Annotated in this window: 47 protein-coding genes and 1 other RNA gene (2 of these 48 only partly in view); 23 read left to right on the plus strand and 25 right to left on the minus strand. The window is 70.7% G+C overall.

Features of this window, described 5'->3' with window-relative positions; translation table 11 throughout:
• The 4 genes from IEY70_RS10200 to IEY70_RS10215 all read left to right on the plus strand — a co-directional run.
• On the plus strand, positions 1–651 hold the final stretch of the coding sequence (locus tag IEY70_RS10200) for a sugar ABC transporter ATP-binding protein (protein ID WP_189064907.1). It extends 813 nt beyond the left edge of the window; only the last 651 of its 1464 coding nucleotides appear in the window; its start codon lies off the left edge, out of view; it ends in the stop codon at positions 649–651.
• Positions 626–1579 carry an ABC transporter permease gene (locus IEY70_RS10205; RefSeq protein ID WP_189064908.1) on the plus strand — a complete coding sequence of 318 codons (954 nt, stop codon included), beginning with the start codon at positions 626–628 and terminating at the stop codon, positions 1577–1579. Before IEY70_RS10200 ends, IEY70_RS10205 begins: the two co-directional genes overlap by 26 nt.
• A gap of 46 nt (positions 1580–1625) precedes the next feature.
• A complete protein-coding gene (locus IEY70_RS10210) occupies positions 1626–2507 on the plus strand; it encodes a D-ribose ABC transporter substrate-binding protein (RefSeq protein ID WP_189064909.1) in 882 nt (293 codons plus the stop codon).
• A gap of 747 nt (positions 2508–3254) precedes the next feature.
• Positions 3255–6047, plus strand: coding sequence for a PhoH family protein (locus IEY70_RS10215; RefSeq protein WP_189064910.1), 2793 nt, complete (start codon positions 3255–3257; stop codon positions 6045–6047).
• Between the two features lie 46 nt (positions 6048–6093).
• Here the strand turns inward: IEY70_RS10215 and ssrA are convergent.
• Positions 6094–6450, minus strand: a transfer-messenger RNA (tmRNA) gene (ssrA, locus tag IEY70_RS10220).
• A 183-nt stretch (positions 6451–6633) separates the two neighbouring features.
• On the opposite strand from ssrA, the gene IEY70_RS10225 reads away from it, so the two are divergent.
• From IEY70_RS10225 to IEY70_RS10240, 4 genes are all read left to right on the plus strand, one after another.
• Positions 6634–7545 carry an ABC transporter ATP-binding protein gene (locus IEY70_RS10225; RefSeq protein WP_189064911.1) on the plus strand — a complete coding sequence of 304 codons (912 nt, stop codon included), beginning with the start codon at positions 6634–6636 and terminating at the stop codon, positions 7543–7545.
• Positions 7546–7615: 70 nt separating this feature from the next.
• Positions 7616–8425 (plus strand): ABC transporter permease, encoded by an 810-nt coding sequence (locus IEY70_RS10230; protein ID WP_189064912.1) that lies wholly within the window; start codon positions 7616–7618, stop codon positions 8423–8425.
• Between the two features lie 55 nt (positions 8426–8480).
• Complete coding sequence (locus IEY70_RS10235; RefSeq protein WP_189064913.1) at positions 8481–9650, plus strand: sensor histidine kinase; 1170 nt, start codon at positions 8481–8483, stop codon at positions 9648–9650.
• Positions 9647–10249, plus strand: coding sequence for a response regulator transcription factor (locus IEY70_RS10240; RefSeq protein ID WP_189064914.1), 603 nt, complete (start codon positions 9647–9649; stop codon positions 10247–10249). The genes IEY70_RS10235 and IEY70_RS10240 overlap by 4 nt, the downstream gene beginning before the upstream one ends.
• 202 nt (positions 10250–10451) lie before the next feature.
• Here the strand turns inward: IEY70_RS10240 and IEY70_RS10245 are convergent, their stop codons facing one another.
• The 4 genes from IEY70_RS10245 to IEY70_RS21380 form a co-directional block, all read right to left on the minus strand.
• Positions 10452–11327, minus strand: a complete 876-nt coding sequence (locus tag IEY70_RS10245) for a ParB/RepB/Spo0J family partition protein (RefSeq protein ID WP_189064915.1) — start codon at positions 11325–11327, stop codon at positions 10452–10454.
• Positions 11320–12219 (minus strand): ParA family protein, encoded by a 900-nt coding sequence (locus tag IEY70_RS10250; protein WP_189064916.1) that lies wholly within the window; start codon positions 12217–12219, stop codon positions 11320–11322. The genes IEY70_RS10245 and IEY70_RS10250 overlap by 8 nt, the downstream gene beginning before the upstream one ends.
• Before the next feature lie 235 nt (positions 12220–12454).
• The gene (locus IEY70_RS10255) at positions 12455–13921 is read right to left on the minus strand and encodes a replication initiator protein A (protein WP_229777817.1); all 1467 of its coding nucleotides are present in this window, start codon (positions 13919–13921) and stop codon (positions 12455–12457) included.
• A 781-nt stretch (positions 13922–14702) separates the two neighbouring features.
• On the minus strand, positions 14703–16052 hold the full coding sequence (locus IEY70_RS21380; protein WP_189064918.1) for an AIM24 family protein: 1350 nt from the start codon (positions 16050–16052) through the stop codon (positions 14703–14705).
• A 342-nt stretch (positions 16053–16394) separates the two neighbouring features.
• On the opposite strand from IEY70_RS21380, the gene IEY70_RS10265 reads away from it, so the two are divergent.
• From IEY70_RS10265 to IEY70_RS10300, 8 genes are all read left to right on the plus strand, one after another.
• Positions 16395–17756: an AfsR/SARP family transcriptional regulator gene (locus tag IEY70_RS10265; RefSeq protein ID WP_189064919.1), complete on the plus strand. Its 1362-nt coding sequence runs from the start codon at positions 16395–16397 to the stop codon at positions 17754–17756.
• A gap of 143 nt (positions 17757–17899) precedes the next feature.
• Entirely contained in the window at positions 17900–19174 is a 1275-nt protein-coding gene (locus IEY70_RS10270; RefSeq protein ID WP_189064920.1) for a hypothetical protein, read from the plus strand.
• Positions 19175–19299: 125 nt separating this feature from the next.
• Positions 19300–20430, plus strand: a complete 1131-nt coding sequence (locus IEY70_RS10275; protein ID WP_189064921.1) for an NADH-dependent flavin oxidoreductase — start codon at positions 19300–19302, stop codon at positions 20428–20430.
• A gap of 149 nt (positions 20431–20579) precedes the next feature.
• The gene (locus tag IEY70_RS10280; protein WP_229777819.1) at positions 20580–21851 is read left to right on the plus strand and encodes a glycosyltransferase; all 1272 of its coding nucleotides are present in this window, start codon (positions 20580–20582) and stop codon (positions 21849–21851) included.
• Between the two features lie 12 nt (positions 21852–21863).
• Positions 21864–22937, plus strand: a complete 1074-nt coding sequence (gene rfbB / locus IEY70_RS10285; RefSeq protein ID WP_189064922.1) for a dTDP-glucose 4,6-dehydratase — start codon at positions 21864–21866, stop codon at positions 22935–22937.
• Positions 22934–23824, plus strand: a complete 891-nt coding sequence (gene rfbA / locus IEY70_RS10290; RefSeq protein ID WP_189064923.1) for a glucose-1-phosphate thymidylyltransferase RfbA — start codon at positions 22934–22936, stop codon at positions 23822–23824. Before rfbB ends, rfbA begins: the two co-directional genes overlap by 4 nt.
• Complete coding sequence (locus IEY70_RS10295; protein WP_189064924.1) at positions 23821–24384, plus strand: dTDP-4-dehydrorhamnose 3,5-epimerase family protein; 564 nt, start codon at positions 23821–23823, stop codon at positions 24382–24384. Before rfbA ends, IEY70_RS10295 begins: the two co-directional genes overlap by 4 nt.
• Positions 24381–25196, plus strand: coding sequence for an SDR family oxidoreductase (locus tag IEY70_RS10300; protein ID WP_189064925.1), 816 nt, complete (start codon positions 24381–24383; stop codon positions 25194–25196). The genes IEY70_RS10295 and IEY70_RS10300 overlap by 4 nt, the downstream gene beginning before the upstream one ends.
• Here IEY70_RS10300 and dhbA read toward each other — a convergent pair.
• The 6 genes from dhbA to IEY70_RS10330 all read right to left on the minus strand — a co-directional run bounded on the left by dhbA (position 25128) and on the right by IEY70_RS10330 (position 31907).
• Positions 25128–25910: a 2,3-dihydro-2,3-dihydroxybenzoate dehydrogenase gene (gene dhbA, locus IEY70_RS10305; protein WP_189064926.1), complete on the minus strand. Its 783-nt coding sequence runs from the start codon at positions 25908–25910 to the stop codon at positions 25128–25130. The two genes, IEY70_RS10300 and dhbA, sit on opposite strands and share 69 nt — an antisense overlap.
• Positions 25907–27217 carry a condensation domain-containing protein gene (locus IEY70_RS10310; protein ID WP_189064927.1) on the minus strand — a complete coding sequence of 437 codons (1311 nt, stop codon included), beginning with the start codon at positions 27215–27217 and terminating at the stop codon, positions 25907–25909. Before IEY70_RS10310 ends, dhbA begins: the two co-directional genes overlap by 4 nt.
• The gene (locus IEY70_RS10315) at positions 27214–28116 is read right to left on the minus strand and encodes an isochorismatase family protein (protein ID WP_189064928.1); all 903 of its coding nucleotides are present in this window, start codon (positions 28114–28116) and stop codon (positions 27214–27216) included. The genes IEY70_RS10310 and IEY70_RS10315 overlap by 4 nt, the downstream gene beginning before the upstream one ends.
• Positions 28113–29834, minus strand: a complete 1722-nt coding sequence (locus tag IEY70_RS10320) for a (2,3-dihydroxybenzoyl)adenylate synthase (protein ID WP_229777820.1) — start codon at positions 29832–29834, stop codon at positions 28113–28115. The genes IEY70_RS10315 and IEY70_RS10320 overlap by 4 nt, the downstream gene beginning before the upstream one ends.
• On the minus strand, positions 29831–31030 hold the full coding sequence (locus tag IEY70_RS10325) for an isochorismate synthase (RefSeq protein ID WP_189064929.1): 1200 nt from the start codon (positions 31028–31030) through the stop codon (positions 29831–29833). Before IEY70_RS10325 ends, IEY70_RS10320 begins: the two co-directional genes overlap by 4 nt.
• A 166-nt stretch (positions 31031–31196) precedes the next feature.
• Positions 31197–31907, minus strand: coding sequence for a hypothetical protein (locus IEY70_RS10330; RefSeq protein WP_189064930.1), 711 nt, complete (start codon positions 31905–31907; stop codon positions 31197–31199).
• A gap of 248 nt (positions 31908–32155) precedes the next feature.
• On the opposite strand from IEY70_RS10330, the gene IEY70_RS10335 reads away from it, so the two are divergent.
• The 5 genes from IEY70_RS10335 to IEY70_RS10355 all read left to right on the plus strand — a co-directional run bounded on the left by IEY70_RS10335 (position 32156) and on the right by IEY70_RS10355 (position 36411).
• Positions 32156–32512: a hypothetical protein gene (locus IEY70_RS10335; protein ID WP_189064931.1), complete on the plus strand. Its 357-nt coding sequence runs from the start codon at positions 32156–32158 to the stop codon at positions 32510–32512.
• A 120-nt stretch (positions 32513–32632) separates the two neighbouring features.
• Positions 32633–33580 carry an SIP domain-containing protein gene (locus IEY70_RS10340; RefSeq protein WP_189064932.1) on the plus strand — a complete coding sequence of 316 codons (948 nt, stop codon included), beginning with the start codon at positions 32633–32635 and terminating at the stop codon, positions 33578–33580.
• Positions 33581–33644: 64 nt separating this feature from the next.
• Complete coding sequence (locus IEY70_RS10345; protein WP_189064933.1) at positions 33645–34562, plus strand: heme/hemin ABC transporter substrate-binding protein; 918 nt, start codon at positions 33645–33647, stop codon at positions 34560–34562.
• Positions 34559–35623, plus strand: a complete 1065-nt coding sequence (locus tag IEY70_RS10350; RefSeq protein WP_189064934.1) for a FecCD family ABC transporter permease — start codon at positions 34559–34561, stop codon at positions 35621–35623. Before IEY70_RS10345 ends, IEY70_RS10350 begins: the two co-directional genes overlap by 4 nt.
• Complete coding sequence (locus IEY70_RS10355; protein ID WP_189064935.1) at positions 35620–36411, plus strand: heme ABC transporter ATP-binding protein; 792 nt, start codon at positions 35620–35622, stop codon at positions 36409–36411. Before IEY70_RS10350 ends, IEY70_RS10355 begins: the two co-directional genes overlap by 4 nt.
• Before the next feature lie 165 nt (positions 36412–36576).
• On the opposite strand, the gene IEY70_RS10360 is transcribed toward IEY70_RS10355, so the two are convergent.
• The 9 genes from IEY70_RS10360 to IEY70_RS10400 form a co-directional block, all read right to left on the minus strand.
• The gene (locus tag IEY70_RS10360; protein ID WP_189064936.1) at positions 36577–37782 is read right to left on the minus strand and encodes a glycoside hydrolase family 88 protein; all 1206 of its coding nucleotides are present in this window, start codon (positions 37780–37782) and stop codon (positions 36577–36579) included.
• Positions 37779–38735 (minus strand): sugar kinase, encoded by a 957-nt coding sequence (locus tag IEY70_RS10365; RefSeq protein WP_229777821.1) that lies wholly within the window; start codon positions 38733–38735, stop codon positions 37779–37781. The genes IEY70_RS10360 and IEY70_RS10365 overlap by 4 nt, the downstream gene beginning before the upstream one ends.
• Before the next feature lie 8 nt (positions 38736–38743).
• The gene (locus tag IEY70_RS10370; RefSeq protein ID WP_229777822.1) at positions 38744–39400 is read right to left on the minus strand and encodes a bifunctional 4-hydroxy-2-oxoglutarate aldolase/2-dehydro-3-deoxy-phosphogluconate aldolase; all 657 of its coding nucleotides are present in this window, start codon (positions 39398–39400) and stop codon (positions 38744–38746) included.
• A complete protein-coding gene (gene kduD, locus IEY70_RS10375) occupies positions 39390–40172 on the minus strand; it encodes a 2-dehydro-3-deoxy-D-gluconate 5-dehydrogenase KduD (RefSeq protein WP_268243908.1) in 783 nt (260 codons plus the stop codon). The genes IEY70_RS10370 and kduD overlap by 11 nt, the downstream gene beginning before the upstream one ends.
• Complete coding sequence (iolB, locus tag IEY70_RS10380) at positions 40169–40969, minus strand: 5-deoxy-glucuronate isomerase (RefSeq protein ID WP_189064937.1); 801 nt, start codon at positions 40967–40969, stop codon at positions 40169–40171. The genes kduD and iolB overlap by 4 nt, the downstream gene beginning before the upstream one ends.
• Positions 40970–41223: 254 nt before the next feature.
• Entirely contained in the window at positions 41224–42081 is an 858-nt protein-coding gene (locus IEY70_RS10385) for a carbohydrate ABC transporter permease (protein WP_189064938.1), read from the minus strand.
• Positions 42078–43043 carry a carbohydrate ABC transporter permease gene (locus IEY70_RS10390; RefSeq protein WP_189064939.1) on the minus strand — a complete coding sequence of 322 codons (966 nt, stop codon included), beginning with the start codon at positions 43041–43043 and terminating at the stop codon, positions 42078–42080. The genes IEY70_RS10385 and IEY70_RS10390 overlap by 4 nt, the downstream gene beginning before the upstream one ends.
• 94 nt (positions 43044–43137) lie before the next feature.
• A complete protein-coding gene (locus IEY70_RS10395; RefSeq protein ID WP_189064940.1) occupies positions 43138–44580 on the minus strand; it encodes an ABC transporter substrate-binding protein in 1443 nt (480 codons plus the stop codon).
• A gap of 281 nt (positions 44581–44861) precedes the next feature.
• On the minus strand, positions 44862–45869 hold the full coding sequence (locus tag IEY70_RS10400) for a LacI family DNA-binding transcriptional regulator (RefSeq protein ID WP_189064941.1): 1008 nt from the start codon (positions 45867–45869) through the stop codon (positions 44862–44864).
• Positions 45870–46143: 274 nt separating this feature from the next.
• Between IEY70_RS10400 and IEY70_RS10405 the strand changes: the two genes are divergently transcribed.
• Together IEY70_RS10405 and IEY70_RS10410 are read left to right on the plus strand one after the other, a co-directional pair.
• A complete protein-coding gene (locus IEY70_RS10405) occupies positions 46144–47085 on the plus strand; it encodes an ROK family protein (RefSeq protein WP_189064942.1) in 942 nt (313 codons plus the stop codon).
• Between the two features lie 234 nt (positions 47086–47319).
• The gene (locus tag IEY70_RS10410) at positions 47320–48441 is read left to right on the plus strand and encodes a serine hydrolase domain-containing protein (RefSeq protein ID WP_189064943.1); all 1122 of its coding nucleotides are present in this window, start codon (positions 47320–47322) and stop codon (positions 48439–48441) included.
• A gap of 439 nt (positions 48442–48880) precedes the next feature.
• Here the strand turns inward: IEY70_RS10410 and yicI are convergent, their stop codons facing one another.
• The 5 genes from yicI to IEY70_RS10435 form a co-directional block, all read right to left on the minus strand.
• Entirely contained in the window at positions 48881–51145 is a 2265-nt protein-coding gene (yicI, locus tag IEY70_RS10415; protein ID WP_189064944.1) for an alpha-xylosidase, read from the minus strand.
• Positions 51142–53172 carry a beta-galactosidase gene (locus IEY70_RS10420; RefSeq protein WP_189064945.1) on the minus strand — a complete coding sequence of 677 codons (2031 nt, stop codon included), beginning with the start codon at positions 53170–53172 and terminating at the stop codon, positions 51142–51144. The genes yicI and IEY70_RS10420 overlap by 4 nt, the downstream gene beginning before the upstream one ends.
• Entirely contained in the window at positions 53169–55508 is a 2340-nt protein-coding gene (locus IEY70_RS10425) for a glycoside hydrolase family 95 protein (RefSeq protein ID WP_189064946.1), read from the minus strand. Before IEY70_RS10425 ends, IEY70_RS10420 begins: the two co-directional genes overlap by 4 nt.
• 78 nt (positions 55509–55586) lie before the next feature.
• Complete coding sequence (locus tag IEY70_RS10430) at positions 55587–57254, minus strand: ABC transporter substrate-binding protein (RefSeq protein WP_189064947.1); 1668 nt, start codon at positions 57252–57254, stop codon at positions 55587–55589.
• Between the two features lie 107 nt (positions 57255–57361).
• On the minus strand, positions 57362–57671 hold the 3' end of the coding sequence (locus IEY70_RS10435) for a carbohydrate ABC transporter permease (protein WP_189064948.1). Its footprint extends 584 nt past the window's final position; only the last 310 of its 894 coding nucleotides appear in the window; the start codon falls outside the window, past its right edge; its stop codon occupies positions 57362–57364.

Genomic DNA, 57671 nt, shown 5'->3' on the forward strand with positions numbered 1-57671 from the left:
ACGCTGCGGCGCGGTGAGATCGTCGGACTGGTCGGCATCATCGGCAGTGGCCGCACCGCCGCCACCCGCGCCCTGATCGGAGCGGACGGCCACAGCCGCTGGAACGGCCGCCCCGTCCGCTCGCTACGCGACGCACGCCGCGCCGGAATCGGCGTGGTCCCCGAGGACCGCAAGACCGAGGGAGCCGTGCTGGAAGGCAGCATCCGCGAGAACCTCGCGCTGTCCAGCCTGGACCAGATCACCCGCCTCGGCGTGATCGACCCGGCAGCCGAGGACCGACTGGCCCGGCAGTGGATGACCGACCTGCACGTCCGCCCGCAGGACCCCGCATACCGCGTGGGCTCCCTGTCCGGCGGGAACCAGCAGAAGGTCGTGCTGGGCCGCGTCCTCGCCACGCGCCCGCAGGCCCTGGTCCTGGAAGAACCCACCCGCGGCGTCGACATCGGCGCGCGCGAGGAGATCTACGAGGTCATCGCCCGCCTCGCCCGTGAGGGACTGCCGGTCGTGCTGTCCAGCAGCGACTCGCCCGAAGTGCTGGGTCTCGCGCAGCGCATCCTCGTCTTCCGTGACGGCGCGCTGGCCGCCGAACTGCACGCCCCCGTTTCACTCGAGGAGGTCACCGCCCATGTCACTGGCGCAAACGCCGTCTAATCCTGTCCGCCTGACCATCAGCCGCTACGGCCTGTGGATCATCTTCGCGGCGCTGGTCCTGCTGGCCAGCCTGCTCTCCGACCGGTTCCTGACCGGCAGCAACCTCCTGAACATCGCCCGCCAGACCAGCGTGAACGCCCTGCTGGCCTTCGGCATGACAGCCGTGATCCTGACCGCCGGGATCGACCTGTCCGTGGGCGCCATGCTCGCCGTGATCGGCGTGAGCGCCGCGCTGCTGGACCAGGCAGGCCTGCCGTTCCCGCTGACGGCACTCCTGGTCCTGATCGGCGGCAGCCTGATCGGCGCGCTGAACGGCGTGATCGTCGCGTACGGCCGCATCGCGCCCTTCGTGGTCACGCTGGCCGCGCTCACCATCTGGCGCGGCGTGACCCTGGTCATGACCGACGGCACGCCCGTCAGCGGCCTGAGCGCCTCCTTCCAGAACATCGGGAACGCAGACTGGTTCGGCCTGCCCAGCATCGCGGGCGTGGCGCTGCTGGCGCTGGGCCTGTCGTGGTTCCTGCTGCGCCGCACCGCCTGGGGCCGCGGCCTCTACGCGCTGGGCAGCAGCGAGGACGCCGCCCGCTTCGCCGGACTGAACGTCGAACGCCTGAAAGTCACCGTGTACGCCTTCAGCGGCCTGTTGAGCGCCGTCGCCGCGCTACTCCTTACCTCCCGCCTGTACTCCGCGCAACCCACCGCCGGCAGCGGCTTCGAACTCGACGCCATCGCCGCCGTCGTCGTGGGCGGCACCAGCCTCTCCGGCGGGCGTGGCAGCGTCATCGGCACGCTGCTGGGCGCCCTGATCATCGGGGTACTCAACAACGCCATGAACCTGCTCGACGTGAACGCCTTCTACCAGCAGATCGTCAAGGGCGGCGTCATCCTCGGCGCGCTGCTGCTCGAACGCCTGCTCAACCGCTCCTGAACCGCCCCTGCCCCTGAGTTCCCCACACAGACCCCGGAGGTCCATCATGAAAAAGCACCTGTCCCTGATCCTGCTCGCCCTCGCCAGCACCGCCGCCGCCCAGTCCCGCCCCGTGATCGGCCTGAGCCTCAGCACCCTGAACAACCCCTTCTTCGTCGAGCTGCGCGACGGCGCCAAAAAGGCCGCTACCGCCGGCGGGGCCGACCTGGTCGTACTGGACGCCCAGGACCGCGCCGACAAGCAGGCCAGCGACATCGAGGACCTGATCACCCGCAAGGTGAAGGTCATCATCGTGAACGCCACAGACAGTGACGCCATCATTCCCAGCATCATGGCCGCGAACGCCGCGAAGATCCCCGTCATCACCGTCGACCGCAGCGCCAACGGCGGTCAGGTCGCCTACCACGTCGCCTCAGACAATGTCGCCGGTGGCAAGATGGCCGGCGAGTACATCAAGAAACTGCTGGGCGGCAAGGGCAACGTCGTCGAGTTGCAGGGCATTCCCGGCTCCAGCGCCGCCCGTGACCGCGGCGCGGGCTTCAACGCGGCCCTGAAAGCGGCGCCTGCCCTGAAACGCGTGGCCAGCCAGCCCGCCGACTTCAACCGCGCCAAGGGCCTGAGCGTCATGGAGAACATCCTGCAGTCCCAGCCGACCATCGCCGCCGTGTTCGCCCACAACGACGAGATGGCGCTCGGTGCGGCGCAGGCCATCGCGTCCAGCAAACGCAAGATCGTCGTCGTCGGTTTCGACGCCACGCCGGACGCCGTCGCGGCCGTCAGGGCCGGCAAGCTGGCCGCCACCGTCGCGCAGCGCCCCGCCGACATCGGCAAACTGGGTGTGCAGCGCGCCCTGACCATCATCAAGACCGGCAAGGTTCCCGCCAAGACTGTGAACGTCCCCGTGCCGCTCACCCTGATTACGAAGTGAGCTGCGGCGCCTGACCCGCGCCTCCTGCGAGCAACTTCACGCCTTCGCCCGTGGCGGCCTCCCATTTCTGGATGAGAGGCCGCCGCTCTGTCACACAGGCAGGCGCAGGCAGCGAGTTGCACCCATCGCCTGTCATCCGTCCGCTTCGCCATCCAACCGAAGCGGGGGCCGGGCTGCCGACTCCACGCCCGGAATTCGCTTCGGCTCCCAATCACGTCCGCTCGGACCCGGCGACGTTGCAGGCCATCCAATCGAAGTCCGCATGACCCGGCGGATGAATCCGCGCAAAGGGACGCCGTCACCTGCTCATAACGTTATGAGCAAGTGTTGATCCACGGAGACTCGTTCCGCTTCCCGACCCGCTTGATGGCGAATCCAGCATGCCCAATCGCGCCGAGATCGACCACGCCCTGAGCGACCACCCGGCCAGCCCCCAGCAGTAGAGGCCCGCGTGACGTCCAGCCTGAGAGAGGCGGCCATTTCAGCCAGCGAGTCGAGTCTGCTCATAACGTTATGAGCGGATGCTGGTGTGGGCAGGGGCGTTCCGCTGCCCGGCCCGCGTGGTGCCGGAACATGGCTCCCATGTGCAGGTCTGAAGGTGGTGTCCGGGTTCTGCCTCTGGAGTCCGCTTTGCTCGTGGGGTCCCTGAGCGCGTCGTGTGTGTCTCCGGGCGATGTGTGCACGGCCACCGTGCTCATAACGTTATGAGCGGACCGCGCCGGGTACTGGAACGGTATTCTGATCGGCATGCGTTTTCTGTCGTACAGGGATCTGGAGACCGGCCGGGTCAAGCGGCAACTGAAGAAGGTTCAGGAGGCGATCGAACGGGACGATTTCAGGTCGCCGGACGTGAAGAAGCTGGCGCAGGGGCCGTACTACCGCGCCAAGCTCGACGACACCAACCGCCTGCTGCTCACCTTCGTGCGCAGTGGTCCAGAGACGGTCTGTCTGGCGCTGGAGGTCATTCATCAGCACGCCTACGAGAAATCGCGGTTCCTGCGCGGCGCGGCCATCGACGACTCGAAACTGCCGGATTTCAGTGCGGCGCAGGCGAGCGAGGAGGCGCAGGCAGTGCGGTACCTGCACCCGACCCGCCGTGAGTTTCACCTGCTGGACAAGGTGATCTCCTTCGACGACACGCAGGACGCGGTGTACCGGACGCCCGCGCCGGTGATCCTGGTGGGGTCGGCAGGGAGTGGGAAGACGGCGCTGACCCTGCAGAAACTGCGGGACGTGCCGGGGCAGGTGCTGTACGTGACGCTCTCGCCGTACCTCGCGCAGAGTGCCGCGCAGCTGTACGGCGCGCACGGGTTCGAGAACGAGTCGCAGGAGGTGGCGTTCCTGTCGTTCACGGATTTCCTGCGGACCATCCGCGTTCCGGCGGGCCGTGAGGTGACGTTCGGGGACTTCCGGGACTGGGCGGCGCGGCAGCCGGGCCTGAAATTCACGGACGCGCACCAGCTGTTCGAGGAGTTCCGGGGCGTCCTGAGCAGCGATCCGGGCGGCCCGCTGTCCCGCGAGGCGTACCTGGGTCTCGGCGTGCGGCAGAGCATCTACAGCGCCGAGCAGCGGCCGGGCGTGTACGACCTGTTCGGGAAGTACCTGAAATGGCTGGACGGCAGCGGCCTGTACGACGCGTCCCTGATCGCCTCGGCGTACCTGCGCGGCGTGAGTCCCACGTACGATTTCGTGGTGGTGGACGAGGTGCAGGACCTCACGGCGGCGCAACTGGCGCTGATCCTGGGAACGCTGCGAACGCCGGGGCAGTTCCTGCTGTGCGGGGATTCCAACCAGATCGTCCACCCGAACTTCTTCTCGTGGGCGGCCGTCAAGACACTGCTGTACCGCGATCCGGAACTGGCCGAGCGGCAGAAGATCAGTGTGCTGCAGGCCAACTTCCGGAATTCGGGGGAGGTGACGCGGGTCGCGAACGACCTGCTGAAAATCAAGCATGCCCGCTTTGGCAGCGTGGACCGCGAGAGTAACTTCCTGGTGCGGGCCGTGGCAGGCGATCCGGGCGGCGTGACCTTCCTGCCCGACGACCCACGCGTGAAAAAACACCTGGACGACCAGATCCGCGGCAGTACCGAGTACGCCGTGCTGGTCCTGCGAGACGAGGACAAGGACGCGGCGCGCAGGGCGTTCGGAACGCCGCTGATCTTCAGCGTGCACGAGGCCAAGGGCCTGGAGTACCCGAACATCATCCTGCATAACTTCATCAGCGGCGCGCGGCAGACGTACCAGGAGATCACGCAGGGCGTGACCCCGGCCGACCTGCAGAAGGACGAACTGGGGTACGCGCGCGCCAGGGACAAGAGCGACAAGTCGCTGGAGATCTACAAGTTCTACGTGAACGCCCTGTACGTCGCCGTGACCCGCGCGGTGAACCGGGTGACGATGATCGAGTCCGACACCCGCCACCCGCTGCTGTCGCTGCTGGGCGTGCAGGTGGGCGACGAGGCCGAGCAACTCCGGGTGAAACGCGCCAGCCGGGACGACTGGGAACGCGAGGCCCGCAAGCTGGAACTGCAGGGCAAGAAGGAGCAGGCCAGTGACATCCGCCGCCGGATCCTGCAGCAGAAACCGGTGCCGTGGGAAGTCTGGACGCCAGAGGTACTGACCCGCCTGCGCCAGGACGCCCGGCAGCATCCGGGTGACGTGAAACGGGCGCGTGAACTCACGGATTACGCGCTGCTGAACCTGGACGCGCCGCTGCTGGAAGAGTTGCGGGACCTGAAGATCAAACCCGCCCAGTCGTTCCTGCGGAACACCGACAAGGACCGCCGCCTGCAGCGGCAGGGCGTGCTGGACAAGTACCGCAGGCCCTACGAGACCGACAACCTGAAAGCCGTGCTGGCCGACACGGAACGCTACGGGGTGGATCACCGCACGCAGGAGAACCTCACGCCGCTGATGCTGGCCACCCTGCACGGCAGGGTCCGGCTGGTCGACGCGCTGCTGGAACGCGGAGCGGACGTGAACCAGACGGACCTGTTCGGCCGCACGCCGCACATGCTGGCGCTGGACCGGGCCATGCAGGACCCGGAGTACGCGGCGACCCGCCTGGGGCCACTGTGGGAGCGGCTGCGCCCGGCGCATCTGGACGTGCTGGTCGGGGACCGCCTGACGCGACTGGCGCCGGACGGCGCGGAATTCTACTTCCTGAGCGTGATGCTCGCGCAGTGGCCGCACTACACCTCCGGGCTGGTGCACCCGGAACTCGGGCCGCGTGAATTGCGCGTCCGTGAGGTCGGGTTCTTCGTCGACGCGCTGCAGACCAACCTGGAGCACTTCCCACTCACGGTGCTGCGCGAGGCCCGCCGCAAACGGACGTACTTCAATCACGTTCTGGCCCGCGCCGAGGAGGGCAGCAGTTACGTACCGGCCCGGAAGCTCTGGACGCGCGCCGCGCACGGCTTCTACGTGTTCAACCCGGCCCTGAAGGTGCGGGTGCTGCTCGCCCCGGACTCGGACGGCGAGTGGGTCGGCGCGGCGCTGCTGGGCGACCCGCTGGCACGCGCCCGTGGCGTGACCGGCTGAGCCTGCAAAGAGAAGCGCTTCAGGCTGGTGGGCCTGAAGCGCCGACTGGTGGAGATGGGCGGAGTCGAACCGCCGTCCGAAGACCCATTGCGCTAGTCTCTACGAGCGTAGTCCATGATTTGAATCTCAGGTTTCAGTCGCGCAGGGACACGCTGCTTTCAACCCCAGCTCCTTAAATTTCGCCCGTGCTCAGGAGCGTCGGCTCAGGCTAGCCATCTTTTGGAAGTTCGCAGGACGCCAATGGCCGGGCTTCCTGGTCACTGCTTCACTTATGCAGCGAAGGCGAAGGTGTTGCTGTTGTTGTTGCCAGTTAAAGGCTTTAGTCGATGATTAACGAGGCCAACGACCATCCTCGGCTCGCAACGTCCCGCTCAGTGATCCCCGTCGAAACCGGGTCATCCCCAAAAGGGTCAGGTATGTTACCACGCCCCCTGCCCGGCCGTCCAGCCCCCGGGCGTGCACATGACGGCAGACATGCCCGGAGACGCTGCGCCACCGTTCAACCGGAGTCCGTATGACACCTGTCATCCGGTGTGCCTGACAGGCGGCACTGGAGTGCGCGGGCCGCGAGGCGCAGGCTGAAGGCATGACGACCGCGCGCCGCACCGATTTCAGTTCAGCCATCGTGCTCAGTGACGTCCGCAAGACCTTCGGGCCGGTCACGGCCCTGCGTGACCTGACCCTGGAGGTGCGTTCCGGGGAGTTGACGGCGCTGCTCGGCCCGAACGGGGCGGGGAAGACCACCGCCATCAGCCTGATGCTGGGCCTGGGGGCGCCCACGGCCGGGCAGGTGCAGGTGCTGGGCGGCGACCCGCGTGGCGGCGCGGTGCGCTCCCGGATCGGGTCGATGCCGCAGGAGAGCGCCATTCCGCTGGCCCTGACGGTGCGTGAGGCGGTGACGCTGTTCGCGCGGTTCTACCCGGCGCCGCTGGCGGTGGATCAGGCCCTCGGGCTCGCGGATCTGGGCGGCGTGGCCGGAAGGCGGGCGGGCGCGCTGTCCGGCGGGCAGAAGCGGCGCCTGGCGTTCGCGCTGGCGGTCGTGGGCAACCCGGAGGTGCTGCTGATCGACGAACCGACGACCGGCATGGACGCCCAGAGTCGCCTGGCGTTCTGGGACGCCGTGACCGAGTTACGCACGGCGGGCCGGACGATCCTGCTGACCACCCATTACCTCGAGGAGGCCGAGCGGGCCGCGGACCGCGTGATCGTCATGAACGCAGGCGCGGTGCTGGCCGACGGCACGCCGGAGGCGCTGCGCTCGCAGGCGGGCGGGGCGCGCGTGCGTTTCACGAGCGACCTGGTCCTGGCGCAGCTGCAGTCCCTGCCGGGCGTGGAGGCGGCCGAGGTGGATGACCGGGGGCACGCGACCCTGCGCACGTCGGCGCCCGAGGCGCTGCTGGGCGCCCTGTTCGCGCAGGGCACGCCGCTGAGCGAACTGGAAGTCAGCCGCGCCAGCCTGGAGGACGCCTTCCTGAACCTGACCCGCGCGCCCGCCTGACCGACCCTTCGCCCGCCTGTCCCGCCTCATCCGGCTCCCGTGAGGGCCGCGCCTGACTGGAGTGTTCACCATGACCCGTTCCCTGACCGACCTGCCCGCCGCTGCCCGCACCGCTGCCCGCGCGCCCCTGACGCCCGCCCTGCTGGGCCTCGCCGGAGCGGAATTACGGCGCATGCTCAGAAATCCGATGTTCGCGGTGGGCACCATCGGCTTTCCCGTGATGTTCTTCGCGCTGTTCGGCCTGAGCGCCGTGAACGAGACGACCGCTGCGGGCGTGAAGGTCGGGCCGCTGATCCTGGTGAATTTCGGGGCGTACTCGCTGCTGTCGCTGGCGATGTTCTCGTTCGGTTCGGCGGTCGCGCTGGAACGCACGGGCGGGTGGTTGCGGCTGCTGCGGGCGTCCCCCATGCCGGCCGGGGTGTACTTCGGCGGGAAGGTCGCGGCGGCCCTGTGCTTCAGCGCCCTGAGCCTGGGCGTGCTGTACGCCTTCGCGCACCTGGCGGGCGGCGTGACCATCCCGGCGGGCACGGCGCTGCTGCTGCTGCTCAAGATGCTGCTGGGCATGATTCCGCTCATCGCGATGGGGTTGTGCGTGGGGTTCCTGGTGAGCCCGGCGGCGGCGCAGATCACGGCGAACATCGTGAGCGTCCTGATGTCCTTCGCGTCGGGGCTGTTCACGCCGCTGGGCAGCATGCCGGACTTCATCCAGCGGGCCGCGCCGTACCTGCCGGCCTCGCACCTGGGCGCCGTGGCGCGCGGCACGGTCGCCGGGCAGACCGGCGCGGAGGCCGGGCACTGGCTGGCCCTCGCGGCATTCACGCTGCTGTTCGGCACGCTGGCCGCGTGGGGCCTGCGCCGCGACGAGGCCCGCGAACAGTGACGCGCGCGGCGCACCCTGCGCCCGCACGGCCGCCCGGAAGGGTAGGCTGGGCAGCATGAAAGCCGGGCGAAGGACCGTGTGGGCGTGGTTTCCACTGCTGTGGCTGGCGTTCCTGGTGTACCCGGTCATGGGGTTCTTCGCGCAGCCGCGCACGGCCGGGGAGTGGGCGCTGTTCTGGCCGGTCACGCTGGGGTTCGTGGCCGTGTACGCGCGGGTGTTCTTCTTCCGCTCGCCCGGGCGCGCGACCCGCTGGGCGCTGGCCGGGTGGGCGTACGCGCTGGTGGCGTACGCGCTGCTGTTCCCGGTGTCCAGCGGCGGCGCGACCGCGTTCCTGATCTACGGGGGCAGCGTCATCGGCTACCAGGGGCGCGTGAGCGCGGCGTTGTGGCTGGCGTTCCTGAACGTGGCGGTCATGGCCCTGCCGTTCTGGAACGGGCAGTACACCACGTCGGACCTGGGGTGGCTCGCGCCGAACATGCTGTTCACGCTGGTCGCCGCGTACGCCAATCACGCGTCGTTCCGGCGGAACGTGGCCGACGCCCGCCTGAGCGAGGTGCAGGCCGAACAGGAGCGGCTGGCGGCCGACGCCGAACGCGAACGCATCGCCCGTGACCTGCACGACCTGCTGGGCCACACCCTGAGCGTGATCGTCCTGAAAAGCGAACTGGCCGGAAAACTCGCCGAACGCGACCCGGCCCGCGCGGCAGGCGAGATCCGCGAGGTCGAACGCATCGGCCGTGAGGCGCTCGCGGAGGTGCGCGCCGCCGTCAGCGGGTACCGGGGCAGCGGCGTCAACGCCGAACTGGCCCGCGCGAAGGTCGCGCTCGATACGGCCGGGGTGCGCCTGCACGTGACCGGGCCGCTGCCTGCCCTGCCGCCCCGCACCGAGCAGGCGGCCGCCATGCTGCTGCGCGAGGCGGTCACGAACGTCGTCCGGCACGCCCGCGCCCGCGAGGTGCAGGTCAGCCTGACCCCGCACGAGCGCGGCTGGCAACTGGTCGTCCGGGATGACGGGGTGGGCGGCACCCACCCGGAAGGCAGCGGCCTGACCGGCATGCGCGAGCGGCTGCGCGCCATCGGCGGCACCCTGCGCCGCGACGGGCGCGGCGGCACCACCCTGAGCGCCACGCTGCCCGGCGAGGAAGGCCAGGGCGCCCGCGGCGCGGCCACTACTGTCCCGCCCACCGCCCCCGCTGCCCGCGAGGCGCGCCTGGAGCGGCTGTGATCCGCGTGCTGCTGGCCGAGGATCAGGCGCTGGTGCTGGGCGCCCTGTCCGCGCTGCTGTCCCTGGAAGACGACCTGACCGTGGTGGGCGGCGCGCCGGACGGCGAGACCGCCTGGGCGCAGGCGCAGGCCCTGAAGCCCGACGTACTGGTCACGGACATCGAGATGCCGCGCCTGAGCGGCCTGGACCTCGCGGCGCGCGTGACGCGGGACCTGCCGGGCACGCGGGTGGTGATCGTGACGACCTTCGCGCGCGGCGGGTACCTGCGCCGCGCACTGGATGTCGGCGCGCGCGGGTACCTGCTCAAGGACGCGCCGGCCAGCGAACTCGCAGGCGCCATCCGCCGGGTGCATGCGGGCGGGCGGGCCATTGACCCGGCCCTGGCCGCCGAGGCGTGGGGCGAGGGCGACCCGCTGACCGAACGGGAACGGCAGGTGCTGCGCGCCGCCGAGAGCGGCGCGAGTACCGCCGCGATGGCCGCCGAACTGAAGCTCTCGGAAGGCACGGTCCGCAATTACCTGTCCGCCGCGATCGGGAAACTCGGCGCGGAAAACCGCGTGGAGGCCGCCCGGACCGCACGTCACAAGGGCTGGCTCTGACACGGACTCCGATTGAATGGGTTGCAAAACCCGCTGGGTCCAAGCGGACTCGTAGAGCTGCGCAGCAGAGCGAATAGGAGCAGGGCGGGTTCTGGGCGTGGAGCTGGCAACCTGGCGATGTTCCGGGTTGTCGGCGAAACAGACAGGATCCGTATGACCCGGCCCCCGGCCGCCTGCTCATAACGTTATGAGCAGGCCAGTTTCAGTCCGAGTCCTGCGGGGTTGCCAGCAGGGATTCGAGTTCATCGAGGAGCTTCTGCACGCGGCCTTGCTCCCGGCGGCCCAGCGCCGCGATGCGCCGGTCGTCGATCAGGCGGCGTACCCGCTGCGTGCGTGAGTCCGGTGACGGCGCGGCGCGGCGGGCGGCCGCGATCTCACGGACACCCAGGCCCTCGTTCAGGGCGCGTTCCGTCCACTCGCGGCGCAGGGCGTCGTCCTTGATGCGTGCCAGCGCGGCGGCGCGGGTGTACTCCAGTTGCCCCGAACGCATCAGGGTCAGCAGGTCCGGCGGGAAGCGCAGCACGCCCGCCCTGTTCGCCGCGAACGACGCCCAGCTGCCGCGTCCCAGGCGGGCGAACACGGCGTCCAGCCGGGCCACGGTGTCCGGGTCGGGTGCGCGCCGCTGGGCGTGCAGGAGCGGCACGACCTCCGGCACGGGCACCTGCAGTTCCTGCGCGGTGAGGGCCAGGATCGCCTCGACCTCGTCGAGCGGGTTCAGGTCCTGGCGTTGCAGGTTTTCCAGCGCCGCCAGCAGCGGCACATCCTCGTCGCTGACCTCGCGCACAGTCGCCGGAATCTCGCTCAGGCCCGCCTGCCGCGCGGCCCGCAGGCGCCGCTCCCCGGCAATCAGTTCGTACCCGCCCGTCACGGGCCGCAGCAGCACCGGTTGCAGGATGCCCTGCTGGCGGACGCTCTCGGTCAGGGAGTCCAGCGCGCCGTCATCGAAGTACCGCCTGGGTTGATCGGGCCGCACGCGAATCTGATCGAGCGCAATACCCTGCGCGGCGTCGGGCGTCACGGGCAGGCCGCCCAGCAGGGAGCTGAACGCGTCGGCGCGGGCGCGACCTTTCTTAGTCATGCTTCGCCGCCTTCGGCGCGGCCCTGACCGTCCCGCTGCCCTTGCGCGGCCCGGCCTTTGAAGCCGGGGTTTTCTGCGGAGCGGGGGCCTCCAGCGGCAGGCCCAGCGCCGTCAGCAGCTGCTGCGTGACGGTCAGGATCTCGGCGGTCACGGGGTTACGCCGCGCGAACTCCGGCAGGGGAGAGCCGTGCAGTTGCGAGTCCGGGTACAGCGCCGGGCGGTACGTGAGCGGCGTGCTGACCGGCCCCAGCCGCCCGAACTGCGCGTGCAGCTGCGCGAGGCTCTCGCGGGAGTGGTTGGTGGTGTCGTTGTACTGCGTGACCAGAATCATGGCGAGTTTCAGGGACGGGTTGGCCTTCCGGAACCGCGAGAGCATCACGTTCACGGTCTGCAGGCCCTTGAGGCCCTTGCCGCTGGCCGGGACCGGCACGACCACGTGATCCGCCGCGATGACGGCCAGGGCGCTCAGCTGGCCCAGGCTGGGCGGCGGGTCGATCAGCACGAAATCGTAGCGGTCCGCCAGGGGTTTCAGGGCGTCCTTGAGGCGCAGCACGCCCATCAGTTGCCCCGGCAGCAGCGGCTCGATGGTCGCCACATCCAGGTGACCGGGAATCAGGTCCATGCCGTGCACCCGCACGGGCTGCGGCAGGGCCAGTTCACTGTCGTCGTCGCCCAGCACCGCCGGGTACAGCGTGTCTTCCAGCTCGATGTCACGCACCTGTCCGTCCCGCTCGACAGTCCGGACACCCAGCCAGTCGGTCAGGTTCGCCTGCGGGTCCGCGTCGATCAGCAGCACCCGGAAGCCGAGGGTGCTGAGGGTGAAGCCGACGTCCCGCACGGAACTGGACTTCCCGACTCCGCCCGCGTGGTTGAAGAAAGTAATCACGTTCATCAGTGGCTGCATGCTACCGCCAGTCGCGGCTGCACGCAGCCCGGAGGTCTTCCCTTCCGGCCGCCCGGATCAGGCAGGCCCACAGGAAGGCCAGGAAGGGGCCTCCAGAGCAGTGACCCTACCAGGGTACGGCCCAGCGGCTTCAAGCGCCTTCAAGGGACCATTCAGCGCCCGCAAGACCCATCCGACTCGCCGTCCCTCGCTGTACATCACCGGGCTGCATCCGGAACGGTCTTCAGCTTCCGCCGGATTCATGCGTTTCGCGGAGCTGCTGCGCGAACTCCGGCAGGCGCAACTCACTGGCCGCGCGGATCACCTCACGCTGCACCTCCACCGGATCGGCGTCGCCGGACAGCATGGCGGCCATCAGGCCGCGCAGGTGATGCTCACGCAACTCGCGCCCCACGAACATCCGCACCTGCGTCAGCGCTCGCGCCGCCTGCTCCTCACGCGGCAGCGCACTGAACTCCGAATTCATCCGCTCGGTCAGCTCATCGAGTTCCGCCGCGGGCGTGACAGCCGCCTTCTTCGCCCGTACGGGACGCTCCGGCACAGGTGTGGCCACCTCCGGCACGGTCGCCTCCGGCGCCACACCCTCCAGTTCCTGCAGGACCGCCGTGTACTTGCCGCCCTCGTCCTTGATCACGTCGACCAGCAGCGCCGAACGTTTCTTCGGCGCGTACCCGCTCCTCAGCAGCGCCTGGAAGGCCTCCAGGCGGGTGGTGACGTGCAGGTCGCCGTACTGGTGCACCAGCTTGCGCGCCACGGGTAACACCACGCCCTCACGGCACAGCGCCTCCACCAGCGGGGAGTCCGCGATGACCTGCAGGCTCGGTTCGGGCGCCGGGGGGTTCACCTGCACGTCCCCGAACTCATACACGATCACGGTGTTCAGGCGCGCGCCGTCGTACGTGACACTGCGCAGGTACCCCCGCTCGATCAGCTCCTGATGCGCGCCGTCCAGGTTGCGTTTGATGCGCGCCGGCATGGTTTCGAGCAACTTGCACTCCCGCGCCCACTGCTGCAGCGGGATGCGCAGGACGGTCACCGGGTCACTCAGGTGCACCGGGTCGTACCGGCGGGCGTCCAGAATCCGGTACAGGCTGCGTGTCAGCGAGCGGTTGAGGCTCTGCACGAAGGTCATGTCCAGCGGTTTGACGTACTGCGCCCGCAGGCTCTGCACCACCGGCCGCGCCAGCCGGATGCGCAGCAGCGTGCCCGAACCGAACGCCAGGCCACCCGCGGTGTCCGCGTCGATCTGCTCGATGATGTTGAACTTGACGGTCGTCCAGCGGTCGTAGCGCTTGTCGCGCCAGGATTCACTCGCAGCGTACGTGGCGCCCTTGAGGCGGTCCAGCGAATCCTGCAGGGCCTGGTAGTACTGGCCGCTGTCCGGGAAACCCGATTTGCTGAGCAACTGGTACGCGGTGGTGTTCACTTCCCCGGAATCCGGGGAGCCCTGCTCCAGGTACATCAGGTTCAGGGTGGTGGCGAAATCGCCGTCCAGGCCGTGCGGTACGCCACCGTACTCGCTGGGGGAGATGCAGGTCAGGCGGGCGGTGCGGTCCTCGACCGTCCACTCGTGATCCCAGCGGGTGTAATCGCTGGGGATGCGCTCCTGCACGCAGATCAGGCCCAGACGCGCGGAGTTCGCCTCGTCGAAGCGCGTGATCTCACCGGGACGCTGGGGGGGGACCGTCACTTTCTTGCGGGAGCGTGGCATATCGGGAAGTCCTCTGTCCTGACTCTATCAGGCCGGGCCGGGTGAGCAGGGTCGCCACGGAACGCGGGGTCAGCCCCCCTTGATTGTTGTTTGTTTTTTTGTTTTTTAAAAGATAAAAGAAATGTTGTTAACAACAACAACAAGGAGCCGGGGCCGAGCTGCGTGCCAGACGGTGTTTTTCGGACCAACCTGCCGAGTAAATCGGGCTTTTTCTGTGGATAACTCCACCGAACCTGCCGAGTAAATCGGTATTCCTGCCGAGTAAATCGGGCCTCTGCCGGACGAACCTGCCGAGTAAATCGGGCTTTGCCTGTGGACAACCCACACGGAACCTGCCGAGTAAATCGGGCTTTGCCTGTGGATAACCCATCCAGAATGCCGAGTAAATCGGGGGTCCAACGCGCCTTTCAAACGCAAACCTGCCGAGTAAATCGGGCTTTGCCTGTGGATAACCCCTCCAGAATGCCGAGTAAATCGGGAGTCCAGACAGCACGAGACCCGATTTACTCGGCAGGTTCAAAAAACGCTGAAAAACCGCCCGTAGACGGAACCAATGCCAAAACCGACCTGCAGACCCGGAAAGAACCTGCCGAGTAAATCGGGAGTGGGATTCCGGGCCAGATCTGCCCGGAATCCCACTAACCTGCCGAGTAAATCGGGCCACCACGCCCGTCCCGGACTGCCCAACTACACAGGGCCGCCTCACTCCGGGCGGCCCTGTCGGGTGCTCACTGCTCCAGCGGATGGCGGCCCCCACCGGTCAATGGCGCGGCACGTTCTCCATGGCGGGCGACTCCTCGTACGGCTGCACGACCACGAACCCGTCCCCCTGGAAGGCCATCTGCAGGGTCTCGCCGCCGCCCCGCCCCAGCATGGAACGCAGGTCCTGACTGACCCGCAGGTCCGGGCGCAGGTGCTCACTCCAGGCGATGGTGGCGTTCGGATCGGTGAAGACCGGCTCGTTCGGCGTGACCCGCAAGGTCAGAGGCTTGCCGTGACTGAGAATCGCGACCATCCCGTGCCCGCGCACCTGCACGCTGAACAGCCCCCCGGACACCATGCCCGCCACCGAACGCTGCATGGTGATCTCGTGCGTGACGGTGTCCTCGAACGCCAGCAGGTCGTTGCCGTTCACGTTCAGGGTGTCGCCCTGCAGGCGGATGATCGCGATCTCCTTCCCCTGATCCGCGAGGTAACACACGCCCTGCCCCTGAATACTCACCAGCGGACCCATCTCCCCGCTGCCGATGCGCATGGCAGCGCCCAGCAGCGCCCCCATCCCACCGCCCGAACGCAGACCGCCCACCAGGTCACCCAGCGTGCTGGACCGCTTGAATTCCAGCTGCCCCCGGTACGCGACCATCGCGCCGAGTTTGCTCCACACGCGCCCCCGGACCTTCACCTCCAGCATCTTGCTGCTCTCCAGCTCGAACACGTCACCCGGCCGGTCCTGCTCGGCGCTGCGGCGCAGGAACTCCGCGACGCTGCTGCCCTGCCCGGTCTGCGCCGCAGACGCAGCGGGAGAGGGCGCAGCCGGGGAGGTGGTCGGCGGCGGCGCACCCGCCGGGGCTGGCGTGGACGCCGGGGTCGCCTCGCTGGCCACCTGACCCCCGAAGTACCCCAGCAGCGAATCCAGCCCACCTTGGAATCCCTGCGCGACACTGCCCAGCCGCCACCCACCGCCGTGCCGGTACAGTTCCGCGATCATCACCGCCCGCTCCGCCGTGAACTGCGACCCGCCCAGCAGCACGGTCGCCCGCTCCGAACCCTGCGGGTCCTGCACACTCAGACGCAACTGCCCCAGCCGACTCATGGGCGAGTCGTCATGCGAGATCACGAACATCAACCGCTCGACCCCCGCCGGCAGCGCCTGAAGATCCAGCTCGAACGTGGCCCGGGCACCGTCCAGCTGCAACGACACCTCGCCCGACGGACTGCGCAACTGGTTGTAGAACACGAAATACCGGTCGTCACGGAGCTGACGGTCACCGTTCAGGCCGAACACGCTCACATCGGCCTGAGAGAGGTCATGCGTGACCTGCACCCGCAGACGCGGGCCTGAAATGAAATCGGACAGGGAACGTTTCTCACCGGGCTGAAGAAGAGTCACAGAGCAACCTCGCAGGAGGGAACAGAGGGCAGGAGGGGGGACGCCGAACAGTCGCCCCCCAGTTTAACGGCCACCCGCCCCCTGATACGGACTCGGATTGAACGGGCTTTGCAGCCCATTCAATCCGAGCGAAACAAACGGAATCCGCCCGGCTCCCACCCGCTAGCGCATCCAGCGGATGAGCGTGAAGAATTCACGCCCGGAACCCTGCGCGTGTTACCGCGTGTTACCGGTTGACGGTTTCGTGAGTGGCGGAAGCGTGCGGCTGGCCTCTACGCTGGGTGCCTGAGCAGAGTTCACGTGCGTGTGAACCCTGCGTGAAAGCTGGGGGGGAGGTTGACCTTGAACCGAGAGGCGGACAGGACCGGGTGGGCGGCGCAGGCTGAACTGGAGGTGCTCGGGCGCGTGCAGTTACGGGTGGGTGGTGTGGCCGTCCGGAACTGCGGGGAGTTGCCGCTGCGGTTACTGGCGCTGCTGGCCCTTCAGGGGCCGCTCTCGCGTGAAGAGGCGGCGGACCTGCTGTGGAACGGTTCGACCCGGCTGGCGTTGCAGAGTCTGCGCACGGCGCTCTCTACCCTGCGGGCCGCGTTGCAGGGAGCGCCGGACGTGCTGGTGATCGGCGGCGCGACCCTGTCCGTGAACCTGCAGGCCCTGTGGGTGGACGCGCTGGACAGTCCCGCCGAACCGGCGTTGCTGCACTGGTGGCGCGGACCGCTGCTGGCCGGGCGGACGTGCCGCGGCACGGACCGCTGGCTGGAGTGGCGGCACGCGGCCGAGTCCCGCCTGCTCGAGGAGCACCTCTCGGCCCTGTACCGGGCGGCGGCGCAGCAGGCGGACATCCGGCTGGCGAAGGCGTTTGTGTGCCGGGCGCGTGAACTGTCCGCAGGTTACGGCGCGGCGCCCGGCCTGCCTGACCGGAAGGGGGAGTACGAGGCGGGCCTGCTGGGCCGCGCGCAGGAACTGGCGGCGCTGCGTTGCGTGCGCCGGAGCGTTCACGTGAAAGGCCCGCGCGGTTCCGGGCGGACCAGTCTGGTGCGGGCCGCGTTCCCGGACGCCGTGTGGTTCAGTCTGCCTGACCCCAGCGGCGCGCCTGACCCTGGCTGGGTGTCACGGGCGGTCGAGGCGGGGCGGGCGGTGTTCGACGATGTGGAGCAGTTGCCTGACCGGGTGTGGCCGCTGGCGCGGTACCTGGACAGCCGCGGGTGTCACGTGATCCTGGTGTCGACGGGGCCGGTGCCGCCGCAGTGGCATGACCTGCCGGTGATCGAGGTGGGCGCGGTGGGCGCGGAAACACTGATCCGGCTGGCGGCCACGCTGGCCCCGGCGTGGTCCGCTGCGGAGTTGCCGGTCCTCACGCAACTGACGGCGGGACTGCCGGGGCGGGCGGCGCGGCTGCTGCGGCCGGGCGCGGCGACCCTCAGAGCGCTGCTGCGGGCGCGGCTGGAGCAGTTCAGTGAGGACGCCCTGCGGGTCCTGTGGGTGTCCGAAGGCCCGGCGGCCGGGGAGGTGAACCGGTTGTGCGTGCAGTGCGGGCTGGAGCGCGAACCGCTGCGCAGGGCCGTGGCGACCCTGACGGACGCCGGTCTGTGGGCCGACGGGCGGGCCGCGCATCCGCTGGTGTCCGACGTCGCGGGTGAACTGCTGCCGTGGTGGACGCGGCAGGTGCTGCATCCGGATGTCGCGCGCGCCGGGCACGCGCCGTGAAGGTATGCTGCCATTCTCTTTCCTGCGCGTCTTTGCCCGGACCCCTGTGATTCCCGCCGCCCGGTGATCTTCCCGCGGCCTGAACCCACCACGCCTGACGGGCCGTCCCGTCCCGGCGACCCGTTTCAGCCTGGACGCTCCCCATGACCACAGACACCAACTCCCCATCGCCCGGTCACGGACACGCAGAGCCGCCCGTGGACCTGCACCTGACGGCCTCGCTGCGCAAGGACGGGTGCGAGATCCACTGGAACGGCCTGCCGCTGCCGCTGTCGGAGAAGTGGGTGGTGTTCTACGCGCTGCTGGCCATTCACGAGGACCGGCATGTCACCACGGACGAGGTGTGCGGGTACCACCCGTGGAACCGCCTGTCACCGGACGTGGCCGGGCGGGACCTGTGGCGGTTCACGCGCACGCAGGAGGTCAGGCACTTCGGGCAGCGGATCACCAGCAGTCCCGCCCGGCAGGGGTCCAGGGCGTTTACCGTGTCGGGGGCGCGCGTGTCGTTTCAGCCGGACCGGCGGTCGGTGGCCGATTACCTGGGCGGCCTGACGGCGCGGGACAGCGACCTGCTGCCTGACCTGGCCGAGTGCACGCTGCTGCTGCAGGGGGGACTGGTCGGGCTGGCGCTGGCGCGGCTGGACGCGTTGCGTGACCGGGCGCGGAACGTCAACGACGCCGCGCACCTGGAAACGGTGCGGGCCATGTGCCTGGACGAGCAGGGCGGGTTCCGTGCCACGGCCGCGCACATGCCGGTCCTGACGGGCCTGCTGGGGCAGCCGGGCCTGACGCGCCTGAACCGCGCGCGTATCCTGACGCGGGCGGGCCGTCATCACATGCTGGCGGGTGAGACGGCCGCCGCGCAGGAGATCTTCACGTTCCTGCGCGGGCTGCTGTCGCCGGAGGATGGTCCGGAATACTGCCTGTACCACCTCAATTACGGGCTGTTCCTGCGGCGGTGCGGTGAACTGGACCGCGCGCTCCACCATCAGAAACTGGCGCATGAGGTGGCGCTGCGCATGCAGTGGTGGCATGGCGTGTACTCCGCCCGTTCGAACATGGTCATCATTCACCTGTCGCTCGCGGAGGTCGGTCCGGCCCGCGTGCGTACCCGGAACCTGGAACGCGCGCTGGACTGGGCGCTGCGGACGCATTCCACCGTCACCATGACCCGGCAGCCGCTGGCGATGGCGGAAACGGCGTTACTGGTCGCGCGGGCGTACCGTCTGCTGGGGCAGCCGTTCTGGGCCCGTCACTGGTTGAGCCGCGCGATGGACACGGCGAACCATCCCGATCCGGACGGGCACCTGGCGTGCTGCTGGGACGAGCAGGCGCTGCTGGAAGACGCGGATGGGCACGTCGTGCACGCTGAACTGGCGCGGCGTAAGGCCCGCAGGTGGCGGGGAGAGACAGACTGATCGCCGCCGAGCCGGGTGGTGCGCAGGCGGGCCGGGTGGATGGCCGGGGCGCCGTGACTGCCACCTGCCACCAGATTGTGATAAACCGCTTTATTCTTTAAAGTAATCGTTCTATGGTGTCGGGCATGTCCGACGTTTCCGCACTGTTCGAGCCGTACACCTTCCGCAGCGGTATCCAGGTTCGCAACCGCCTGGTCCTGGCCCCCATGACCACCACCTCCGCCGACCCGGACGACTCGGTCTCGGCCGCCGAACTGGAGTACGCAGCGCGCCGCTCGGGCGGCGTGGGCCTGGCCATCACGGCCGTCGGGTACGTCACGCCCGGCGGCAAGGGCTTCCATGGGCAGTTCGGCGCCGAACACGACGGCCGCCTGGACAGCCTGCGCGCCCTGGCGCACGCCATGAAACAGGCGGGCGCGCGGGCCGTGCTGCAGATCTTCCACGCCGGTCACCAGGCCCCGCCGGAACTCGTCGCGCACGACGTCACCTCGGCCAGCGACGTACCGTCCTCCCAGCCGGGGCGGGCCGCCAGCGGCGTGCCTGTGCGTCCCCTGACCGCCGCAGAAATACAGGACATCATCCTTGACTTCGGGCAGGCCACCCGCCGCGCTGTCGAGGCCGGCTTCGACGGCGTCGAGATTCACGGCGCCAACGGCTACCTGATCCAGCAGTTCGTCTCCGCGCACAGCAACCGCCGCACCGACGAATGGGGCGGCACCCTGGAAAACCGCCTGCGCTTCCCGCTGGCCGTCACCGACGAGGTCCAGCGGATCGCGGCGCAGGCCGGGCGTCCCTTCCTGGTCGGGTACCGCTTCTCGCCCGAGGAACCGCACGAGCAGGGCCTGACCATGCACGACACCTTCGCGCTGCTAGGCGCCCTGCGCGAGAAGAACCTCGATTACGTGCACGTGTCCCTTCAGGACTTCGCGGGCCGCCCCCGCCGCGGCGGGCACCCGGAACGCAGCCGCCTCGAACAGATCGCAGAAGCCCTCGGCGACACGCCCCTGATCGGCGTCGGCAACATCTGGACCCCGCAGGACGCCGCGCAGGCCCTGAACCTCGGCGCGTCGTTCGCCGCGCTGGGCCGCGCACTGCTGCTGGAACCCGAGTGGGTGCAGAAAGTGCAGTCCGGCCGCGCCGCAGAGATCCGCACCACCTTCACCACCGCCGACCGCGAGTCCCTCACGCTGCCGGAACCCATGTGGAACATGCTCACGGGCTTCATGATCAAAGACCGCCTCGTGGACGCCCGCTGAGAATCGGGTCACGCGCACCCGTACAGGACCCGGCCACCGTGCCGGGCCTCTTCCTTTGTGCGGCGTCAGGGTGGGCGTGACCCTGCGCAGCGAATCTGAAGGGACGCTCCCGCTCCCTGCGCGGCGGATGCTCTAGGGTAGGCGGGTCCATGGCCCGCATCCTGATCGCCTCGCAACCCATCGCCGGGCACCTGATGCCGCTGCTGCCCATTGCGGCCGAACTGGTCCGGCGGGGCCACGAGGTCCGCTGGTACACCGGCCGCCGCTACGCCACGCGCGTCGAGACGACCGGCGCGACCTTCGAACCGTTCACGCTGGCCCGCGATTACGACGACCGGGACTTCGAATCGGCCTTCCCCGGCCGGGACGCGCTGAGCGGCCTGAAGCAGGTGCAGTTCGACGTGCAGCGCATCTTCGTGGGGCAGATCCGCCCGCAACTGCTGGACCTGCAGGCCCTGCACCGCGAGTGGCCGTGGGACGCGACCCTGGCCGAACAGACCCTGAGTGCCGCGCTGCTGCTCGAGGAACTCGGCGGGCCGCCCTGCGCGCTGCTGGGCGTCCTGCCGCTCGGCATCCGCAGCCGCGACGCCGCGCCGTTCGGACTGGGCCTGCCACCCACGCGCGGACCGCTCGGCACGCTGCGCAACGCTGCCCTGCACGCCCTGACCGGCCCGCTGGTATTCGGCGCGGCCAACCGCGACCTGCGTGACCTGTGCCGCGACCTGGGCCTGCCCGCGCGCCCGTTCGGGCCGCCCACCGCGCCCACCCTGATGCTTCAGGCCAGCGCCGCCCGCTTCGAGTACCCGGTCAGCGACCGGCCAGCGCAGCTGCACTTCATCGGGCCGCTCGTGCCGCCCCCGCCGCCCGGCCTGCCCCTCCCGGACTGGTGGGCGGACGTGACCGGCGCGACCCGCCCGGTCGTGGTCGTCACGCAGGGCACCCTCGCCACCGACCCGCGCGACCTGATCCTCCCCACCCTGCGCGCCCTGGCCGACCTGAACGTCCTGGTCGTCGCCGCCGGCGTCCGCGACCCGGCCACGCTGGGCACCCTGCCCCGCAACGCCCGCACGGCCCCCTTCATTCCCTTCGACCGGCTCCTCCCGCACGCCAGCGTGTTCATCACCAACGGCGGGTACGGCGGCGTGCAACTCGCCCTGCGCAGCGCCCTGCCGGTCCTGAGCGCCGGCACCACCGAGGACAAACCCGAAGTCGGCCGCCGCGTGCAGGTCAGCGGCGCGGGCCTGCGCCTGAACACCCGCACGCCCGCCCCCCACCAGATCCGGGCCGCCACTCTGCGCCTGCTGACCGACCCCCGCTACCGCGCCGCTGCCGCCACGCTGGCCGCCGACCTGCGCGCCCACGACGCCCCCCGCGAGGCCGCCGACCTGCTCGAAACGCTGCTGCCAGTGGCCGCGGGATAGGGTAGGGGTACCATGTCCTTTCCTCCCACCACCACGCCCCACGCCCCTGCCCGGCAGCCGGACACCTGGCCTGCGCTGCTCGTCACGGGCGGGTGCGGATTCATCGGCAGCCGGTTCGTGGAACGCTGGCGGGCCGCGCACCCGGCGCAACCGGTCGTGGTGCTCGATTCCCTGACGTACGCGGGCCGCCCAGAGAACCTCGCGGGCCTGTGGGGACCTGCCCTGCACCTCGAGGTGGCCAGCATCACCGACGCGGACGCCGTGCGCCGCGTGTGCGACCAGTACGGCGTTGGGGGTATCGTGAACTTCGCGGCGCAGACGCACGTGGACCAGTCGATCCTGGGATCGCTGGAATTCACGCACACGAACGTCCTGGGCACCCACACGCTGCTGGAAGTCGCGCGTGAACGGGGCATTCACCTGCATCAGGTGTCCACGGACGAGGTGTACGGTGACGTGCCGGCCCCGCACCACAGCCTAGAGACCGACCCGCTGACGCCCCGCAGTCCCTACGCGGCCAGCAAGGCCGCCGCCGATCACCTGGTGCTGGCGTACCACCAGACGCACGGGTCGTCCGTGACGGTCACCCGCGCGGCGAACAACGTCGGGCCGCGCCAGCATCTGGAGAAGGCCCTGGCCCTGTTCGCCACGAACGCCCTGCTGGGCCTGCCGTTGCCGCTGTACGGTGACGGCCTGCAGCAACGTGACTACATGCACGTGGACGATCACTGCGCCGCCATCGAGCTGGTCCTGCGCGGCGGGGCGTCCGGGGGTGTCTTCAATGTCGGCACGGGCCTTGAACTCTCGAACCGGCGCATGGCGCAGCTGGTCACGCAGGCGCTGGGACTTCCGGACGCCCCGGTCCGGCACGTCAGCGACCGCCCCGGCCACGACCGCCGCTACAGCCTGAACACGGACCGGGTGCAGGCACTCGGCTGGGCGCCCGACTTCACGCCCGAGCAGGCGGTGCTGAGCGCCGCACGCTGGTACGCCGCGAACCGCGCGTGGTGGGAACCCATCCGCCGGAGCGAGGCCTTCGCGGCGTACTACGAGCGGCAGTACGCCGCCAGACTGGGCGCTTCATGACCGCCCACGCCCGGTCCGGGATCATCCTGGCCGGCGGGTCCGGCAGCCGCCTCGCCCCGGCCACGCTGGCCGTCTCCAAGCAACTGCTGCCCGTGTACGACAAACCCATGATCTACCACCCGCTGACCACCCTGATGCTGGCCGGCGTGCGCCGCATCCTGGTGATCGCCACGCCCCGCGACCTGCCGCGCTTCCAGCACCTGCTGGGCAGCGGCGAGCAGTGGGGCCTGGACCTGCACTACGCCGAGCAGCCCGCCCCGGAAGGACTCGCGCAGGCGCTGCTGATCGCCCGGACGTTCCTGGCCGGGCAGCCCAGCATCCTGATTCTGGGGGACAACCTGTTCTACGGCCCGGACCTGGGCGCGCAACTCCATCGCGCGCAGACCCAGACTGTGGGCGCCACCCTGTTCGCGTACCGCGTGCGTGACCCCAGCCGGTACGGCGTGGTGGAACTCGACCCGGCCGGGCGGCCCGTGTCGATCGAGGAGAAACCCGCGCGTCCCCGCTCGCCGCTGGCCGTGACCGGCCTGTACCTGTTCGACGCGCAGGCCCCCGCCTGGGCGCAGACCCTGAAGCCTTCAGCGCGCGGCGAACTGGAAATCACGGACCTCAACCGCCTGTACCTGCACGCCGGGCAGCTGCGCGTGCAGACGCTCGGCACCGGGAACGCCTGGCTGGACATGGGAACCCACGACGACCTGCTGGACGCCAGCCTGTTCGTCCGGACACTCGAACAACGCCAGGGCGTGAAACTCGCCTCACCCGAGGAAACCGCGTGGCGGGCCGGGTGGATCACGGACGCGCACCTGCGCGACCTGGCCCGCGCGCAGGCCGGCGGGGCCTACGGGCAGTACCTGCAGACCCTGACCGAACAGGAGAACCCATGAACGACGACGCCCGCCCGCCCCTGCACGTCCCGCTGACCGGGCCTGCCCACGCCGCCCTCACGCACGAAACCTACCCGCCCGCGCCCGACCTGAGCGGCGTGTGGCTGCGTCCGCTGAGCAAGCACCGCGCCGGGAACGGCGCGTTCATGGAAGTGCTGCGCCTCGGGGACGGCGTCACCCAGCACCTGCCGGACGAACTGCACCTGCGGCAACTGAGCGTCTCGTGGGCCGCGCCGGGCCGCCTGAACGCCTTCCACCTGCATGTGAAAGCCGAGCAGAACGAACTCTGGTGCGTCCTGTCCGGGCAGTTGACCGTCTGGCTGGCCGACGTCCGCGCCGGGAGTCCCACCAGCGGCGGCCTGCGCCGCGTGATCCTCAGCGGCGAGCAGCCCGCGCTGCTGCACATACCCAGCGGTGTCGCGCACGGTTACCGCGCCTCGGTGCAGGGCGCGACCCTGCTGTACGGCATGGATGCCCAGTTCGACCCGCAGGACCCGAACGAGGGCCGCCTCCCCTGGGATCATTTCGGCGCGCACCTGTGGGACGAGGACCGCGGGTGACCATTTTGTTGACCGGCGGCAGTGGCCGCCTGGGCAGCGCCCTGCAGGGCCTGATCCCCGGCCTTCACGCCCCGCCCCGCGCCGCCCTGGACATCACCCACCCTGAACAGGTGCTGCGTGCCCTGCGCGCCGCGCGCCCTCACCTCGTCGTTCACGCCGCCGCGCTGGCCGACGTGACCCGCTGCGAACGCGACCGCGCCCTGGCGTGGCAGGTCAACGTGGACGGCGCGGCGGCTGTCGCCCGCGCCTGCCACGCCACCGGCGCGGCCCTGATCCACATCAGCACCGATTACGTGTTCAGCGGCGACACCGGCCACTACCGTGAGAACGACCCGCCGGGGCCGCCCGTCAACTGGTACGGCGTGACCAAACTCGCCGCCGAGTCCGCCGCCCGCCTCGCCGGGCGCAGCCTGATCATCCGCACCAGTTTCCGCACGCGGCCCTTCCCGCACGCCGCGGCGTTCACGGACGCGTTCACCAGCCAGGACTACCTGGACGTGATCGCGCCGCACGTCGCGCAGGTCATCCTGCAGGCCAGCCGCATTCCGGACGCGACCCTGCACGTGGCCACGGCCCGTAAGAGCGTGTTCGACCTGGCCCGCCAGTCCAGACCCGACGTGCGTCCCGCCACGCGCGATCACGCGCCGCTGCCCCTCCCGGCCGACGTCAGCCTGAACACCGACCGCTGGCAGGCCCTGCGGGCGCCATGGGAGACGGGCTCTCCTGCTCAATCGGAGTCCGCTTCAGGCGCCCAGGGTCGCGCCGCCGTCCACGGTGAGGTGCTGCATGGTGATGTGCCGCGCGTCGTCTGAGAGGAGGAACAGCGCGGCGCGGGCGATGTCGTCGGGGTCGGCGATGCGGCCCAGCGGAATGCCGAGCCGGGATGTACCCAGGTCGCCCTGGATGACGCGCTGCGGGGCGGTGGGGTCGGTCCACAGCTGGCGCTGCATGGCGGTGTCGGTCGAGCCGGGCGACACGACGTTGCAGCGCACGCCGTGCGGCGCGAGTTCCAGCGCGAGGCAGCGCATCAGGTGGATGGTGGCGGCCTTGCTGGCGGCGTAGGCGCCCATGCCGTGGCGGGGAACGTGCGCGGCGTTCGAGCCGACCGTGACGATCGCGCCGCGTCCGCGCGCCTGCATGGAGCGCGCCGCGGCGCGGGACACCACGAAGGGGCCGGTGGTGTTCACGGCGAAGGTGCGGTGCCAGTCGTCGAGACTCAGGTCGCTCAGCAGACCCGGGCGCAGGATGCCCGCCACGTTCACCAGGAAATCGGCGGGACCGAGGTCGCGTTCCAGGCGGGCCACGACGTGTTCGACGTCGGCGGGGTCGGTGACGTCCAGCGGCGCAGCGTGCACGCCGGGCAGGGCGCGCAGTTCGGGCGGGATGGTCTGGATGTCGGCGGCCATGACCTGCACGCCCCGCGCGGCGAGCAGGCGCGTGACGGCCGCGCCGATGCCCTGCGCGGCTCCGGTGACGAGCGCGACCCGGCCGGTCCAGCCGTCCGGCGGGGTGGGGTCGGCAATCATGCGTGCTCCTGCAGCAGGGGCGGCAGCGGGGCGTCCGGGTCGCGCATGGCGAGGTCCAGACCCCGGATCAGGCGGTCGCACAGGCCACTCACCTGCGCGGGGGTGTACAGGTCCGGGTGGCCGTCCACGCTCAGGTGCAGGGCGCCCGCCCAGCCGCTGAAGGTCAGGGCGAGATCCTCGACCGGCCCGGACGCCAGCGTGCGCGCCGTGACGCTCAGGCCGGGGCCGAGGTCCGGCGGGGAGGCGAAGGGCAGGACGTTCACCTCCGGGCCGAACAGGCGGCGGCCGCGCAGGTCGGTCCACAGGTGCTCGTAGCGGTAGCGGGCGTGCGGCTGCATGCGGGTGCGGGTCTCGCGGACCTGGGCGGCCAGGGTGCGCAGCGAGTCGTGCGGGGCGACGTTCACGCGCAGCGGCAGCAGGTTCATGATCATGCAGGGCACGCGGGCGGCGGCGCTGCCCAGGCGCAGCATGACGGGCGCGGCGATCAGCGTGACGCGCTCGCCGGTGTGGGCGTGCCAGAACGCGGCGCTCAGCGCGAACAGCAGGTCCGGCCAGCCTGCATTCAGCGGCCCGGCCCCGGCGCGCAGGTCGCGGACCAGGGTGGGAGGCAGGTCGCGTCCGGCACGCCAGCCGCGTTTCAGGCCGCGCGTGAGCAGCGGCGCGGGTTCGAAGGGCAGGTCGGCGTACACGGCGCCCAGGGCGGCGCGGTCGCGGGCGCGGTCCGGGGACGCCTGATACGCGCCGTCCTCCAGCACGGCGGCGTCCAGCGGGTCGAAGGGCGCGCAGGCCTCCTGCCGGTACGTGGCGGCAAGGCGGGCCAGCAGCAGGTGCATCCCGTAGCCGTCCAGGGCGATGTGGTGCGTGACGAACACCCAGCGCAGGTGGTCCGGCCCGAGGCGCAGCAGCGCGTGGCGGTACAGTTCGCCGCCCGGCAGGTCCAGCGGCGCGTCCAGCAGCGCGCCCGTGATGGCCTGTGCCCGGGCGTCCGGGTCGGGGTGGCCGCTCAGGTCGTGTTCCTGCGGCGCGCGGGGCGTGACCGGCCCGAGCAGTTGCCGGACCCGCTGCCCGTCATCCCGGAAGCGGACGTGCAGCGCCGGCACCTCGCGCAGCGTGTCACTCAACGCCGCGCGCAGCCGCGCCGGGTCGAGGGGGCCGCGCAGGTCGAGCGTCTCGGCCACGTGGTTCAGGGTGCCGCCGGGCTGCTCGCGTTCCTCGGCCCACAGGCCCAGTTGCGCCTGCGTGAGCGGCAGCGTGCGCGGAACGGGCGGGGCGGGGGCGGGCCGGGTGGGGGAGGCGGTCAGGGTCACACGGGCTCCGGGGCGGGCTTGGGCTTGGGCTCGGGCATGGGCGCAGCGGCGTTCAGGGCGTCCATGATCGCGTTCAGGGTGGGCCGGGCCGCCACGTCGGCGTACGACACGCGCTGGCCCTCGCGTTGCCAGTCCTCGGTCAGCAGCATCAGGCGCACCGAGTCCAGGCCCAGCATCAGCAGGTCGTCGTCCCCGTGCAGGGCCTGCGGGTCCACGCCCAGCAGGGCCGCGACCTGCCCGCGCACCCGCTCCTCCGTCCAGGCGGGGCTGCCCAGGGCGCGCAGGGCGTCGTCCGTGCCGGTCACCTGCGCGCAGCGGTTCGCCGCGTAGGTCAGGGCCTGACGGTGTTCGGCCTCGCTGAAGTCGGCCAGGGCGTCCCCGATCAGGAAGGGCTGCACGTCCAGCATGAACGCCTCGGCCGCCGTGAGCAGGCACCCGATGTGCGCGTACACGCCGCACACCAGCAGCTGATCGCGGCCCCAGGCGCGCAACTGCTCCTCCAGCGGCGTGCGCTTGAAGGCGCTGTACCGCCACTTGGTGAGCACCGTGTCGCCGGGTTGCGGCGCGACCTGCGGGTGCACGCGGGTCTGCGCGGGATCGTCCCGCAGACCCGTGCCCCAGAAGTCGGTCAGGAGGGCGCGGTCCTGGGGGCGCTGACCCCCGGGCTGCGCGGTGTACACGACCGGGATGCCCAGTTCGCGGCAGCGGGCGATCAGGCGCGACACGTTACGCAGCAACTCCGGCACGGGGGGTAGGGCCGGGTCGTAGAAGTCCAGGAAGTACACCTGGAGGTCGTGGACCAGCAGCGCGGAGCGCGCGGCGTCCGGCGTCCAGGCGACGCGGGTGGCGGGGAAGGAGGCGGGGTCGGGCATGGGGTAACTGGGCAGTCTGGGAATCATGGGCGGCTCCTGGAGGTGCGTGTGGAGGGCGTGGACTGGGCGACAGGCTGGGCGGCGAGGGCGCGCAGGGCGGGCTTGTCGGTTTTGCCGAGCGGCGTGCGCGGCAGCGCGGGCAGCGGCTCGATGCGGTCCGGGATCTTGAAGGTGGCCAGCCCCAGGTCCCGCAGGTGGCGTTTCAGGGTCAGGGCGAGGTCGGGCGCGCCGGGGGTGGCCTCCACGAACGCGACCTGCACGAAGGCGACGCTGCGTTCCCCCAGCCACGGGTCGGGCGTGCCGACCACGGCGGCGGCCTGCACGAGCGGGTGGCGCAGCAGGGCATGTTCGATCTCCTCGGCGGCGATCTTCTCGCCCGCGCGGTTGATCTGGTCCTTGTGGCGGCCCGTGACGACCAGCGCCCCGCCGGGCGTGCGGGTCACGAGGTCGCCCGTGCGGTAGAAGCCGTCCGGGGTGAAGGCGCGGGCGTTGTGGTCCGGCGCGCGGAAGTACCCGCGGATGGTGTACGGGCCGCGCGTGAGCAGGTGGCCGGGCGTGCCGTCCGGGACGGGCCGGTCGTGGTCGTCCACGATGCGGACCTCGTCGTGCGGGCTGATCGGGCGGCCCTGCGTGCCCAGGGCCTCGTCGTCGGGCGCGCCGGGCCGCACGTAGTTCACGAGGCCCTCGGCCATGCCGAACACCTGTTGCAGCGCCGCGCCCAGCCGGGGCCGCACCTGCCGGGCCACGTCGGGGCTCAGGGGCGCGCCGCCCACCTGCACGCAACGCAGAGACGGGAACGGGGTGTGCGGGCCGCCCTCCAGGGCGCGCAGCCACACCTGCAGCAGCGCCGGCACGAGCGCGGTGTGCGTCACGCCGTGCGCGGCGATCAGCGGGAACGCGGTGCCGGGCGCGGCGTCCGGCGCGACCACGACCCGCCCGCCGGCGTGCAGCGCGCCCAGCGTGCCGGGCGACGTGAGCGGGAAGTTGTGCGCCAGCGGCAGCGCCGCGAGGTACACGGTGTCCGCGCCGAGTTCGCACAGGTCGGCGCTGGCGCGGATGGAGTACAGGTAGTCGTCGTGGGTGCGTCCGATCAGTTTCGGCGTGCCGGTGCTGCCGCCGGACAGCTGGTACAGCGCGACCCCGCCAGGGTCCACGCGGGGAGGCGTGAAGTCCGGCGTGGGCGCGGTGGCGGCGGGCGGCAGGAACGACACCGCCTCGCCCTCCCAGGTGCCGGGGTTCTCGCCCAGGGCGATGACCGGCAGCGGGCGCTCCAGGCTGGCCTGAACGCGGGCCGCCAGCGCCAGCCGCTCCGGGTCGGCGGCCGTGACGAGCGCGGCGGCCCCGGCGTGCGCGCAGAAGTACCCGAGTTCATGCTCGCGGTGCGCGGGCAGCGCCAGGATGGGCCGCACGCCCAGGCGCAGCAGGCCCAGCAGCACCTCGAAGAACGCCGGGGTGTTCGGCAGGTGCAGCGTCACGCGGTCACCGCCGCGCAGGCCCCGCGCGGCCAGGGCGGCGGCCTGCACGGTCGCGCGGCGGTCCAGTTCGCGGTACGTGACGGGGCCGTCCGGGGTCAGGAGGGCCGGGCGGTCCGCGTACCGCCGCGCGAGGCCGCTCAGCCACGCGCCGAACGGTTCGCCCTGCCAGTACCCGGCCTCGCGGTACGTGCGCGCCAGGGCCTCGGGCCAGGGGGTGAACTCGTCCGGTCCGTCGTGCGGGCCGTGCTGTGGAGGCAGGGAAGCCTTCACAGGGCCTCCAGCAGCGCGTCGGGCAGGTCGGCCGGCGCGAAGCCCAGCGCGGCGAGGACCGTGCCGAACTTCGCGGCTGTCTCCTGCCGCTCGCCGGCCGGGTCGGAGTCCGCGACCAGTCCCGCCCCGGCGAACAGGCGCGCGTGCGTTCCGCGCAGTTCGGCGCAGCGGATCGTGACGGCCCACTCGCCGTCCCCGTACCCGTCGGCCCAGCCGACCGCCCCGCCGAACCAGCCCCGGTCGAAGGGTTCGGCGGCCTCCAGGTGGGCCTGGGCCGCGCCAGTCGGGACGCCGCACACGGCCGGGGTCGGATGGATGAGCGGCACGAGGTCCAGCACGCCGGGCGAGTCGTCACGCAGCTGCGCGTGGATGGGCGTGGCGAGGTGCCAGAGCGTGGCGGTGGACGCCAGTTCCGGCGTGCGCGGCACGCTCAGGGTGCGGCACAGCGGCGCGAGCCGGTCGGCGATGGCCTGCACCATCAGCGCGTGCTCGGCGCGGTCCTTGGCGGAATGCAGCAGCGCGTGGGCGCGCGCGGCGTCGTCGGCCGGGTCGGCGGCGGGATCGGCGGGGCGGGGGCGGGTCCCGGCCATGGGGCGCAGGTGCACGTCCCGTCCGGCGCGGCGCAGCAGCAGTTCCGGGCTGGCCCCGATCAGGGTGGCGTCGTCCGGCAGCGGCAGCGAGAACGCGTACGCGGCGGGGTGCGCGGCGCGCAGGCGGGCCAGCACGGCGTCCGGGTCGGGCGCGGCGTACAGGTGCAGGTCGAGCAGGCGGCCCAGCACGACCTTGTCGAGCGTTCCGGCGCGCAGGGTCTGCACGGCGGCCGCCACCAGCGCCTCGAAGCCCGCCGCGTCCGGCACGCTCACGGCGCGCTTCAGTGTGGGAAGCGTCCGCGTGGCGACGGGCAGCGTGGGAACGGGCCGCACTGGAACAGGCCGCGTGACCACCGGAGCAGCGAGGTCCACCGGCCGCAGGTGCGGTGCGGCGCCGGGGCGGAAGGGAACGGCGCCGACCACGCCGGGCCGCGCCGCGCCGGCCTGCTCCGCGTGGCGCAGCAGCGTGCGGCCCAGGGCGGGCAGGTCGGCGGAATCCAGGCCCGGCGGGGTGTGCGGCAGCGGCTGGGCGGTGAACGACCCGGTCGGGGCGTGCCACGCGAAGGGCCGCGTGTGCGGGGTGGGGGGTGCGGTCAGGGGTGTCATGGGACCTCCGGGGGGAAAGGGGCTGGCAGGTCATACGGACTCCGATTGAATGGGCTGCAAAGCCCGTTCAATCCGAGCGGAGCGAGTAGGAGCAAAACGGGTTCCGGGCGTGGAGCTGGCAGCCCGGCGATGTTCCGGGTTGTCAGCGAAACAAACGGAATCCGTATCAGAGAGGCTGGCAGGTCAGGGCGCTGACGTGCGCGCCGTGGCGGGTCCAGTGGACCGGGAGGGGTGCGGAGCCGGTCAGGTGAACGTGGGCCAGCTGGCCGGGGCGGGAGTCAGGTGCAGGCTGAAAGTCGGGTGGGTGGTAGGGCTGGCCGCGTGCGGGGAAGGTGGCCTTGAAGGCGCACTCGCGCAGGACATGGGTCAGGAGGTCGCGCGCCGTCAGGCCGCTGGCGTGCAGGTCGGGCGTGAGGGCCTCGGTGTCGATGCCCAGTTGATAGCCCTGTGGTCCGGCGACGGCCAGGACCAGTCCGGCGGCGTGCGTGACGCTGCCGTTGAATCCGGCGGGCCAGACGGGCGCGCGGTGTGGGCCGGGCAGGAGGGGGACGGGGCCGGTGTGTCCGGCGAGGGCCAGGGCCTGGGCGGCGCAGGTGCGGCCGGCGCGGTACTCGGCGTGGCGGCGCGGCGGGGCGTGGGCGGGAATGAGGTGCAGTGGCGTGCGGGGCAGCGGGGGCAGCCGGGTGCCGACGCTGTCCCAGACAGGAGGGTGGGGGTCGTGCGGATCGTGGGGTCGCAGGGTGCCGGTGAGGGTCACGCCGGGGGGCAGGGACCGGCCCAGGTCGCGCAGGGTGGCGAGGAGGACGGCATGCAGGGGATCGGGGAAGGTGTGGGGCAGGACGCCCCGCCGCGTCTGGGTGGGCGTGGGTGGGGTCATGGGCGGGGTGGACCGAGCGGTGAATGGGCCGGTCCGGCACAATCTTACAAATCCGACCGGAATAGTCAAGTTTGATCTGGACTCTTCCGGGAGGCTGGAGGCCGGGTGGTCACGAATACTTGACTAAGCCAGTCGGATTAATGCACTATCTCTCCGTCGGCTTCCCGCCGCTCCCAGACCTCCGCCCACCTTCTGGCCGTCCAGCACGCGCCAGACGCCCACTCCTCATCCCTTCCGCCGGAGATCCCATGTGTCACTCCTTCAGCCTCCTGAGCAGCGACGGCCAGCAACGCCGGGTCCTGCGCTGCACCTGCGGCAGCCTGCACGTCCTGTGGCACGCCCTGAGCCTGTCCCTGAACCACCAGGAATTCGCGCAGCTCTCGGCCCTGCTCGCCAGCAGCGACCCGCACGGCGACGCCCCCACCGGCCGCTGGCAGCGCGGCGACTGGGAACTGCGCCGCACCGATCACGCCGCCCAGCTGTGGTGCGGCCCGGCCGGCCTGACCTTCACGCCCGGCGACTTCCAGGCCTTCCGCGCCCTGATCCACGCCGTCACACTGCCCCTCACGCCCGCCGCGCCCGGCACGGCCATGCACCTCAACTGAAACGGACTGCCGTCTGTTTCGCCAACAATCCGGAACCCGTTTCTCTCTCACTCGCATCCGCTCGGATCCAGCGGGCTGTAAAGCCCATTCAATCGGAGTCCGTATGAGCCCGGAGACCCCATGACCACCCTGCCCCACCTGAGCGCCGAAGAGGCCGCCGCGATCATCGACCACGTCAACGAGGACCACCCGGCCGAACTGCTTCTCCTGGCCCGCGCCTTCACGCCCGCCCCGACCCCCGACGCCGCCGCCGTGACCGCCCTGTACGAAGGCGGGCTGGACCTGCAGGTCACGCACGCCGCCGGGCAGGACACCTACCGCGTGCCCTTCACGACCACCGACGTGCCGCCCAAGGGGCGACTGCGGGCCACCGTCGCCGCCGCCCGCGAAGCACTGAACGAGCAGCCCCGCACCCGCGAGGTCCGCTGGACCGTGCAGGCCGTCACGTCACCCGGCGCGGACCTGCGCCGCCTGACCCTGCACGCCGACCCCGACACGCTGACCGGCTGGCGACCCGGGTACGCCGCCCGTTTCCGCACGCCCGCCGGGGAACGCACGTACACCCTGCGCCGCGTTCACCCGCAGGCCGCGCTCGTCGAGGTGGACGTGTACCTGCACGGCGACACGCCCGGCTCGGTGTGGGCGGCGGGACTGCAACCCGGCGACCCGGTGGAGGCCATCCTGGGCCGCCACGAGACCCTGCCGGACCTGCACGGCGGCGCGGCCCTGCTGCTGGGCGACGAGACCGCCCTGCCCACCCTGGCCGCGCTACTTGAACACTGGCCCGACGCTCCCGGCCCGCGCGTCCTGATCGAGATCGCCGACCCCGGCGGCGCACGCTACCTGGACGACGTGCGCCTGCCGCCCGGCACGCACCTGAGCTGGGTGCCGCGCGCCGGACCGTCCGGACAGGCACTCACACGCGCCGCCGCCTCACTCGACACCCCGGTCCGCGCCGCCTGGGGCGCGCTGGGCAGCCGCGCGGCCCGCGAGATCCGCACGCTGCTGCGCGCCGCGCACGGCCTCGACCCGGCCAGTTGCCGCGTCGTCGGGTACTGGCAGTCCTGACCCGCCCCATCCCGTTCCCCGACTTCCCCTGTCTCCCGACATCCCCCTTCCCCCGAGGTTTCCCATGAACGCACGCATCCGCACCTTCCACCTGCGCACCGCCGCCACCCTCCTGCTCCTGAGCGCCGCCCCCGCCCTGTCATCTGCGAGTGCCGCCACCGTGCGCGGCGTGGACGACGTGAGCGTCACCGTCACCGCCCCGAAACGCGTCGTGGCGCTGAACGCCACCACCGTCGAACTGATCTACCGCCTCGGCAAGCAGGGCACCATCGTCGGCACCGACGTGACCGGCACGTACCCCCCCAACAAGATTCCCAGCGTCGGCCACTGGGCGCAGCTGCCCGCCGAGGGCATCATCGCCCTGAAACCCGACCTGGTGATCGGCACCGCCGACAACTTCGCGACCGGCACGAACCCCGGCGTGGTCGCCAAACTGCGCGGCGCGGGCGTGAAGGTACTTGTGCTGCCTGCCACCGACACCGGCGGCCTGAACGGCGTGCGCACCCGCCTGGACCTGCTGGGACAGGTGTACGGCGTGCCCGGCGCGGCCGCCGCCCTGAACCGCTCGTTCGACACCACCCTGGCCGCCGTGAAGGCCAACCAGCCCGCCCGGAAGCCCCGCGTGATCTTCCTGTACGCCCACGGCCCCAACGACGCGAGCATCTACGGCACCAGCGGCGGCGCCAACGACCTGATCGAACTGGCCGGCGGCGTGAACGCCGCGCCGTTCGCGGACACCCGCACCCTGACCGCCGAGGCCCTCGTGACCATCAACCCCGACGCGATCATCCTGCTCGACCGCGGCCTGGAAGCCGTGGGCGGCGTGGACGGCACCCTGAAACTGCCGGGCGTGGCGCAGACGAACGCCGGCCGCAACCGCCGCATCTACTCGGTGGACAACTCGGTCCGCTGGATCGGGCCGCGCCTGCCGGAATTCGCCCTGAAACTCGCCCGCCAGTGGAAAGCCGACTTCAAGAAGTGACGGTTCTGAGCACCCAGGCGGCCGCGCCCAGCCGGCAACGCCGCCGCGCGGCCCTCACGCTCGGCGTCCTGCCGCTCGCGCTGCTGGGCGCGGTCGTACTGGCCGTCGGGAGCGGCGCGGTCGCCATCTCGCCCGCGCAGGTGCTGAGCATCCTGTACTCCCCGCTGGGCCTGCCGCCCCTGGAAGCCTTCGACACGCAGCAGGCGGCCGTCCTGAGCGGCATCCGCCTGCCGCGCGTGGTGCTGGGCGCGCTGGTCGGCGCGGGCCTCGCGGTGGCGGGCGCGGCCATGCAGGGCCTGTTCCGGAACCCGCTGGCCGATCCGGGCCTGCTGGGCCTGTCGAGCGGCGCGAGCCTCGCGGCGGCCGCGAGTGTGGTGCTGGGCTTCACGGCCCTCGGCCCGTACTCGCTGCCGGTCGCGGCGTTCACGGGCAGCCTGCTGTGCACCGTGCTGATCAGCGTCCTGGCGCAGAGCCGGGGCCGGGTGGAGGTCAGCACCATGCTGCTGGCCGGGATCGCCGTGAACGCCCTGTGCGGCGCCGGGACCGGCCTGATGACCTTCCTCGCCACCGACGAGCAACTGCGGACCATCACCTTCTGGAGCCTGGGCACGCTGGGCGGCGCCACCTGGCCCGGCGTGCTGAGCGCCGCGCCGCTGATCCTGCTGGGCGCGCTGCTGCTGCCGCTGCTGGGCCGCGCCCTGAACGCCCTGACCATCGGCGAGCACGGCGCCGCCAGCCTGGGCGTGCCGGTCGGGGCCGTCAAGTGGGTCACCATCACCCTGATCGCCCTGAGTGTCGGGGCGGGCGTCGCGGTGTCCGGCACCATCGGGTTCGTCGGGCTGGTCGTGCCGCACCTGCTGCGCCTCCTGACCGGCCCGGACCACCGGACACTGCTGCCCGCCTCGGCCCTGGCGGGCGCCACGCTGCTGGTCCTGGCGGACCTGCTGGCCCGCACGGTCGTCACGCCCGCCGAACTGCCCATCGGAATCATCACGGCCCTGATCGGCGCGCCGTTCTTCCTGCACCTGCTGCGCGCCCGCCGCGGCCAGGAGCGCCCGTGACCGCCCCCACACCAGTCCTCTCCCTGGACGCCCTGACGGTCAGCGTGGCCGGACGCACCCTGCTCGGCAGCGTCACCACCAGTCTGGTGCGCGGCGAGGTGCTGGCCGTGCTGGGCCGCAACGGCGCCGGCAAGAGCACCCTGCTGCGCGCCGTGACCGGCGAACTGCGCGCCGCCGGGGTCACGCTGTTCGGGCAGCCGCTCGCCACGCACCGCCCCGGCCCGCTGGCCCGCCGCCGGGCCGCCGTCGCCCAGCACACGCCCCTGAACTTCGCCCACGAGGTACTGGACATCGTGCTGCTGGGCCGCATCCCGCACGGCCGCCACGAGACCGAACGGGACCGCGAGATCGCGCGGGACGCGCTGCGCCGCGTGGGCCTGAGCGGCTTCGAGACCCGCGACATCCTCACCCTGTCCGGCGGCGAGCAGCAACGCGTGCACCTCGCCCGCGCCCTGGCGCAACTGCACACGGACGACCCCACCCCCGACCGCGCCCTGCTGCTCGACGAACCCACCGCCAGCCTCGACCTCGCGCAGCAGCACGCCGTCCTGCGTCTCGCCCGCGACCTCGCCGCGCAGGGTGTGGGCGTGCTGGCCGTACTGCACGACCTGAACCTCGCCGCGCAGTACGCCGACCGCGTCCTGATCCTCGCCGGCGGACAGGTGCTGGCCGACGGCCCGCCCGATCAGGCACTCACGCCCGCCACCATCCGCGCCGCGTACGGCCACGACGTCCTCGTGACCCGCCACCCGTGCCTCGCCTGCCCACTGATCGTCAGCGCCAGCTGAGCTGCGCCGCCCCGCAGGTCCGGACCACTGTCAACCTCTGATCAATGAGTGAAGTCGTGTCGCGTCATATGAGATGGAGCAGCTCGACGAAAGATTCTGACTGGCATGCGGTTGTCTCAACCGGCGCCAGATGTGGCGCAGCACAATACCTGGCACCCGAGGTCGTCACCAGTAAGGTGTCCAGTCCCGGGTCAGGCGCGTGAGCGCTTCGAGGTAGAAGTAGTCGCCCCAGAGGTTCGCCTCGTCCACACCGATGCCGTGTGGTCGGTGGTAGACGCCATGCAGGAGCAGGGCGTTGGACGCGTCGTGGTCGGTGGTTGCGTAGTGCCGGATGAGTGACGCGACGATGCTGTGGGCAGTGCTGACTGCCTGGTTCCGGTCGGAGCCGTCGGGCAGCCACCTGGCGAGTTCGAGGAGTCCGCACGCTGCGATGGCAGCGGCGGAGCTGTCGCGCGGCTCCCCTGAGGACGCGTCGAAGGACAGGTCCCAGTACGCGACGTGATCGGCCGGGAGGTGGGACAGGAAGTACCCGGCGAGCTCGCAGGCCGTTTTCAGGAAGCGGGGGTCGCGGGTGGCGGCGTAGGAGAGGGCAAATCCGTAGATGCTCCACGCCTGTCCGCGCGCCCAGCAGGAGTGGTCGTGTGCGCCCTGATGGGTGCTGCCGGTGAGGGGGACGCCGGTCTGCACGTCGAAGTGGAACGTGTGGAAGGTGGTGTGGTCGGGGCGCACGAGGACGTCGCGGGAACGCAGGGCGTGCTGGTACGCGGCGGCGCGGTAGCGGTCGTCGCCGGTCTGTTCGGTGGCCCAGTACAGCAGGGGGAGATTCATCAGGCAGTCGACGATGATGCGCCCACGTTGCGCGGGGTCGTGCAGGTCGCCCCACGCCTGGATGATTCCAGCGGCCGGGAAGTACCGCCTGAGCAGCAGGTCCGCGGCGTCCAGGGCTGTCTGTCGGGCGACGGTACTGCCGGTCAGGCGGTGCGCGGCCACGCAGGAGAGGCTGTACAGGAACCCGAGGTCGTGGTGGTCGATGTCGACGGCCCGGTCGAGCCGGTCACGGAAACTCAGGACGTGCGTGTCGGCAACCGTGCGGTAGCGGTCGTCGGCGAGGTGTTCGTAGGTCAGCCAGAGCATGCCGGTGCAGAAACCGGTGGTCCAGCCGACGTTGGCACCTTCGGGTTCACCCTGCTGGGGTGGGCGCGGCCGGTACTGACCCTGTACGGTCGCGTCGTCCGGGAACGTGTGGCCGAGCCACGGGAGGTTCCGTTCGAGTTTGTGCGTGGCGGCGCGCAGGGCCTCACCGAGTTCATGTGGTTGCAGTGGTGGGGTGGTCGGGTGAGGCGTGGTGGTCAGTGTGGTTGGGGTGGTCATGCGGTCTCCGGGTGTGGGGAGGAGTGAGCGGGGGGTGGGGGCAGGGCGCCCCGGTGGCGGATGACGTGCGCGGCACTGGCGTGCGCCGTGCGGGCGGCCTGTTCTGGCGGCTGGGCGCGGGTCAGGGCGTGCAGGAACGCGCCGTTCCAGGCGTCCCCGGCACCCGTGGTATCCAGGACGTCCGGGACGGGCGGGGCGGGAACGTGCAGGGGCTCGCCGCCGGGCTCGCACAGCCACGCACCGTGCGGGCCGTCCTTGAGAGCCACGGTCACGTCCAGCGCCGCAAAAGCCCTCGCGGCGCCGGGCGCATCCGATGGGGTGTGGTCCAGCAGCGCGGCGTCTACCGGGAAGCTCGGCAGCAGCAGATCCACGCAGGGCAGCAGCTCGTGCAGGGCGGCGCGGGCGGCGTCCAGGCCCCCACGCACGGCCCACAGGCGCGGTCGGTGGTTCGGGTCGAACGCGACGCGCGTGCCGCACTGGCGGGCGAGCTGCGCGGCGTGCCGGGTGGCAGCCTGCGCCGAACCGCTGATCGCCTGAGTGATCCCAGACAGCAGCAGCGTCCGGCTGGCGGCGACGTACGCGGCGTCCACGTCGGCCGGACTCAGGTGAGTAGCGGCGCTGCCCGCGCGGCGGTACGTGAACTCGCGTTCGCCGCCCGCGTGCAGCGAGATGAAGTACACGCCGTTCTCGCCGTCCACCAGCGGCGCGTGGGTGACGTCGATCCCCTCGGCCTGCCACGCGCGGCGCAGTCCGTGGCCGAACGGGTCGCTGCCGACGCGGCTGATGAACCCGCAGCGGCTCCCGAGGCGCGCGGCACTCACCAGCGCGTTGAGGGTGTCCCCGCCGCAGGCCCGCGTGAGCTGCGCGGCGTCCCCGAGCGGACCGTCCGCGTGCAGTTCCACCATGCACTCCCCCAGCGCGATCAGGTCCAGGGACCGTTGCGGGTGGGTCACAGCGCCCCTCACAGTGGCAGCCCTGCCTCGCGCAGCGCGGCGCGGGTGGCGGCCTCCACGGCGTCCCAGTCACCGTCCTGCACGGCCCGTGCGGGGAACAGGTGCCCGCCCAGGCCCACGGCGAGCGCCCCGGCCGCGCGGTAGGCGGGCACCTCGTGCGGGCGGACCCCGCCGGTCGCCATGAGGTGCAGGTGCGGCAGCGGGCCGCGCAGGTCGCGGATGAAGCCGGGACCGCCCGCGCTGGCCGCCGGGAAGACCTTCAGTACCCGTGCGCCCAGTTGCCCGGCACGCACGGCCTCGCTGGGCGTCAGGATACCGGGCAGGTACGGCACGCCCAGGGTCTGCGCCTCGCGCAGCAGGTCGTCATCAAGGTGTGGACTCACCAGGAACGCCGCCCCGGCGTCAACAGCCTCGCGGGCCTGCGCGGCGTTCAGGACCGTGCCGACCCCGACGGTCACGCCGCTCAGCTCGGCCCGCAGGGTGCGCAGGGCGTCCGTCACGCCGGGTGTCGTGAAGGTCAGTTCCAGCACGCGCAGTCCGCCCCGCGCGGCGGCGCGGGCCGCGTGCACGGCGGCGTCCACGTCCGGGGCGCGCAGCACGCCCACCACGCCGGCGGCGCGCAGCGTCTCTGTCAGGGACACTGCGCGCATGACGTCAGCGGGCAAGCCAGCCTCCGTCCACCACCAGCACGTGCCCGTTCACGTAGTCGCTGGCGGGCGACGCGAGGAACACGGCGGGCTGCGCGAGGTCCGCGGGGCGGCCCCAGCGTCCGGCGGGAATGCGGTCCAGGATGGCGCGGCTGCGGTCCGGGTCGGCGCGCAGCGCGGCCGTATTGTCGGTCTCGACGTAACCGGGCGCCAGGGCGTTCACGTTCACGCCGCCCGAGGCCCACTCGTTCGCGAGGGCCTTCGTGAGGCCCGCCACGGCGTGCTTGCTCGCGGTGTACGCGGGGACGCGGATGCCGCCCTGGAAGGCCAGCAGCGAGGCGACGTTGATGATCTTCCCGTGCCCGCGTTCCAGCATGCGCGCCCCGGCGGCGCGGCACAGGCGCCACACGGCGGTCTGGTTCAGGACGATCACGTCGTCCCAGTCGGTGTCGCTGAAGGTGCGGGCGTCGTCGCGGCGGATGATCCCAGCGTTGTTCACCAGGATGTCCACCGGCCCCAGCTGCGTTTCCACGCGGTCCAGCAGGGCGTTCAGGTCGCTGCTGCTCTGGGTGCTGAGGTCGGCCTGAAACGCGGCGAAGCGTCGCCCGGCGGCCTGGACCTGCGTGCCGGTCGTGCCGTCGTGGTGGGTGTGGGTGGTGATGGCGACGTCCGCTCCGGCCTGCGCGAGGGCGACGGCGATGGCCTGCCCGATGCCGACCCCGCCGCCCGTGACGAGCGCCACGCGGCCACTCAGGTCGAAGGGGTTGGTGCTCATAGGCACCGTGCTCACAGCATCCCCACGGTCTTCTGCACCCAGCCGACGTCCGGGTCGAGTTTCACGCCCTGCGCGCGGCCGTCCCCGGCCAGGAACCACAGGTAGTACCCGGCGTAGCCGGGGGCGCTGACGTACGTGTGGTACCCGTGCGGAATGGCCAGCAGCGTGTCGTCGCGGACGGTGTACGTCTGGTCGTACCCGCGTTCCGGGGAGTAGTGGCGGGTCAGGCCCCAGCCTTCGGGGCTGGACACGCGGAAGTAGTACATCTCCTCGTGGAATTTCTCGCTGCCGGCGTTCTCCTCGTGGCGGTGGGGGGGGTAGGTGCTCCAGTGGCCGCTGGGCGTGAGGGTTTCCCCGACGATCAGGCGACTGGCAGGCAGGCCGTTCGGCGCGACGAGGATCTCGCGGAACTGCCGGGCGTAATTCAGGGTGCCCCACTGGCCGGTGTTCACCTGTTCGGGCCGGATCTCGTAGGGGGCGGTGTCGAGGTCGCTGGGCGCGGACGGCAGGGCGCCCTGGAAGTCGGTGTGGGCGGTGACGGTCCAGGTATGCCTGCGTGGGATGTACACGCTGTGGGGCAGGCCGGTGAAGACGCTGGCGCGCCCCCCGACCGAGTCGAAGGTGTGGTCGCCGACCTGCACGCGGGCGCGGCCGCTCAGGGCGACGAGGAGGTGCTCGCGGTCGCCGGATTCGCCGCTGACGCTCTGCCCGGCGGTCAGGTTCAGTTTCGCGAAGTCCAGCAGCTGGCACGAGTCGTCCTGAAGGGGCTGCAGGCCAGGGGCCGACGGGATGGTGTGGAAGGTCTGGGTCATGCGGACTCCTGGTGTGCCGTGGATTGGTGTGATGTGGATAGGCGCGCGGTTGAAGGGGCGGAGCAGCTCCCGGCCTGACTGGAGGCAGTGCTGGCGACGGGGGCTCACCTGAACTGGACAGCGGCGAGTGCCGTGCGGCCGGGCGCGGCTGTCCCGTCCCGCAGCGGCGGTGAATTCCGCTGCGGGTGCCTGTGGTGGGTGGATTTCCGGGGAGTGCTGGCGGGCGTGGGTTCAGGTCACGTGGGCAGGGCGGGTCACTGCTTGACCGCTCCGGCCAGACCGTTGACGAAGTAGCGCTGCATGACGAGGAACAGGACGATCACCGGCAGGATGGCCAGGACGATGGCGGCGGCCAGGCCCACCCAGTCCGAGGCGTTCTCTCCCTGGAAGGCGACCAGTCCGGACTGCAGGCTCCGCAGCGCGGGATTCCCGATGGTGTACACGACCGGGGTCAGGACGTCCTCCCAGGAGTGCACGAACTGGAAGATCACCACGGTCGCCGTGACCGGCCATACGAGCGGGATGGACATCCGGAATTTCTGCCAGAAGTTCGCGCCGTCGAGTTCGGCCGCCTCGTAGAGTTCATGTGGGACGGTCCGGAACGCGCCGATGAACAGCAGCACCCACAGCGACCCGGTGCCGCCCTGCACGAGCGGAACGACGAACGGTGTGTTCAGCAGCGTGAAGAGGTTCTTGTCGATCCAGTTGATGAGCTGGAAGTTCGGGATCATGGCCGCCTCGACCGGTACGAACACCGACAGGGTCACCAGGGCGATCAGCAGGGTCCGGCCCGGGAAGCGGAAACGGGCGAGGACGTACCCGGCGAGCATGGATCTGGCGACGGCGATCGCCACGGACAGTGCGCCGTACAGGACGGAATTCCCGAAGTACTGTCCGAAATTCGCGACCCGCCAGGCGCGGACGTAGTTTTCGAGGCCCATGAAGCGTTCCGGCATGAGTTGCGCGCCGGACGTGAAGACGTCCTGACTGTCCTTGAAGGACGCCGCGACGATCCACACGAGCGGGTACAACCACAGCAGCGAGAGGGTGCCCAGGAACAGCCAGACGGGCAGGTTGCGCTGCGCGCGGCGCAGGGGAGAGGAGTGGGTCATGCGCGGGCCTCCGGGGTGCCTTGGCGGCGGGTGACGACGGTCTGGATGACGAGCAGCGTGACGATCAGCAGGCCGAAGATCAGGCTGCCGGCCGAGATGTAGCCGTAGCGGGCGGGCGTCTGCGTGAAGGCCTGCGAGTACACCCACAGCTGCATGACGGAGCTCTGCGTGCCGGGTCCGCCGCCGGTGAGGGTCAGGACGATGCCGAACACGCCGAACGCGTTGACCAGTCCGAGCAGGGTGATGATGAACGCGAACGGTTTGATGGCCGGGAGGGTCACGAACCACAGTTCCTGCCAGAAGGAGGCGCCGTCGATCTGGGCCGCTTCGGACAGGGAGTCGGGGATGCCTTCAAGCGCGGCGATCCAGTAGATCAGGTACTGCCCGAGGATCTGCCAGACGCTCACGCCGATCAGGGTCATCATGGTCGCCGCGTGGGAGCCGAAGAACAGGTTGTCGCGCAGGTCGATCCAGCCGAGGTCGCGCAGGACGGCGGGAATGGAACCGTTGAGGGGGTTGAGCAGGAACGAGAAGATCAGGCCGGCCACGGCCGTGGGCACCAGGACCGGCAGGAAGTAGACCGTGCGGAAGGCCCGTTTGCCCCAGATCCAGCGCCGCGTGAGCAGCACCGCGAGCACCAGTGACAGCGGCAGTTTCAGGGCGGCGTTCCCCAGCGCGAAGATGAGCGTGTTGGCGAAACTGCGCCAGTACAGCGGGTCCCGGGCGAGTTCCTGGAAGTTGGCCAGCCCGGTGAAGTTCAGGCCACGGCTCGGCAGGCGGAAGTCGGTGAAGGCCCAGGTCAGGGTGGCCAGTGCGGGCCACGCGGTGAAGGCCAGGAAGGTCAGCAGGAACGGTGTCAGGAACAGGTAGCACCACAGCCATTCCTGGCGGCGGCCGCGGCGGCCGGGCGCTCGGGTGGTGCGGGCCGCTGCCGTGCGGACGGGCCGGGTCTGTATGCTCATGCTGCTCTCCGTGTGGTGGTCTGCGTGGCGTGTGGTGCGCTGAGCGGCGTCGGCCCGGCCCGCGCGGGGCTACGGGCCGGGATCTGTGTGCTGCTCAGGGCTTGCACAGGGGGTACTGGGCGAAGTTGAAGTTGGTGGTGGGTTTCCAGCTGGCGTACTTGAAGTAGTCCAGGCTGACGTTGAGGCCCTTCTTGCGTTCCGCGGCGAGGTTGGCGGTCAGGAGTTTCTGACGGCCCTCGGCGAGGGTCTGCGCGACCGGTTTCCAGTCCTGTCCCTTGATGAGGGCCTCGACGACGCTGGACATCTCGTTGGGCAGCGAGGTGTCGGCGAGGGCGTCGCGGTACGCGGTGGATTTGCCCATGTCGCTGCACGCGAGTTGCGGGGCGGGCGTGGCGACGCGGTAGTTGTTCTTGGCGATCGACACGATCCGGCTGATGATCTTGTCGTTGGGGTCGATGAGTTTGGAGTTGTTCGCGAAGCTCACGAAGCCGTAGCCGCCGCCGACGTAGCCCTTGGCGAAGGCGCCGTTGGGGTCCGTGAGCCACTGGACGAACGCCCAGGCGGCGTCCTTGTTGCGGACCTGTGAGGTGACCTGCAGGTCGACCGGGAGGGTGGCCTTGGTGAGTTTGCCGCGCGGTTCGCCGTCCGGGGTGGGGATTGGCGCGACGGAGTAGTCGAGTTTGGCGAAGCCCATGCTGCGCAGCACGCTGGGAATCCAGGACCCGTCGGGGTAGAACGCGGCCTGCCCGAGTGCGAAGGCCTGCCGGGAGGCTTCCTTGGTGGTGGTCTCGACGCCGGGAATGAAGTACTTCTGGTCGTACATCGTTTTCAGCAGGTCCCAGGCGCGCAGGCGGGCCGGGTCGGCGTAGGCGAAGCGGCCGGTGGTGTAGTTGAAGTCGCCCTGCGTGCCGGCTGTGGCGGTGAAGGGAATCCAGAAGCGCTGGAACTGGGTGGGGTTGGTGAACGAGGCGCTGAAGCAGGATTTGCCGCGTTGTTTGACCTTCTCGCAGACGCTGAGCAGCTGTTTCCAGGTGCGGGGCATCTGCGTGGCGGGGTTGATGCCGGCGTCGCGCAGGACGGCGTTGTTCGCGAAGAGGTAGCCGGGTCCGAAGATGGTGTTGTCGAAGACCGGGACGCCGTAGATCTGGTTGCCGAGCATGGTGGTGCCGTTGACGAAGGTGTTCTTGGGCCAGCGGGACTTGAAGGAGGCGGGGATGGGTTTGCCGCCGCTGATCGGGGCCAGCCAGCCGTTCTCTTTCATCTGTTCGAGGCTGGTGTCGAAGGTGTAGAGGATCAGGTCGGGGGCGTCGCCGCTCTGGAAGGCGAGGGGCAGGGTCTTGCGCAGGGCGTCCTCGGACTGGACTTCGAATTTGATGGTCCACTGCGGGTATTTCTTGTTGAAGGCCGTTTCGAGGGTCTTGTAGAGCTCGGCCTGTTCCAGCGAGATGCTGGCGATGCGCAGGGTGGGTTTCTGCGCGTTGGCCGTGGAGAGCGTGAGGCTGACGGTCAGGGCGGCCAGGGTGAGGACTCTGCGCATGGGGGGACTCCTGTGGGTGTGAGGGGCGACGGGTGGACGGCGCGAAACGGCGAGGTCAGCGGTGGGTGTGGACGTTCAGGCACCTCGGGTGGTGTCTGGGGGATGACGTCAGCAGAATTGGATTTATCGTTAAACCCACTGTAACGGAGCGGTCAGGTGATGTCAATGCCATCCCCCCAACCCAGCGCCCCCCCAGCAGGAACGCCACGCCGTCACCGCCTTCCCACACGGCCGGTCCATGCGTGCAGGAGCGCGGCCGGTTCCGGAGTGCACCCGGACGATCAGGTCCGCGCGGCTGTCGACCCCCGCACGACCAGCTCACTGGCCAGATTCACAGGTCCCGCCGGCACCGCTTTCCCATCCAGAATGCTCAGCAGCAGCTGCGCCGCGCCCTCACCCAGCGCCCGGAACGGATGCCGGACAGTGGTCAGCGGCGGGAACACCTGACTCGCCAGGGGAATGTCGTCGAAGCCCACGACCGAGACGTCCTCCGGGATCCGCAGACCCAGGTGCCTCGCGGCTTCCATCGCACCGACCGCCGAGAAATCATTGGCCGCGAAGATCGCCGTCGGCCGCTCCGGCAGGGCCAGCAACTCGGCCGCCGCCGCGAACCCCCGCACCTGCGTGAAATCACCCGTCCGCACGAGGTGCTCGTCCACTGCCAGCCCGGCGTGCTCCAGCGCCGCGCGGTACCCACGCAGCCGCTCATGGCTCTGCCCTGACCCGGCGTCACCGGTAATGAATCCAATGCGGCGGTGCCCGAGCCCCAGCAGGTACTCGGTCGCCTGCCGCGCCGGCACGAAATTATCCGCCAGCACGGTCGGCAACCGCGTATCCGGCCCGTTGTAGTTGATCAGCACCACCGGCACCCGGCTGCGCTCGAAAATCTGAACGTCCGCCGCCGCCGCGCGTGGCATGGCGATCAGCAACCCGTCCGACAGCCCCTGACTGAGCGCCGTGACCCGCTCCCGTTCCCTCCCGGCATCGGCAGACGTGGTGTACAGCAGCATGTCGTACCTCGCCTCACTGAGCGCCGCCTGCACACCCTGAGCGATCTCCACCGACACCGGATCCAGCGCCGGGAGGACCAGACCCAGCACCTGCGTCCGCCCACTCTTGAGGCCGCGCGCCAGGACATTCGGCACGTATCCCATCTGCCGCGCGACCGTCAGGACCTGCTCACGGGTCGCCTGGGACACCTTGCCACGGTTGTTCAGGACATTCGAGACGGTCATGGCGGACACGCCACACCGCGCCGCAATCTCGGAGAGCGTTACCGGGGCGGGCATGAACGGCACCCCGAACAGAAACCCGACAGACAGGAGACGGACATGCAGGTGGTGATATCACAGCAACCCGTGGGCGCCAGTCATACAGCCCGGCCGGGGACGTGAACAGAAGGACTACTGTCAGTCCCGGTCAAACGAAGCCCAGACCGGCCGGACTGTGCACCACAGGGCAGGTGACAGGCAACGATGTGTGCGGCTGCCACGCGGTCGTCCTGACCCCCGCCGCTGCCGCCGGTCCCGTCCCTCGCCCGTTCCCGCCCAGCAGAGGTCCAGCATGACGCACCCGTCCGAACCCCAGTCCCACCCATCCGCATCCCGGCCTGTTCTCCGCCGCGCGGTCGCCGTCGCCCTCGACATCGGCGGGAGTCACGTGACAGCCGCGCCCGTCGACCTGCGCGGCCGCGCCGTGATCGCTGCCCCCATCCGGCTGGACCTGTCCCATGACGCCCCGCACGACACCCTGATCGGCGGCTGGGCCGAAGCGGCCCTCGCTGCCCTCGCCGGGGCCGGTGAGGCCGTCACCGTCACGCACCTCGGACTGGCCGTCCCCGGCCCCTTCGACGCGGCGCGCGGCGTGTCCGGCATGACCCACAAGTTCCGGGCGCTGTACGGCCGGGACGCCCGCGCCGCCCTCTCGGCCCGGCTGTGCGGCACGCCGCTTCAGGACACCCCCATCCTGTTCGGGAACGACGCGGACCTGTTCGCCCTCGGGGAATGGTGGGCCGGCGCGGGCGAGCAGCTCGACACCATCGGCGTCACGCTCGGCACCGGCATCGGCTCGGGCTTCATCCGCGCCGGACAGGTTCAGACCGGTGGCCCCGGCGTGCCGCCCGGCGGGGAACTGTGGAACACCCCGTTCCGCGGCGCCACCGTCGAGGACGCCGTGAGCGGCGCCGCCCTGACCCGCCTCGCCCACGACCACCTGGGCATCACGCTGGACGCCCGGCAGCTGGCCGCGCTGCCCGCCGATCAGTCCAGTCCGGTCTGGACAGCGTTCGGGCAGACGCTCGGGGACGCGCTATCGCCCTGGGTGCAGGCGTTCGGGCCACAGCGGGTGGTGCTGGGCGGCAACATCAGCCGGGCGTTCGGGCAGTTCGGGACGGCCCTGCAGTCACGGCTGCCGCCCGGCACGCAGGCGCGGCAGAGCCGGCATTTCGAGCACGCCGCCCTGCTGGGAGCCGCGCAACTGCCCGGCCCCGACAACACGCCGCACTGAATGTGCAGGCAACCTGCCTGAAAGAAGCGGTGTGCCGCCGGGATGTCTGTTACGCTGCGCTGGCACACAACCTTCCACAGTCAACGGCCAGCGGAGTAGCCTCTGCTCCGGTTCTGGCCCTGACTGAACCCCGTGAATACGGGTCGCCCAGTCATGGATCGCCCAGTCAGTCACGGGTCACCCAGTCCTGAGACAGGGCCGGTCCTCAAATCTCACGCAATGGAGTGAACAGCTATGGTCAACGTTTCAGGCACCACCGCCCCTGGGTTCGAACAGGTCCGTGAAGTTTTCATCGAGAATTTTGCTGAGCGAGGTGACATCGGCGCCGCCTTTGCCGTCGTTCTCAACGGCGAACTGGTCGTCGACCTGCACGGCGGCGTGGCCGATCCATCCAGCAGCCGACCCTGGGCGGACGACACGCTGGTCAACGTCTGGTCAACGACAAAGGGCGTGACCGCCGCCTGCTTTGCCATGCTCGCCGACCGCGGGCGCATAGATTATTCGGCGCCCGTGGCACGGTACTGGCCTGAATTTGCGGCGGCAGGCAAGCAGGACGTCACCGTCGCCATGCTGCTGTCACACCAGGCGGGACTCAGCGGGTTCCGCGATCCCGCCCAGATCGAGGACTTCTACGACTCCGAGCAGGCGGCGGCGCGACTGGCGGCGGCCGAACCGTTCTGGGAGCCGGGCACGCAGGCGGGGTACCACGCCGTGACAGTCGGGTTCATGGCCTCGGAACTGTTCCGCCGGATTGACGGGCGCCGCCTTCGCGAATTCGTACGCGACGAACTGGGCAGCCTCGACATTCATATCGGACTGCCGCGTTCCCGCGCGGCGGGCGCCGCCACCATGCTCGCGCCGCTGACACTCAACTCGTCCAGTCTCATAGGCGATCTCACCCCAGCTCAGATCGCCGCGCTGGCCAATCCACTGATCGACCCGCTCGCCCCGAACGATCCAGCCTGGCAGGCAGCGGAAATCCCGTCGGCCAACGGGTTCGCGACGGCCCGCGGTCTCGCCCGACTGTACGGCGCCCTTGCCAGCGACGGCCAGATCGACGGAACGCACCTCGTATCGCCTGCCACCGTCAGAGCGGCGACGACAGAACAGTTCCGTGGCGTTGACGCGGTACTTGGCGCAGAGGCCAGCTGGGCCAGCGGATTCCTGCTCAACAGCAGCGGTGTGTACGGACCGAACCAGAGTGCGTTCGGTCACTCGGGCTGGGGCGGTTCGTTCGCATCCGGTGATCCTGAAGCGGGCATCGGCATGGCGTACACGATGAACCAGATGGGCACCGACCTGATCGGTGATCCGCGCGCCATGGCCCTGATCAGAGCGGTCTACTCATCCAGATGACCCGCAGCCGGGAGTGCCCTCCTCCCGGCTCCACGCTCTTCATCACGGAATCAAAGGCACTGACAGCCGGGGCTGAACCCGCTGAGCGTGCCGCGTCCGGTTCATTCGTCTCCGTCCGGTTCCCTGCCTGGGGCCACACATTTCATACGGACTCCGATTGAATGGCTTATAAAGCCGCTGGGTCCGAGCGGACTCGTAGAGCTGCGCAGCAGAGCGGGTAGGAGTCGAAGCGGGTTCCGGACGTGGAGTTAACAGGTCGGTGGTGTTCCGATCTGTTAACGAAACAAACGGAATCCGTATCACTGCGAAGCATGCTGGCCGCCGACCTGCTCGAAACGCTGCTGCCAGTGGCGGGGTCGTCATGACCCGCCTGGCCTCATCAGGCGAGGTCGGGTACGCTGCGCCGACGCTGCTCATAACGTTATGAGCAGCGCTCTGCTCATCCGGCTGGGAGGGCCGCCGCGTCCGTCTGTACGTTGTGCACGGTGTCCTGTCCGGCCAGCCGGAAGCGGTAGGGCCGATCCGTGCCGGTGCGGGTCAGGTGCAGCGTTCCGCCGTCCCGCCGCACCGTGACCGTGAAGTCCTCGCTGCCGTCCGGCCGGTAGAGGGTGGCCGTGGCCGCGCTGCCGTCGGGGAGTGCGTACAGCGTCAGCAGGGGCCGGTCGCCGTGGTCGAAGTCAGGCCGTTCCTGTTCCTCGCCCGTGGCGAGCAGCGTGCCGGGCCGCACGTACAGCGGCGCCGACATCACGCCGTGCGTCTCGGTGCGCCACGCGGGGCCGTGCGCGACCTCGCCGGTCAGCAGGTGCGTCCAGGTCCCGGCGGGGAGGTACACCTGCACGCGGCCGTCCTCGCGGAATATCGGCGCGACGAGCAGGGACTCGCCCAGCAGGTACTGGCGGTCGAGCGCCACGCAGGCGGGGTCGTCGGGGAATTCCAGCAGCATGGCGCGCATCACCGGCAGGCCCCGGCGGTGCGCCGTGATGGCCTGCGCCCACAGGTAAGGCATCAGCGACAGTTTCAGGCGCGTGAAGAAGCGCAGGACGTCCACGCTCTCCCCGTCGATCAGCCACGGCACGCGGTACGTGGTGCTGGCGTGCAGGCGGCTGTGCGACGACAGCAGTCCGAATGCCACCCAGCGTTTGTACAGGGCGGGCGGTGGGGCGCCCTCGAAGCCGCCGATGTCGTGACTCCAGAAGCCGAACCCGCTGAGGCCCAGGGACAGGCCGCCGCGCAGGCTCTCGGCCATGCTCTCGAAGGTCGAGTCGCAGTCGCCGCCCCAGTGCACCGGGAACGCCTGCCCCCCGGCGGTGGCGCTGCGGGCGAACAGCGTGGCCTCGCCGGGTCGTTCGGCCTCCAGTGCGCGGAACACGCAGGCGTTGTACTGCTGCGCGTAGTGGTTGTGCATCCGCTCGGGGTCGCTGCCGTCATGCCACGTGACGCCCTCGTGCGGGATGCGTTCGCCGAAGTCGGTCTTGATGGCGTCCACGCCCTGCCGCGCCAGGCGCCGGATGTGCCCCGCGAACCAGTCGGCGGCCGCGGGGTTCGTGAAATCCACGATGCCCATGCCGGGTTGCCACAGGTCGCCCTGCCACACGCCGCCGTCCCCTCGGCGCAGCAGGTAGCCCTCGCGGGCGGCCTCGGCGAACAGCGGGGATTTCTGCGCGACGTACGGGTTGATCCACACGCTGACTTTCAGTCCCCGCCCGCGCAGCCGCGCGAGCATGCCCTCGGGGTCGGGGAACACGGCCGGGTCCCACTGGAAGTCGCACCACTGGAAGGCCCGCATCCAGAAGCAGTCGAAGTGGAACACCGACAGCGGGATGTCCCGCTGCGCCATGCCGTCCAGGAAGGACGTGACGGTCGCCTCGTCGTAATCGGTAGTAAAGGACGTGCTGAGCCACAGCCCGAAACTCCACGCGGGCGGCAGCGCCGGGCGGCCCGTCAGGCGCGTGTAGCGTTCCAGCACCTCGGCCGGGGTGGGACCGGCGATCACGAGGTACTCGAGCGCCTCGCCCGGCACGCTGAACTGCACGCGCGACACCCGCTCGGTGGCGACCTCGAACGACACGGCGCCCGGATCGTTCACGAACACGCCGTACCCTTTGCTGCTCAGGTAGAACGGCACATTCTTGTACGCCTGGTCGCTGCCGGTGCCGCCGTCACGGTTCCAGATGTCCACCGTCTGCCCGTTCTTCACGAACGCCGTGAAGCGCTCGCCGAGGCCGTACACGAGTTCGCCCACGTCCAGTGTCAGGCCCTCGTGCATGAAGGTCCGCCCGTCGTCCCGGCGGACGTAGCCCATCCCGCGCCCGGCCGAGCGGGTCAGCGGCTCGCCGCCGTGCAGGAAACGCAGGCTCCACGGGAAGCGCGTCACCTCGGCGCGCAGCGGCCCGCTCGTGAGGGAGGCGAGCGTGTCGTCGATCTCGATCTGCACCGGCGCGTCCTGCCCGTCCAGCGCGAAGTGGGGTCCGGCGTCCGGGCCGCCCTCGAAGTGCGTGACGCGCACCCGGATCACGCCCGGCAGCGGCGATGAGAGCCGCACGGTCAGCATCGGCCCCTCCAGCGTGTCGCCCCGGTGCCGGACCGGGCGGGTCGGGGCGAACAGCTCCAGCGTGTCGCCGCTGCGCCGCGCGTCGAAGGCCTCGGCCGGGTGCGCGACCTTCACGCCGGGCAGGGTCAGCCAGTTCCCGTCCGTGAACTTCATACCCCGGCCCCCTCGCGGATCAGGCGCACGCCGTGGGGGGGCAGCGTCAGGGCCGCGTCCACGGCCTCGCCGCTCAGCAGGTCGGTGCCCGTCACGCCCGGCACCTCCACCCGCCGCTCCTCGGGCGCGTGGTTCAGCAGGAACAGGAAGCGCCCGCCCGGCCCGTCGCGGCGCGTGACCTCCACGCCGTCCGGCAGGTCCGGCACCAGGGGCGCCACGCCCGCCTCGTCGCACAGCGCGCGGGTCAGGACGCGCAGGCCCGCCGGGTCCAGGCTGCTGCCCAGCTTCCAGGCCTGCCCCCGCCCGGCCCGGCGGCGCGTCAGGACCGGCGCGCCCGCATAGAAGTCCCGCCCGTACGTGCCGAGCACCTCGGCCGTCTCGACGCGCAGCTGCTCGAACAGCAGCGTGCAGCCGAACGTGCCGCTCAGCCCCCGCTGCATCACCACCTCGTTCGTCTCGCCGGGCGGCAGGGCGTCCACCTCCTCCACCCACACGCCCAGCAGGTCACGCAGCGGTCCCGGCGGCCCGCCGGGGAACACCCGGTCGGACCCGTCGGCCACGCCGGTCATCAGGCCCGCCAGGAACACGCCGCCGCTCTCCACGAACGCCGTCAGTTTCTGCGCCGCGCCCTCCGGCAGCAGGTACAGCAGGGTGGAGGCCAGCACGCCGTACCCGCCCAGGTCACTGTCCGGCCCGACCAGATCCACCGCGTACCCCTGCGCGTGGAACGCCTCGAACAGCGCCGTGACCTCCCGCAGGTAGTGCAGCGCCGCCGACGGGCCGCTGGAGTTCTCGACCGCCCACCACGCGGGCCAGTCGAACCACACCGCCACCCGCGCCGGGGTCCGCGCGCCCAGCGTCACGTTCCCCAGGGCCCTGAGCTCCGCCCCGAGTTGCGCCACCTCGCGGAACACGCGGGTGTCCGTGCGGCCGTGGTGCTCCATGACCGCCCCGTGGAACTTCTCGCACGCACCGACCGAGCGGCGCATCTGGAAGAACATCACCGCGTCCGCGCCGTGCGCCACCGCCTGCCACGACTGCAGCCGCATCACGCCGGGCCGCTTCAGGGCGTTATACGCCTGCCAGTTCTGCTGGCTGGGCGTCTGCTCCATCAGCAGGAACGGCTCCCCGCCCTTCAGGGACCGCATCAGCGTGTGCCGCAGGGCAATCGCCGCCGGGGAGTCCTGCGGGCTCGGGTACGAATCCCACGCGATCACGTCCAGGTGCGGCGCCCACGCGCGGTAGTCCAGCGGGCGGTACGTGCCCATCAGGTTCGTGGTGATCACCGCGTCCGGAATCTCCGCGCGGATCGCATCGGCCTCCAGGCGGTAGGCGCCCAGCAGCGCGTCCGACATGAAGCGCTGGTAGTCCAGGGTCAGGCCCTGCACGGCCGTGACGCGCTCGCCGCCCTGCACGCTCAGTTCGTTCGGGACGACGATCTCGTCCCACGCCGTGATCGTCTGACTCCAGAACGCTGCGTTCCACGCGTGGTTCAGTGCGTCCAGCGTGCCGTAGCGCCCGCGCAGCCACACCCGGAAGGCCGCCTCGCAGTTCGGGCAGTAGCACGCGCCGCCGAACTCGTTCGACACGTGCCACAGCGCTGCCACGTCCCGCCCCGCGTAGCGCCGCGCGAGCTGACCCGCCAGCGCCGGGGCGAGGCGCCGGTACGCCGGGCTGTTCGGGCAGGCGTTGTGCCGCCCGCCGAAGCGGTGACGGCGGCCCTGCTCGTCCACCCGCATCACGTCCGGGTACCGGGTCGCCAGCCACGCGGGCACGGCAGCGGTACTCGTGCCCAGGCACGCGCGCATCCCGCGCGATTCCAGCAGCGCCAGCACCTCGTCCAGCCGCGCGAAATCGTAGGTGTCCTCGGTGGGTTGCAGGGCCGTCCACGCGAAGATGTTCACGCTCAGCAGGTCGATGCCCGCCTGCTCGAACAACTGCACGTCCTCGTCCCAGACGGGCCGCGCCCACTGCTCGGGGTTCCAGTCACCGCCGTAGGGAATCTTGCTGAAGGGAAGGTCGGTCATGGAATCTCCAGGGTCAGGCCGCGCCCAGGGGCGCACAGAGGCGAGAGGGTGGGACCGAGCGTCACGTCGCCCGTCATGGGCACCGTGACCTGCACGGTGGTGTCGCGGCTGTGCACCCGGACCGGTCGGGCGGGATCGCCGGACTCGCGGCGCAGCGTCACCCGCGTGAGCGCCCCGGCCGCCCAGGCGAGGTCCACGCGCAGGCCGCCGCGGGCCCGCAGGCCGCGCACCGACCCGTCCGGCCACGCGGCGGGCAGGGCCGGGAGGAGGCGCAGGCACGCGGCGTCCGGACCGTTCAGGTTGTCGGGCAGGTGGCTGTTTCCCAGGTGGCTGTGCAGCAGGCCCTCCAGCAGCGCGGCGGCCGCGCCGAAGTTCGTGTCGATCTGGAACGGCGGGTGGTCGCCGAGCAGACTGTCGTGCGTGGACTGCGTCAGCACCCGCGTCAGGGCCGCGTGCAGGCCCGCGCCGTCGCCCAGCCGGGCGCAGAGGGCGGCGATCCACGCGGCGCTCCAGCCGGTGTGCCCGCTGCCGTGCGCCAGGCGGTCGTCCAGCGCGGCCCGGCAGGCGGCGCGGCCCGCGTGGTCGTCCTCTGGAATCAGCGTGCCGGGGAACAGCGCGAACAGGTGAGACAGGTGCCGGTGCCCCGGCTCGGCGGGCGGCGGGTCGTGCGCCCACTCGCGCCGCGCCCCGAGTCGGCCCGGCTGCGGGCGCGGCAGGCGCGCCAGAACCCCGTCCAGGCGGGCCAGGAGGTCCGGGTCCGTCACGCCGAGCGTGCGGGCGGCACTGCGCGCGGCGCCGCACACCTCGCGGATCAGGTCCAGGTCCAGACTGGACGAGGCGCCCACCGCGCACACCCGCCCCGATTCGTCCAGGAAGGTGTTCTCCGGACTGGTCGAGGGCGCCGTGCCGGGCGCGCCGTCTGGTCCCGTGACCAGCCAGTCGAGCAGGAACCGCGCCGAGCCTTCCAGCAGCGTCCAGGCGCGCTCCAGCTGCGCCCGCTCGGGCCGGAAGCGGTACGCGTCCCAGGCGTGCAGGGCCAGCCACGCGCCGCCCAGCGGCCAGCACGCCCAGGCGGCCGACCCGTCCGTGGGGGTCGCCATGCGCCACAGGTCGGTGTTGTGGTGCGCCGCCCAGCCGCGCGCGCCGTACCAGTCCCGCGCGACCCGCTCGCCACTGGCGGCGAGGTCCGCCATCAGGGCGTGCAGCGGCGCGGCGCACTCCGGCAGGGCCGCGACCTCCGCCGGCCAGTAATTCATGGGCGCATTGATGTTCAGCGTGTAGTCGCTGCACCACGGCGGCTGCACGTGCGGGTTCCAGAGGCCCTGCAGGTTCGCGGGCTGCCCGCCCGGACGCGAGGCGCTCAGCAGCAGGTAGCGCCCGTACTGCACGTGCAGGGCGTGCAGGCCGGGATCGTCGCCCCCGGCCCGCACGGCCGCGAGGCGCCGGTCGGTGGGCTGCGCCGCGTGCCGGTCCGGGCCGAGGTCCAGCGTCACGCGGTCCATGAGTGCCGAGACGTCCGCCGCGTGCCGCCCCCGCAGCGCCGCGTACCCGAGAGCCTGCGCGGCGTCCAGCCACGCCTCGCAGCGCGCCCCGGCGTCCGGATCGTCGGGCGGAAGGTTCCACGCCCGGAACGACGTCGAGGCGCTCAGCAGCAGCGTCAGCGCGTGCCCCCGCACGCGCAGCCCGCCCCGGTCCGCCGTGACCTCACCCTCCACCACCCGCAGCGAGACGTGAAAGCCCACGCCCCGGCCCGGCGTGTACGCGGGCTGCGGATGCACGGTCAGCGGGCCGCGCCCGGTCAGACGGATTCCGGTCGCCGTCCCGTTCTGCGTCACCGCGCCCGGATGCGGCGTGGACAGCGCCACGCGCCACACCGCCTCCCGGTCCGCCTGCCAGCGCAGCGCCAGCACGCGGTCCGGGTGACTCACGAAGCACTCGCGCTGCTCACCGGGGCGCGTGACCGTGTGCAGGGCGTCCCTCAGCGACAGCGACCGGCGGTACCCGGCCCCCGCCGGTCCCTCCGGTGCGTCCAGCCGCCCGACCCTCAGCGTCCCGAGCGGCTGGAACGCCTCCGGGGGATGTCCCGTGAAGTGCGCCTCCATCAGGGTCTGCGCGTCATGCCAGCGCCCCCGCGCCAGCAGGTCACGCACCTGCGCCAGCGCGCCCGGTGGCGGCGCAGGTGCGGACGCGCGGCCGTCGCCGCTCCAGAGGGTGCCCTCGTTCAGGTCGATGCGTTCAGTGCGGGCGCCGCCCCACACCATGGCGCCCAGGTGCCCGTTCCCGAGCGGCAGCGCGCGGGTCCAGTCGTCGGCGGGTTGTTCGTAATGCAGCGTCAAGGACACCTCGCGGCGGGCGTTCGGAGAGGGAGCGTGTGCGCCGGTAAAGCGGCGAAGAGGGGAGACGGGCGCCGGGGCCTACTTGATGACGCCCCAGAGTTTCAGGCGGTCCTTGATCAGTTCGGTCTCCATGACGGCGTACTTGCCGAGTTTGCTGTCCAGTTCGGCCAGGAACGCGTCGTACGCCCGGTCGAAGTCGGCGGGTTTCCCGAGGATCATCTTCGGGATGGCGCGGCGGGTGATGTCCTGCTCCTTGTTGAAGAACTCGTTCAGGGGGTTGTCCTGCGGCACCTGGATGGACCACGCCGCGCCCCACGCCTTGGGCTGGAAGGAGCTGGCCTTGGGCAGCAGGTCGTTCCACAGCCGGGCCTTGTACGCCTTCAGGGCGGCCTTCTCGGCGGGCGTGTACGCGTCGATGATCTGCTCGGGGTAGGTGGTCGTGTAGTAGTTGCCGCTCTGGTCTTTCACGCCGTCGCCGTACCGCACGGAGATGTTGTAGTTCCCGATGCCGGTGGTCCGCTGGAACGCGGCGGGGTTGGTGTTCTTCTGCTTCAGGACGGCGGCCGGAATCACGCGCTTGCCCCCCTGCACGGTGTAGTGCTTGCCCTTGATCCCCCAGTTCTTCAGCACCTGCCCCTCGGGACTGGCGAGGTAATCGAGGAACTTGATGGCCGCGACCGGGTCCTTGCAGGCTTTCGTGATGCCGATGCCCCACCCGCCCACGAACCCGGTCGGCTGGTTGTACGCGGGCCGGATGCCGGGCTTCGTGGTCACGCCGAAACGGCCGTACATCTGCTCGGTCTTCCCGGCGGCTTTCAGGGCGTTCACGGCGTCCCCGATCTGCCACCCGGCGTCGATCAGGCCGACCACGCGGCCCGAGGCGATCTTGGCGAGGTACTGGTCGTACTTCTGCGTGAAACTCTCGGGGTCCAGCAGGCCGATGTCGTTCATGTGGTTCAGCCAGCGGAAGTACTCGCGTTCCTCGGGCCGGAAGAAGTGCAGGGTCGCCTTGTACGTCTTCGGGTCGATGTACCACTCGCCGTCGTCGCTGCCGCCCGTCGCCCAGAAGGCCGGGTTGGTCACGCTGATCAGGAAGCGCCAGTCGTCGGCGAGCAGGCTCAGGCCGATGGTGGGCCGTCCGTCCGGGGTTTTCGGGTGCGCCTTCACGTACGTGGCGATGACCTTCTCGTAGTCTTTCAGGGTCCTGACCTGCGGGTACTTCTGTTCCTTCAGCGCCCCGAGTTGCAGTTTGAACCAGGCGTCCGTGTCGAAGTACGTCTGCCCGATGGGGTCGTTGGTGGGAATGAAGTAGATGCCGCGGTCCCTGTTCGAGAAGCGCATCCGGTCGAATTCCTTGCCCATGATGCGTTTGATGTTCGGCGCGTACCGGTTAATCAGGTCCGTCAGGTCCAGCATCGCCCCGGCGTCCACCAGCACGCCGCCCGCGCCCTTGGGTGAGATCAGGTCCGGGTACTGGCCGCTCGCGGCGATCAGGTTGATCTTCTCGTCCGGGCTGCCGACCGCGAACTCGGCTTTCAGGGTCACGCCGGTCTTCGCGGTGATCACCCGGCCGATCTCGTCCTGCATGCCGTTCCAGTTGGCGTTCGGGTCGGCGAAGAACGCGCTGAACGTCACGGGTTTCGGGGCGGCGCCCTGCGCGGCGACGGGGCCGGTGGCCGTCAGGGCCAGCGTGAGCAGGGCGAGGCCGGTCAGGGCCGGGGCGGACACGGTGCGGGTACGGTTCATGGGGCCTCCAGGGGGCGTGCGGGGCAGGAATGAGGGGGTGCAGGGGCGCCGTTGGCGACGCTCTGCGGCAAATGGGTGATTCCTCGACAGGACGGGTTCTGGGAGCGCTAGCCCTTCACGGCGCCGAGGGTCATGCCGGCCACGAAGTAGCGTTGCAGGAAGGGGTACACGAGCAGGATCGGGATGATCGTGATGACGGTGATCGCCATCTTGATGGAGTCGGGCGTGATCTGCTGGGTGCGCAGCTGGTCCGAGCGCATGGCGTCCGCGCCGGACTGCGTGGATTGCAGGATCTTCATCAGTTCGAACTGCAGGGTGCTCAGTTGCGGGTTGCCGCTGTTGTACAGGTACGTGTCGAACCAGGAGTTCCACTGCCCGACCGCGATGAACAGCGCGACCGTCGCGAGGACCGGCGTA

Source organism: Deinococcus seoulensis (assembly GCF_014648115.1).
In the GTDB taxonomy this organism is placed as follows: Bacteria; Deinococcota; Deinococci; order Deinococcales; family Deinococcaceae; genus Deinococcus; species Deinococcus seoulensis.

Excerpts from the sequence above, each read along its gene's own strand:
- IEY70_RS10205 (WP_189064908.1), top strand. The coding sequence starts at position 626 with ATGTCACTGGCGCAAACGCCGTCTAATCCTGTCCGCCTGACCATCAGC.
- IEY70_RS10210 (WP_189064909.1), top strand. The coding sequence starts at position 1,626 with ATGAAAAAGCACCTGTCCCTGATCCTGCTCGCCCTCGCCAGCACCGCC.
- IEY70_RS10215 (WP_189064910.1), top strand. The coding sequence starts at position 3,255 with ATGCGTTTTCTGTCGTACAGGGATCTGGAGACCGGCCGGGTCAAGCGG.
- IEY70_RS10225 (WP_189064911.1), top strand. The coding sequence starts at position 6,634 with ATGACGACCGCGCGCCGCACCGATTTCAGTTCAGCCATCGTGCTCAGT.
- IEY70_RS10230 (WP_189064912.1), top strand. The coding sequence starts at position 7,616 with ATGACCCGTTCCCTGACCGACCTGCCCGCCGCTGCCCGCACCGCTGCC.
- IEY70_RS10235 (WP_189064913.1), top strand. The coding sequence starts at position 8,481 with ATGAAAGCCGGGCGAAGGACCGTGTGGGCGTGGTTTCCACTGCTGTGG.
- IEY70_RS10245 (WP_189064915.1), bottom strand. The coding sequence starts at position 11,327 with ATGACTAAGAAAGGTCGCGCCCGCGCCGACGCGTTCAGCTCCCTGCTG.
- IEY70_RS10250 (WP_189064916.1), bottom strand. The coding sequence starts at position 12,219 with ATGAACGTGATTACTTTCTTCAACCACGCGGGCGGAGTCGGGAAGTCC.
- IEY70_RS10270 (WP_189064920.1), top strand. The coding sequence starts at position 17,900 with ATGACCACAGACACCAACTCCCCATCGCCCGGTCACGGACACGCAGAG.
- IEY70_RS10275 (WP_189064921.1), top strand. The coding sequence starts at position 19,300 with ATGTCCGACGTTTCCGCACTGTTCGAGCCGTACACCTTCCGCAGCGGT.
- IEY70_RS10280 (WP_229777819.1), top strand. The coding sequence starts at position 20,580 with ATGGCCCGCATCCTGATCGCCTCGCAACCCATCGCCGGGCACCTGATG.
- rfbB (WP_189064922.1), top strand. The coding sequence starts at position 21,864 with ATGTCCTTTCCTCCCACCACCACGCCCCACGCCCCTGCCCGGCAGCCG.
- rfbA (WP_189064923.1), top strand. The coding sequence starts at position 22,934 with ATGACCGCCCACGCCCGGTCCGGGATCATCCTGGCCGGCGGGTCCGGC.
- IEY70_RS10295 (WP_189064924.1), top strand. The coding sequence starts at position 23,821 with ATGAACGACGACGCCCGCCCGCCCCTGCACGTCCCGCTGACCGGGCCT.
- dhbA (WP_189064926.1), bottom strand. The coding sequence starts at position 25,910 with ATGATTGCCGACCCCACCCCGCCGGACGGCTGGACCGGCCGGGTCGCG.
- IEY70_RS10315 (WP_189064928.1), bottom strand. The coding sequence starts at position 28,116 with ATGATTCCCAGACTGCCCAGTTACCCCATGCCCGACCCCGCCTCCTTC.
- IEY70_RS10325 (WP_189064929.1), bottom strand. The coding sequence starts at position 31,030 with ATGACACCCCTGACCGCACCCCCCACCCCGCACACGCGGCCCTTCGCG.
- IEY70_RS10330 (WP_189064930.1), bottom strand. The coding sequence starts at position 31,907 with ATGACCCCACCCACGCCCACCCAGACGCGGCGGGGCGTCCTGCCCCAC.
- IEY70_RS10335 (WP_189064931.1), top strand. The coding sequence starts at position 32,156 with ATGTGTCACTCCTTCAGCCTCCTGAGCAGCGACGGCCAGCAACGCCGG.
- IEY70_RS10340 (WP_189064932.1), top strand. The coding sequence starts at position 32,633 with ATGACCACCCTGCCCCACCTGAGCGCCGAAGAGGCCGCCGCGATCATC.
- IEY70_RS10345 (WP_189064933.1), top strand. The coding sequence starts at position 33,645 with ATGAACGCACGCATCCGCACCTTCCACCTGCGCACCGCCGCCACCCTC.
- IEY70_RS10360 (WP_189064936.1), bottom strand. The coding sequence starts at position 37,782 with ATGACCACCCCAACCACACTGACCACCACGCCTCACCCGACCACCCCA.
- iolB (WP_189064937.1), bottom strand. The coding sequence starts at position 40,969 with ATGACCCAGACCTTCCACACCATCCCGTCGGCCCCTGGCCTGCAGCCC.
- IEY70_RS10385 (WP_189064938.1), bottom strand. The coding sequence starts at position 42,081 with ATGACCCACTCCTCTCCCCTGCGCCGCGCGCAGCGCAACCTGCCCGTC.
- IEY70_RS10390 (WP_189064939.1), bottom strand. The coding sequence starts at position 43,043 with ATGAGCATACAGACCCGGCCCGTCCGCACGGCAGCGGCCCGCACCACC.
- IEY70_RS10395 (WP_189064940.1), bottom strand. The coding sequence starts at position 44,580 with ATGCGCAGAGTCCTCACCCTGGCCGCCCTGACCGTCAGCCTCACGCTC.
- IEY70_RS10400 (WP_189064941.1), bottom strand. The coding sequence starts at position 45,869 with ATGCCCGCCCCGGTAACGCTCTCCGAGATTGCGGCGCGGTGTGGCGTG.
- IEY70_RS10405 (WP_189064942.1), top strand. The coding sequence starts at position 46,144 with ATGACGCACCCGTCCGAACCCCAGTCCCACCCATCCGCATCCCGGCCT.
- IEY70_RS10410 (WP_189064943.1), top strand. The coding sequence starts at position 47,320 with ATGGTCAACGTTTCAGGCACCACCGCCCCTGGGTTCGAACAGGTCCGT.
- yicI (WP_189064944.1), bottom strand. The coding sequence starts at position 51,145 with ATGAAGTTCACGGACGGGAACTGGCTGACCCTGCCCGGCGTGAAGGTC.
- IEY70_RS10420 (WP_189064945.1), bottom strand. The coding sequence starts at position 53,172 with ATGACCGACCTTCCCTTCAGCAAGATTCCCTACGGCGGTGACTGGAAC.
- IEY70_RS10430 (WP_189064947.1), bottom strand. The coding sequence starts at position 57,254 with ATGAACCGTACCCGCACCGTGTCCGCCCCGGCCCTGACCGGCCTCGCC.